The organism is Nonomuraea sp. NPDC005692, assembly GCF_040631115.1.
In the GTDB taxonomy this organism is placed as follows: Bacteria; Actinomycetota; Actinomycetes; order Streptosporangiales; family Streptosporangiaceae; genus Nonomuraea.
Genome location: NZ_JBEXYU010000022.1, coordinates 110,808 through 167,359 on the forward strand (window position 1 = coordinate 110,808; position 56,552 = coordinate 167,359).

Sequence of the window (56,552 nt, forward strand, 5' to 3'; positions counted from 1 at the left end):
CGGCGGCGACGGCGGGAGGTTGGAGGGTGGTGGCCAGCAGGAGTCCGGACAGGAGGACGGTCAGCGCGCGCATGAACCCACCTTGCTCGGAAGGCTTCGGATGGGCCCGACAGTAGGGACATCCGGCGGGCAAAACATCGGGAAATCTACGTATGGGCCATGAAGCTGCGGCATGACCTCCCGGCGACCGGCCGGGCCGTCGCGCCCGAAGGGCCGTCCCGGTATGGAATGCTCTCCGCCATGCTGATAAGGAACGGGACATTTGACGACATTTCCCCGATCGTGGCGTTGCACGTGGAGAGCTGGCGTACAGCCTATGCGGGCATCATGCCCGCCGGTTTCCTGAACGGCCCCCTGGACGACGACCGGCTCGCGCTGTGGCGGGAGCGGCTGGACCCGCCCGTCCGGGGAGCGGGCCTGTTCGTCGGCCACGACGACGACGGGGAGCTGCTCGGCTTCGCCTACCTGCTGCCGGCCCCGGACGGCCGGATCCTGCTCGACAACCTGCACGTGCGGCCGGGGAGCACGGGCTCGGGCGCCGGGTCGCGCCTGCTGCGGCACGGACTGGCGTGGGCGGCGGACGAGCATCCCGGCCGGGAGGTCTACCTGGAGGTGCTCAGGGCGAACACCCGGGCCATCGGCTTCTACGAACGGCACGGCGCCCGCCGCACCGACGAGCGGATGTGCCGTTTCCGGCAGGGGTTCGAGCTGCCCGAGCTGGAGTACGCCTGGCAGGTGAACTGACCGTCCGGCCACGCGCGCCGCGCGGGTCAGGTGAGGGCGTCGCGCGTCCAGGAGCCCAGGACCAGCAGGGATTTGGTGCCGGTGACGTTGCCGGCCCGGCGTAGCCGGTCGATGACCTGCTGGAGGTGTCCGAGGTCGCGCACCCGTACGTGGATGAGGGCGTCGGGGTCGCCGGCGATGGTGAAGACGGCCTGCACCTCGGGCACGTCCGTCGCCGTACGGACGATCTCGCCCACCGGCGTGGTCCCCGGGTACCGCAGCTCGGTGAACGCCTCGATGCCCCAGCCGAGCTTGGCGTAGTCGATCTGGACGGTGAACCCGGTGATCACCCCGATCTCCCTGAGCCGGTCGACCCGCCGCTTGACCGCCGCCACCGACAGCCCGACCTGCTCGGCCATCTCGGAGAAGGTGCGTCGGCCGTCCTCGCGCAGCAGTCGGAGCACCTGATGGTCGATGTCGTCGATGTCCGGCATGTGAGAATCCTCCTTGGTGACGCAAAGATCTTCTGCGCCAGAATCGCCCAGCTCACATTATTTGCGTCTTCGTTGTGGTTTCACGTCTGATACTTGCGCACAGTAGCTCTCCGTTGCTGTGCTGGGAAACCCCACATACGCATTGCCCGCCAGGAGGTTCGCGTGAGCGTGAACAGCGCGACCGTGTCGCTCGACGACAAGTACGCCGCGCCGGACGGCCGGGTGCTGATCTCCGGCATCCAGGCCCTCGTCCGGCTGACCCTCGAACAGCGGCGCCTGGACCGGGACCGCGGCCTGAACACCAGGGCCTTCGTCTCCGGCTACCAGGGCTCCCCGCTGGGCGGCCTGGACCTGGAGATGGGCCGCGCGGCCCGTTTCCTGGACGAGGCCGGCGTCGTCTTCCAGCCCGGACTCAACGAGGAGCTGGCCGCGACGGCCGTGGCCGGCACACAGCTCCTCGGCCAGGTCCCCGGCCGCAGCCACGACGGCGTCACCGCCTTCTGGTACGGCAAGAACCCCGGCCTCGACCGGGCCGCCGACGCCATCAGGCACGGCAACATGGCCGGCACCGCCGCGCTCGGCGGCGCGGTGGCCTGGATCGGCGACGACCCCGGCTGCAAGTCCTCCACCGTGCCCAGCTCGTGCGAGCCGATGTGCCAGAGCCTGTCGATGCCGCTGCTCGCGCCCGGCTCGGTCGCCGAGATCATCGAGTTCGGCCTGCACGCCGTCGCCCTGTCCCGCGCCACCGGCCTGTGGACGGGGCTGAAGATCGTCGCCGACATCGCCGACGCCTCGGCCACCGTCGAGCTCGGCGCGCCGTACGACGGCATCCCCTTCCCCGACCACGCCGACCGCGGGAAGTCGCCGATCCTGGTCGGCCCCTCCGCCCTGGACGCCGAGTACGACCTGCTCACCCGCAGGCTGGAGCTGGCCCGCGACTACGGCCGCAGGCACGGGCTCAACCGCGTCATGCGCGACGCCCCCCGCGCCACGCTCGGCATCCTGGCCTCCGGCACCACGTACGCCGTGGTCCTGCGCGCCCTGGCCGATCTCGGCCTGGACGAGAGCGCCACCGAGGACCTCGGGCTGCGCCTGATCCGGCTCGGCATGCCCTTCCCGCTGGCCGAGGCCGACCTGGCCGCCATGACCTCCGACCTCGACCGGGTGCTGGTGGTCGAGGACAAGGTGCCGTTCCTGGAAGGGCAGCTCAAGCAGGCCCTCTACGGCGGCGAGCGCGCTCCCGTCGTGTCGGGCCGGGACCTGCTGACCGCCCGCGGCACCCTCGGCGCCGAGGACGTCGCCAAGGCCCTGGCCACCTGCCTCGGCCCCGACCGGCTCCCGCGCGCGACGGTCCACCTGGCCAAGCCCGCGTCCGCCGCGCGCCGCCTGCTGCCGATGGTCGCCGCGCGCACGCCGTACTTCTGCTCGGGCTGCCCGCACAACTCCTCCACCCGCACGTCCGACGACACGCTGGTCGGCGTCGGCATCGGCTGCCACGCCATGATCGCCCTCGACGGGCACGGCCGCGGCACCCAGATCGGCATCACCCAGATGGGCGGCGAGGGCGCCCAGTGGATCGGGCTCGCGCCGTTCACCCGGGACCGGCACTTCGTGCAGAACCTCGGCGACGGCACCTTCCACCACTCCGGCTCCCTGGCCGTGCGGGCCGCGGTGGCGGCGGGGGTGACCATGACCTACAAACTGCTCTACAACGACGCCGTCGCCATGACCGGCGGCCAGCGCGCAGAAGGGCGGCTCGACGTGCCCGCGCTCACGCGCTCGCTGGCCGAGGAGGGCGTGCGCAGGATCGTCATCACCACGCCCGAGCCGGAGACGTACCGCGGGGTGCGACTCGCGCCGATCGCCTCCGTGCGGCACCGCGACGACCTCGCCGACGTCGAGCGGGAGCTGGCCGCGCTCGACGGCGTGACCGTCCTGCTGCACGACGACAAGTGCGCGGCCGAGGAACGGCGGCTGCGCAAGCGCGGCAAGCTGCCCACCCCGACGGCGAAGGTCGTGGTCAACGAGCGCGTCTGCGAGGGCTGCGGCGACTGCGGCGACGTCTCGACGTGCCTGTCCGTCCAGCCCGTCGAGACCGAGTACGGCCGCAAGACCCGCATCCACCAGGCGTCGTGCAACTCCGACCTGAGCTGCCTCAAGGGCGACTGCCCGTCGTTCCTGCTGGTCGAGCCCGGCACCAGGGCGCCGCGCGAGCTGCCGCCGCTGCCCGTGCGGCTGCCGGAGCCGGTCGCCAGGCTCGACGGCGACGCCGAGACCCTGATCCGGATGCCCGGCATCGGCGGCACCGGCGTCGTCACGGTCTCGCAGATCCTCCAGATGGCCGCCCACCTCGACGGCCTGCACGCCGCCGGCATCGAGCAGACCGGCCTCGCGCAGAAGGGCGGCCCGGTCGTCAGCGACGTGCGCATCGCCAAGCGGCCGGTGGACGGCTCCGTGCGCGCCTCGCGCGGCACGGCCGACGTGCTCATCGGGTTCGACCTGCTCGGGGTCGCGGCCGACGCCAACCTCGCCGTCGCCGCGCCCGGCCGGACGGTCGCCGTGGTGAACACCTCCATCGTGCCCACCGCGGCCATGGTCACCGGACGGGTGACCGTGCCGGGCTCCTCGGCCGACGCCGTGGTCAGGCTGGAGTCCGCCACGGAGGGCGGGGACAACCTGTACCTCGACGCCCACGAGCTGTCCGAGGCGCTGTTCGGCGACCACATGCCGGCCAACATGCTGCTGGTCGGCGCGGCGTACCAGCACGGCTGCCTGCCCGTCTCCGCCGCCTCGATCGAGGCGGCGATCAGGCTCAACAAGGCCGCCGTCGAGCAGAACCTCGCGGCCTTCCGCTGGGGCCGGGCCGCCGTCGCCGACCGTGAGGCGGTACGCCGGGCCGCGCTCGCCGAGCCCGCCGAGCAGCCCGCGCCCGGTCTCGAGGAGACGCTGGCGCTGCGGGTCGCCGACCTGACCGGCTACCAGAACCAGACCTACGCCCGTACCTACGAGACCGACGTCAGGCGCGTGATCGCCGAGGCGGCCAGGCGCGTGGGGGAGGAGGCCGGCGCGCGCGTCGGGCTCGCCTACGCCCGCTCCCTGCACAAGCTCATGGCCTACAAGGACGAGTACGAGGTCGCCCGGCTGCACCTCGACCCCGAGGAGCAGGCCAGGCGCGAGCGCGAGTACGGCGCCGACGCGGTCGTGTCCGTGCTGCTGCACCCGCCGCTGCTGCGCGCGATGGGCATGAAGCGCAAGATCCGGCTGCGCCGCTCCGCCCCGACGCTGTTCCGCGGCCTGCGGGCCGCACGCGTGCTGCGCGGGACCGCCTTCGACGTGTTCGGCCAGGCCGAGCTCCGCCGGGTCGAAAGGGAACTGATCACCGAATATCGTGATCTCATGCGTGCCGCCCTCGCCCGGCTGACCCCCGGCACGATCGACGCCGTCGCCGAGATCGCCGGCCTTCCCGAGTCGATCCGCGGGTACGAGGACATCAAGCTCGCCCGCGTCGCCGAGTTCCGTGAGCGGGCCGCGGCCGCCCTGGCCCGCCTCGCCGAAGCCGCACCCAAGGAGTCGTCGTGACCGTTGACCGCCTGCTCCCCGACCAGGACGCCAAAGACCTGATCGAGCTGACCCGCGACATCGCCGACAAGGAGCTCGCGCGCCGGGTCGACGAGCACGAGCGCGCGGAGACGTACCCGGAGGGGCTGTTCGCCACGCTCGGCGCGGCCGGGCTGCTCGGGCTGCCCTACCCCGAGGAGTTCGGCGGGGGCGGCCAGCCGTACGAGGTGTACCTCCAGGTGATCGAGGAACTGGCGGCGCGCTGGGCGGCGGTCGCGGTGGCGACGAGCGTGCACACGCTGGCCTGCTTCCCCGTGGCCGCGTACGGCACCCCCGAGCAGCGCGAACGCTGGCTGCCCGACATGCTGGCCGGGCGGATCGTCGGCGGCTACAGCCTGTCGGAGCCGCAGGCGGGCTCGGACGCGGGCGCGCTCACCTGCCGGGCCGAGCGCACCGAGAGCGGCGACTACCGCATCACCGGCAACAAGGCATGGATCACCCATGGCGGCATCGCCGACTTCTACGCCCTGTTCGCCCGTACCGGCGAGCGCATCTCCTGCTTCGTCGCGCCCGGCGCGGCCGAAGGGCTGACGTTCGGCCGCCCCGAGGAGAAGATGGGCCTGCACGCCGTGCCGACCACCAGCGCCCACTGGGACGGCGCCGTCATCGACGGCGACCGGCTGATCGGCGAGGAGGGCCAGGGCCTGCAGATCGCCTTCAGCGCCCTCGACTCCGGCCGGCTCGGCATCGCCGCCTGCGCCGTCGGCCTGGCCCAGGCGGCCCTCGACGAGGCCGTCGCCTACGCCAAGGAACGGCAGACCTTCGGCAAGCGCATCATCGACCACCAGGGCCTCGGCTTCCTGCTGGCCGACATGGCGGCCGGGGTGGACAGCGCACGCGCGACCTACCTGGACGCCGCCCGCCGCCGGGACGCCGGCCTCGACTACAGCAGGCAGGCCAGCGTGGCCAAACTGGTCGCCACGGACACCGCCATGAAGGTCACGACGGACGCGGTCCAGGTGTTCGGCGGCTACGGGTACACCAGGGAGTTCCGGGTGGAGCGGTACATGCGCGAGGCCAAAATCATGCAGATCTTCGAGGGCACCAACCAGATCCAGCGCCTGGTCATCGCCCGCCAGCTCGCCAAGTAGCCCCTGACATGCGAAAGCCCCGCTTCCCCGTGGTGGGAGGCGGGGTTCTTTGTGTTGGCATTCGGCTCTAAATGATCCCTGTTCCGTCCCTGTCTCGTGAGAGACCTCGCGCGGACGGAACAGCCGGTCGTCGATCGCCGTCCGAGCACGGTCGTGGGAGCCGTAGTGGTGGCGGAGCTGGTGCAGCCCCTCCTTGCGGGAGGTGGTGTAGCGCCTCCGCTGGTGTGGGTCCTTGTCTGGTGGCGGGATCACGCGTGCTTGAACGAGCGCGGGCTTCAACGCGATCTCGCTGTAGGTCCGGGATGTGATGTAGCAGTCGTCCATCCAGCGGAAAAGCAGACTGTGAGGGCGGGGCTTGCTGCGTGTCGGGCGGTCGTTGGCCGCGCTACGGCTCTTCGGCCGGTCGCGGCCGACACAACCCACGCAGGATAGGCGCGAGATGCACCATGCGGCGAACCGTGGCCAGATACGCCGAGCAAAACGCCTGGGAGGACGACCAGGACCTTCCCTTTGAGCGCAGAACCTCGAAATCCTCATCGCGTGGATCGTCTCCGGCGAGTGGGGCCCAGGTCCAAGATCTCCGAAGTGAAGGTCATGGGAGAGTACGTAGTCTCCCGCCCCAGCATGCGAAGGCAATGGGACGCCTCAGAGCCGCAGATGGGGATCTACGCCGTGCCTGATCTGCGCAGCTTCGTCACCGCCAAAGCTCAGCTGGGACACGGGCGCTGGCTAGGTACCGTGTGCTACGCCTTCCGATTACACAAGGCTGTCAATCATTACCAACGGTGACGGCGAGCGCGAGGGCGGTCGGCCGGATTTCGATGACGTCGCCCTAGGCCTGCGGGCAATTCGCCTTGGATCCCTAGCCGGGGCAGTCTTCTCCGTGTATAGAAACATGTGCGGGATTCTTTCTCTGCGCCGGAGGAAGGGCGAGGAATGCGATGTGTCGTTTGCGATGCCCCGACCACGGATGTGGATATTTGTGCTGAATGTTCGCTAAACGGACATGATCCGCTTGCCTTGGAAGGCGTCCATGTGCATGCTGTGGATGTCGAAAAAGCGGATAGTCATGTGACGAGACATCTTTGCTGTGCGGCGCAGTCGGATGAGTGGTTCGCTCAGAAGCTCGTTTCAATGATCATTCGGCAGCCTCGGCGTGGGATAGCGAAGTCCCCTGGAGTCGATATCGGGGCGGTACTCCGACACGCTTGTGCTGCACGCAGGCGCCGAGCATTGCGTGACATCATACTTACGGGAGTCAATTTTCCCGCAATTCTCCTGGTCCTAGGATCCGTGGTCCTTGCGGTTATCGCTCTCTCTCCGGCACCTCTTCGCGTGATCTTGCCACTGCTGGGGGTCTCGATACTTGTATCGTCAGTGACCACCTTTCTCTTCAAGTTGTCCTACAATCGCGCGATCACCGGCTCGCTGAGCCGTCAATATTTCACGGCCGGCGATGCTCCGGAGCCGCGGAATTCACTCCTGAGGGAGCGTATCCTCGAGATCGACAAGCAGCAGCTCGGAAACATTACGATCTATAAGGGATTCAAGCCGTTTCGTGGGTACGGGAAAGTCATCGGAGGCTGGTCCTTCGCGATAGACATCACAAAACCGAAGGAGTTCGGTGGTAAATGCTCCAGATTCAAGGTGCACGAAATACGTGACTACGTTCGGCGCCAGGTGGAGGCATTGGAGTGGTTGGGGCTTACGGTGGAGGAGCGCATCTTCGTTAGCGGTCGCGACGTTTCGGATTGTGGAACATTCATAGGACAGGATGGCAGGCCGAGGGCGACGGTCGCGGGCCGTGAGATGCGGAGCTTGCTGTCGGAGCTGGACAACCGGGCTCGGCCTTACACGGTGATCCGCCTGCTGGGGTGGGATGGCGAGTTGGCGCTAACAATCTTCCTGCGCTTCGTAATCGTGAAGCGTAACCTGTTCATTGAGGCAAGTCATTCGATTCTCACGCCATTGCGCGACTCCTTCCGAAGGCATGACCAGGTCAAGAGGGTGGAGGGATGGGGGTATCTCGGCCTGGCGCTGCGATCAATACGGCTTTTCAGTAGACCGCTATCGGGATTCGCCCATCTGGGGGAACGGCGAGATGACAGGCGGGCGCTCGCAGGCGCAGCAGATCGTTTTACTGGCTCCGACTTTGATTACGGCGCCTTTTTCAGTGCCCGTGAATGGGCTAGCGACGAGCGTTATCAACGCTATTTCCAGAAGCTGGACAGCGAGATGTATACGAAGGTCGTCGAGCAGCGCATATTCGATGCACTTGTGCATTTTCTAGATGAGCGCCACATCGACACGGGAGAGCTCGTACAGCGGCAAACCACGATCCTTAACAATGGCGTGATGGTGACTGGCAACGGCTCCATCAACGCGGAGAATGTCGCAGGTGGTTCAGGGGCGCATGCCGGTCACGGTGGACAGAAGGGTGGAGGGCAACCCAGTGGAACGTAATAATGGGGTTCACATCAGTGGTGGTGAAGTCAACGCGGTGAACATCGCGGGTGGACCCGGTGCATATGCGGGAAGCAGGGAAAGCAAGGCCAGTGCGCGACGGCGTCCTGACCGAGTTTTCGAAGATAAGGAAAGGAACGTATTCGTCATTCATGGACGCGATGAGGAGTTCAGAAGGCGCATCTTCGACCTTCTGCGTCGCATGGACCTGAATCCTCTTGAATGGGAAACGATGGTGGACGCCCTGGGCCACTCCAGTCCCTATCTCGGTGAAGTGCTGGATCACGCGTTCACGATGATGCAGGCGGCTCTCGTCCTGATGACACCGGATGACATGGTGCGTCTCCATCCCGATCTGGCAGAGCCTTACCAGGATCGGTCGACGGAGTGCCAGCCGCGTCCCAACGTGCTGTTCGAGGCTGGGATGGCCTTCGGAAAATGCCCAGAGCGCACCGTGCTCCTCTATGCGGGGCGCATGCGCGCCGTGTCGGACTTTGGTGGTCGCAACTACGTGGCATTCGATGGTTCCGTCCAGAGCGTCAACAAGCTCAAGGTGCGCCTACAAACTGCAGGATGCGCCATACGCGATGCCGGCAGCGACTATCTGGATACAGACCAGCTTCGCGACCTTGGCACCTACACGCGTCGTCCACGCGGATGAACGGTCTACGGCTGGTCGGAGGTACTTCGCGCGGCCGATCACTGGCCATCAGCCACATGCTCATCGCATTCGGTCTGATCTCCGCGGTCGTGCAGTTCGTCGGCCAGGTGTTCGGACTGAAGTTCGCCCAACCTGGGTTGCTTACGGCGGCATCCCTGGGCCTCTGCATCGTGTGGGGGCTCGTCCGCGCCTACCCGCGCAGCAGTATTGAGCACCAGTTCACGCACCCCAACATGACTGTGCGGATCAAAATTCAAGACCTATTGGAGGAGGACGCCGATCTAGTTGTGGGCTTCAGCGACACGTTCGACACCGATATCGAGGATGATGCGGTCATCAACAGATCGAGCCTGCAGGGTCAGCTCCTGACTCGCATATACGGGGGCGATCGATCGCGGCTGGACGATGATTTAAAAAAGGCGCTGGCGGCCGTCACTCCAGTGAGTGTGGAGTCGAGATCGGCTAAGCCTAAAGGCAAGCTGAAGCGCTACCCCATCGGTACGGTCGCAGTCATCGGTCCGCCGAATCAGCGAATCTACTGCGTCGCCTACAGCCGCATGAGCAACGATTTAAGGGCGCATTCGTCGATGAACGACCTCTGGGTGAGTCTGGATCGCCTATGGGAGGCGATTGCTGCCAGAGGGCAGCTAAGTCGGGTAGCGATTCCGATCATGGGGGCCGAACTCGCCCGAATCTACGCGCTTGACCGAGAGAATCTACTTAAGGTGAGCATTCTGTCGTTCATGGCGCGTTCACGCCTGCAGGCGGTGTCCAGAGAGCTAGTGGTCATCATCCGACCCCAGGACGCCGAGAAAGTCGACCTGCTGGAGATGCGGGCCTTCCTGGCGGCCCTCTGAAGAGATCAGTTATCCGGCACCACCTCACCTTGCCGGACGGGTGGCGCTGGACAAGGGAACGATCTCCCGGGCGAGGTCCGGCTAGAGAGGCTGGGGACGGGCAGGCAAGGCCGTACGCTCTTGGGCGAATCGCCCATTTCCCTCAGCGGCAACCCAATGACCGTGCATCGGCTTCTCGCTGCAAGAGGTCGTAATTGCTGTGGCTCTCCTCCGGCTACGGGGCCTGCGGCAGTGCATAAGCGGCAACACTCCTGGCAGCAGATGGGAGCAGGGTGATTGCTGCAGATGGAAAGCGGAAGGTCAGGCTGCCGCGGGGCTTCCGTTCCTCGGGCCTGACGGCCCTGCAGTACAGGTCCCATGGCCGCCGGAGGAGCGGGCAGGTCACTTGCGGCGGTGGTGCTGCACAGCAGAGAAGTGGAGCACCGGGACCGCGCTGTGGCTCACTCTGACATCTTCCAGGACATGCCCAAACAGAACTTAAGTCTCTCCAGCTCGTCTCTGGCTCCCGTTTGCAAGTAGGAAGTTGGGAAGCGGGACGGCTTGCTTGCGGGAATCAGAGGTGAATGCAGCTGTAGCGGCAATGGTTCCTTCGTCTGACTTCCCACGGGCGCGCCCTCAGACCAGACCTTCATTGTGAGGAGCTACCTCTTCCCCCAGACGCTCGATGTATCCGAGTAGGTTCGAGGTGATCTTGTCCAGCACGAGCGGGGCATACGCCGCGATGTCGGGCAATGTGGAGATGGGGCCCAGCGGCGGTTCAGGCAGCTTGCCTATGTGGTACCGGTTGAGGTAATTGATAACCTCATCCTTACGATCGTAGGCCTGTAGCGGATCCGCGTCTGCATAGTTGTGTGCGTCGGTCAGATGCACGAACTTGTTTCCGAACCCATACACGGCATTCACCCAGCTGTTGGCGTGGGTAGCGATGTCGATCATTCGTCGGTCGGAGATGCGCCCTCGCTCGTCCTTGAATCCGTTTCCGGTAACGCAGGATGCCAAAATGCGGTCCCGTGTATCTGGGTTGTTAAGTAGGTAGATGACACGGATCATGGAGTCGAGCTCCATGCGCAGCACGCTGCCGGCAATTGCCCACCAGCCCCGTTCCAACGCGATCTCCATGGCTTGGTGATGTTCCTGCGAACGGGCTTTGACCGTCCTGTAGAAGGTGTGAAAGTCCTCGACTGCCGTCACAACAGAAATGTTATGAGCTGGAGTCGATTCCCGCGCTCCGTCGTGGATCCCGTAAGGGAAGTGCGATCAGTCACTGCTCGCACGGCGGAAGGGGCCGTGCCTGCTGGGCGGGACGATTCATAACGTCGCGGTTCAATGAGTCCTGCGCATGGCCAGTCGGCTGGCCTGCGTGGACCGTGCACAAGCGAGCCCATGACCGGCGCAAGCCCGCTGCGTCCATGCCCGGAGGAACACCCATCGATCACGGTTTGCTGCCCGCTGCGATCTTGCCGACGATCGCGCCGGCAACGGATGCCACTCCGCGCACCAAGGTGCGCCACCATGTGCCAGGCCGGTTGGCCCAGGCGATGACCGGGTCCGTGTGCTGCGGCAGCAGGACGACGAACTCGCCCGAGGGCTGGGCGACTCGTGCGATGCCGATGGGGTCATGGGCGGCGAGCAGGTCCTTCACAGCTTCGGCACCGTCGGTGATGTGGTCGAGGTGTGCATGAACGGCGACTCTGTCCGCCGGCCCGTTGACCCAGATGGCGATTGGGGCGCCGTTCCGCAGTGCGTTGAGGAGCCGGGTCCGCAACGGGCCGGGTACGGCGGTCAGAACCTTGTCATGCAGGCGCTCTTGCCCGCAGGGAACGGTGGACACCGCCGCGGCTCGTTTGCAGCGCGGGCAGGCTTGGGCGCTGCTGGTCCTGAAGTGGTGCCGGTAGACCACTATCTGTTCTGCCGGGATGCCGCATAGCGTGGCGTGGGCTCCCATCGCATGCTCCGCTTCGGGGGAGCGGCCGTGTTCTGCGGCGGCGAATCGGGCCGGTCCTCTCGCGGAGGCGAACGACCAGCCCGCGCCTTCCCCGGTCATCGTCCACCGCCGCCTTCAGGCTCGTCTTCGGCCAGGGCGACTTCGATCCTGCCCCGGGCAATGTCCACCCTGAGTGATGCCACGGTGAAAAGCGCTCGCTTCGGAAGAGTGCCGTACATGCCCGTCAGGGTGGCACCGCTCTCGGTGGCAGGGCAACGCATGATCGCGGGCCATGAGCGGACCATCAAGGGCGGTCAACAGCGAGTGGTCACGGTCACTCGCGGACTGCTGCTCGCCCAGGTCGGGGGCGTTTCTCCTGGTGATCCGGCCGATTCGCCGGACGGTTCGGTTTCTCTCCACGGATGGAGCCTGCAATGATCAGCGGATGGAGTTGGAGCTCGAGCCGCCGCACGGGATCGGTCCGCTGCGGCTCGGGATGACGCTGGATGAGGCACGAGCGGCGCTCGAAACGTTGGCTCCGCTGAAGCCGACCCCTTACGGTGAGCTGGCCGTGCACCTGACGAGCGGGCTTGGGTTCAGTGTGGGCTTCGGGGCGGGGCCGACGCGGGACCGGGTGAATGCGATCGAGGTGTGGCGTCCGCACGAGCGCGACGTGGTGCGATACCGCGACGTCGACATCTTTGGCTTGCCCGCGCTGGAGGTCGTGGAGCGGCTCCGAAGCCACATCGAGCTCACGCCGAACGAAGACGATGACGGGTTCACGGCGCGAGCGTCATACCTCGCGTTGTGGCGACCGTTCGCAGCCGATGACGACCCAGATGAGGCACAGGGGCACTTCTTTCAATCGGTGCTCGTGGCCCGGCCGGGCTACGACGACACTCCCGCCGAGGCAGCGGCCCGGCTGGCCGCTGGGGGCGAACCCGGCTACTGATCAACCCAGGACCGTGCGTTCGCCTCGCTCTGCTGGAGAGGGCGCATCATGATGAGGCCGATGGTGGCCGATCTTGCTGACAACGTCCCTGGATACCGATGGACGTTCGTGGAAGGACTGGCTACAGATCAGATGTGCTCCCCAGTCTGACCACCCTGGAGTTCGTCAAGGCCTCGCCGGCAGACAGCCCACTGAATGTTCTCGCTGCCGGCATCAGCGAGAATCACGCTCGCGACGATCGCGTCATGACAGGGAGGGGTTCCGTGCTGGCTGCAACCGCCTCTGGCAGCCGTACTGGTGCGCTTCTTGTACCAACTCGAAGGTTGAGGGGAGAGGATCTCCACGATGGTCGAATTCATGCCCCTCAATGTAGGAAACCGCGTCCGACAGTGCGAGAGGCCACATCCAGCGATTGGTCATCGCCCGCCGGCTCGCCAAGTAGCTCCTGACGCCGCGACCCCGTCTCCCATCGCAGGGAGGCGGGGCTCGTTGTTCCGCGGGCTGTGTGTGACAGGCCCTCATTACTATCGTTACGGATAGTAGTTGATTAATCACTCTATGCTTATGGTTGGGGTTGGGTGGCATTCGCGCCCGTTTTCGAAGGGAAACCGATCATGCGACGCATCCCGATCGCACTGGCCGCCCTCGCCGCCGCCGGCGCCGTGGCGATGGCCCCGCTCACCACAGCCCAGGCCGCCTCCGCTGTCTCGCTCAACGCGCCGATGGCGCGGGCGGGCGAGGTCTTCACGTGTCAGGAGGTGGACGCGCAGCTGCCGGACGTCTTCGCCCGCGGCTGCGACACCGGCCACTGGGGGCCCGTTTCGAACTTCCTCATCAACTCCAGGGACCGGACCGTCTACCACTGCGCCACCGGCTGGGCCGAAGGCAGCCTGTGGGTCCGTGGCCAAGACTGCCGGCGGCTCCAGAGCTCCTGACCGGCTGACGGTTCAGACCGATGGCCCCAACCGTCGTGGGCGCGTGGGGGAGTCCGTCCGAGAAGTGCGTGAATCGCTGGGACTGGTGACTGCATCGTGAGCGCCGCCGGTCCGGCGGCGGCCGGGAGCGGCCCGAGAGCCGCACCCGGCGGGCCGATCCGCCAGGCAGCGCCGAGCACTCCCGCCGGCCCTCCGCACGCGCCTCGCAGGCGTACCCGGCGGGGCCGTCGGGGGAGCCGAGGGCGTTCGGGCCCTTCCCGCCGACGCGTGTCGCCGACACCGCCACCGCCCAGGCCCACGCCGAGGAATGGAAGCGCCGCTCCTGCGGCGTTCCGGATCTCGCGCCACCTCTGGGCGGGCGTGGTCATCGGCGCTTCGCGTCTCCACCTACTGGGGTCAGGGCCGGCAGCCGGTACGTCGCCCGCATCGGGCACAAGAGCCCGCTTGCCGAGCGCGCCTCCTGACCGGCCTGGTCCGAGGGGGGAGCCGTGGCGATGAAAGCCCGGCTCCGGGCGGGCCTCCGGATCTTCCCCCCGCACTCCCGCGGCGCCCGCGAAAGCCCCCATGAGGTCGCCGCAGCCCAAATCCCCGGCTCTCCATCCTGCTGCCGGTCGGCATGTGCGACGCCAAGTCCCTCGGCAGCCTGACGCAGGGCATCCCTCCCTGCCCACGTCCCCCGTGACGGAAAGGAACCGCATGCGGTTGCATCTCATCGGCACTGGATCGATCTTCACCGACCGGATGAGCGCGAGTGCGCTCATCGACGGCACGCTCCTCATCGACACACCCAACGGCTCGGTCAAGGCGATGCGCCGCGGCGGGATCGACCTGACGGCCATCGACATCTGCCTGATCACACACTTCCACGCCGACCACTTCTTCGACATCATCTTCCTGCTCATGGAGCAGGGGCTGCTGCGCGAGCGCGACCGTGAGCTCGTCCTGCTCGGGCCCACCGGGCTGGAAGAACGCATCCGGCACCTGTTCCAGATCAGCTATCCGGGCACCTGGGAGACCGTCGAGCCCAACCTGCGGCCGCGATTCGTCGAGTTCGGCCATGACGGCGGCCGATGGCAGGGCCCCGGCCAGGGACGCGACTACCTGGTGCGGGCCCTGCCGGTGCAGCACACCACGCCGATCGCGCTGGGTTACGCCGTCACCGACGACGAGTCCACCACGCTGGGCTACACCGGCGACACCGTGTACTGCCCGTCGGTGGAGGACCTCGCGGCCACCGGCGCGGTCGTGGTGCTCGACACGTCCTTCCGCACCTCCAGGGCCGGCCACATGGGCCTGGACGACGTGGAGGCCCTGGCCGGACGCTGGCCCGACCGCACCTTCATCCCGACCCACCTGGGCGACGACGTCACCGGTTCCGACCGGCCCAACATCGTCTTCCCGGCCGACGGGCAGACCTTCACCCTCGACGCGAGCGGCCTGACCGGCAGCCCGTCGCGACCGGGCCGCTGAACGTCCGAGCACGTCGACATGGAAGGCGGCATACCCGCACAGCGCGGACGCTTGGTCAAGCAGCGGGTACGGACAGTGACGACAGCTCGGAGCGCTTCACACGGGGGACGTCCATGACCGCGATCACCTTCGACCACGCCGCCACCGGCTACACCCTGGCCCAGGCCCGCCGCCTGGCCCACGCCGCCGCCCTGGCCTACAGGGACGAACCCGAGATCCGAGCCACCGCCAACGGCTGGGGCTTCGACCGTGTCAGAAGCTTCCGCGTGCCGCACGCCGCGCCGTTCCCGCTGGAGGACACCCAGGCGTACGTCGCGGCCAGCGACCACATGATCATCGTCGCCTTCCGCGGCACCCAGCCCGAGGAGCTGCGCGACTGGCTCTCGGACGCCGACACCCTGCTCACCCCGTACACCGCCGCCGACGGCAACATCCACGCCGGCTTCTACCGCGCCCTGGACGTCGTGCACCCCGCCCTGCTGCACACCCTGGAGGAGTGGCACACCTCGCGCCAGTCGCTGTGGTTCACCGGGCACAGCCTCGGCGGCGCGCTGGCCATGCTCGCCGCCGCCCGTACCCACTTCGAGGACCCCACGCTGCTCGCCGACGGCGTGTACACCTACGGCCAGCCCCGCACCTGCTGTCCCAAGCTCGCCGCCGCCTACGACCAGGCCTTCGGCGGACGCACCTTCCGCTTCGTCAACAACAATGACATCGTCGCCCAGCTCCCGCCCGCTCCGCTGTTCCACCACGTCGCCGAAGAACGGTACTTCGACACCCACGGCAAGCTGCACGACAGGATGCCGACCGTGACCGGCCTGATCGACCGGTTCGCCGGGGCCACCGCCGACCCGCTGGCCCCCGGCGCCGACGGCATCCGCGACCACTTCATCAACGCCTACCTGGCCAGGTTCGACGCCGCCGAGCAGGCGGGGACCTCTCCGGCCGCCGGCCGGAAAGCGAAGTCCGGCCGCGGCGGTGCGCTGAACGGCCTGCTGCCCGAGTAGGCCCGGCGCCCCGGCCGGACGGTGACGACCGTCAGGTGCCGCCGAGCCCGCCGCACCTGACGGCCCGAACGCCGCCCCGATGCCGCCCGGACATCCCAATGGTCCGGGTGCTCCGCAGTGACTTGACCCACTGTGTGTGGCATTGAGGAGATCTTGCCGGCGAACGCTAGGGTGAGATCTCGTGCAGTCGCTCACGCCGGAAGACTTATCGTGGATCGGCCCCTATCAGCTGGTCGAAGTGCTGGGGCGAGGCGGTCAGGGAACGGTCTACCTGGGCCGGGCGCCGTCCGGCGAGCAGGTCGCGATCAAGGTGCTGCACGCCGATGCCGCGGCGGACGAGAACGCACGCCGCCGCTTCCTGCGCGAGGCCGAGGCGGCCCGCCGGGTCGCCGCGTTCTGCACCGCGCGGGTGCTGGACACGGGCCTGGTGGGCGGTCGGCCGTACATCGTCAGCGAGCACATCCCGGGGCCGTCGCTCGACCTGCTGGTCAGGACCGAGGGGCCGCGTTCGGGCAGCGGGCTGGAGCGGCTCGCGGTGGCCACGCTCACCGCGCTGGCGGCCATCCACCGGGCCGGGATCGTCCACCGCGACTTCAAGCCGCACAATGTGATCATGGGCCCTGAGGGGCCCGTGGTGATCGACTTCGGGATCGCCAGGGTGACCGCCCAGACGGCCACGCACAGCGTGATGGGCACCCCCGTCTACATGGCGCCGGAGCAGTTCGGGGGAGCGCCGATCACCCCGGCGGCCGACCTGTTCAGCTGGGCGGCCACCATGGTCTACGCGGCCACCGGGCGGCAGGCCTTCCGCGGGGACACCTTCCCCGCGATCATGCACGCCATTCTGACCCGCGAACCCGACCTGTCGTCGGTGCCGCCGGAACTGCGTCCGGCGCTGGCGGCCTGCCTGGTCAAGGATCCCACGGCCCGGCCGGACGCCGCCGCCCTGGTACGCCGCCTGACCGGCGACGAACCTCCCGTCCCGACGGCGCCGCACGGGCCGCCTGGATGGGGCGTCCCTCCCGGTCCCCCCGGCGACGGCGACGGTGGCGGCCGGTCGAAGCGGATCGGCCTGGCCGTCGGCGCCGGAGCGGTCGCTCTGGTGCTGGTCGTGGTGGGCGTACGAGCCGTGGCCAAGAACGCGGTACGGGGAGCGCTGTCGAGCGGCCGCCCCTCCACCGCTGCCTCCTCCCCGCAGCCGAGCCCCTCTGACACGCCGGCGCCTTCCCGGACACCTTCGCAGACGCCTTCCCAGACCGCTTCGGAGAAGCCGCGCGAGGACCCGTTCACCCCCGCCGACCTCGACAAGGAGAGCACGGACCCGACCCCGATCACGGCCGACGCCCTGCTCCCGCAGTCGTTCACGAGCGCCATGGGGGTGCGTTTCAGCCGTAAGGCGGCCGGGGTGGAGGACTGCCCGAGCCCGTGGCCCGTCGCCAGGGTCAAGTCCGCCCTGCGCAAGGCGCGCTGCGACGACATGGCCGTGGGCGTCTACGTCAGCTCGGGCGCCCCCAAGGGACGCGTCATGGTGACCGTCTGGGTCGTCCCGCTGAAGGACTCGGGCCGGGCCGGCGCCGCGTACGGAAGGCTCAAGAACGTCTACGCGCAGGAATGGGGCATCCGGTGCCCGCAGACGGGTCCGGGGTCGACCGGAATCTGCTACACGTCGAACTGGTGGGACGTGCAGCTCTACTCGTGGACCGGGCAGCGCGGCCGGTACGTGATCCGCACCCTGGCCGTCTACACGAACCTCACCCGAGCCGCCGCCGCGGCCAAGTGGCTCAAGGACGCCTCGCGCGCGGCGTTCAAGAAATCGGGCCCCCTGGTTCACCAGAACGGACAGTGAACGACACCGACGGCCTACGTGCGCATAAAGATCAGATCCGAAATGTCAAGATCACTTGCTGCTCAAAGCCAACTCCAGTCTCAGCCGATCTCTCCGTTAACTCCGGTCTCTTGCTGGGCGACGTTGATCGCGTAAAGATCCCCACGCAAGGAGCTGCCATGATCCGCGCACTCAACCAGCTGGGAGACCGCCTCCTCGACAAACTCCTCCCCTCGGCGAACGCGTCGGCCGCGTGCTGGACCGACTGGTGCTGCCAGGGCAAGTTCTGCCGGACCTGCTGCTACCACGACTCCAGCGGCACGGTCAGCTGCGGCAGCTTCGACTACTGCTGACGCCCCCTCCCGATCTCCCATGACAGCCATGCAGTACGTCGCGCTGGCCTGCCGGGTGGCGCTGGGCGTGGTCTTCCTGGTCGCGGTGGCCGGCAAGGTGCGCGGCAGGTCCGCGTTCGCCGGGTTCCGCGGGTCCGTGCGCGGCCTGGTCCCCCTGGGGCCGCGGGCCGTCACGGCGCTGAGCGGCGCCGTCGTCCTGGCCGAAGGGTGCGTCGTCGTACTGCTGGCGATCCCCGGGACAGTGCGGGCCGGCATGATGCTGGCCGGCACCGTCCTGGTGGGTTTCTGCGCCGGCATCGTCAGGGCGATGCGGTCGGGCTCCACGACGCCGTGCCGGTGCTTCGGCGCCGCCGGGACGCCGCTCGGCCGCCGCCACCTCGTCCGCAACGCCGGGCTGCTCGCGCTCGTCGCCGCCGGGCTCGTGCCGGGGCACGCCGCACCGCATCCGGCGGGCGTCGCCCTGAGCGTGCTGGCCGGCGGCGTCCTCGCCGTCATCGTGATCTTCTTCGACGACCTCGCCGACCTGTTCGCCGCACAACCGCGTCACCCTGAGGAGCCCGCATGCCCTATCTCGTCGCCGCCGTCGTCATCGTCGGACTGTTGTGCCTGGTGAACCTGGTGCTGACCCTGGCGGTGATCCGCCGCCTGCGCGCGCACACGCTGCGGCTGTCGGAGCTGGGGCCGACGCGTCCCCCGACGGTGCAGCCGGGCACGACGATCGGCGAGTTCAGCGCGACCGCCGCCGACGGCGGGACCGTGTCGCGCGCGTTCTTCTCGGGGGTCTCCGTGGTGGCGGTGTTCTCCACCGAGTGCGCGTCCTGCCACGAGCTGCTGCCGGAGTTCACGTCCTACCTCGCCGACACGCGTCCCGAGCGCGTGCTGGCCGTGGTGACGGGCGACCCGGAGGAGGCCCGGCGGTTCACCCGCGAGCTGACCTCGGCCACCGTCGTCGTGGAGCCGATGGGCGGCCCGGTGAGCAGGGCGCTGCAGGTCTCGCAGTTCCCCAGCTTCTTCCTGGTCGACGGCGACGCGGTGGTCGTGGCGGCCGACACCGCCCCGGGCAGGCTGCCGGCGGTCACCCGCCGATGACCCCTCCCGCCGGGCCCGGCGGGGCCGCCCGGGGACGCGGTGCGCGCGCGGCCGTGGCGCTCGCCTGGCGGGCGCACCCGGCCGCCGTCCTGGGGTCGGGGATCGCGGTGCTGCTCATGGGCCTGGTCCCGGTGGCCGCGGCGTGGCTGACCAAGCTCGTCCTCGACGGCCTGGCCGCCGGGGCGGGGCCCGCCGAACTGCTGCCGCCCGGCGTGGCTCTCGGCGTGACCGGCCTGGCCGGCGCGGCCCTGCCCGCGGTCGCGGAGTACGCCCAGGAGCAGCTCCGCCGCGCGCTCCAGGTGCTGATCCAGGACCGGCTGTTCCAGGCCGTCAACGCCCATCCGGGGTTGAGCCGGTTCGAGAACCCGGCCTTCCACGACCGCGTACGGCTGGCGCAGGAGGCCGGTCAGAACGCGCCGCAGCGGATCGTCCGCTCGACCCTGGGGATCGCCCAGGGAGCCGTCACCCTCGCCGGGTTCACCGCGGCGCTGGCCGTGCTCGCGCCGGGGATGATCGTCGTCGTGGCGCTCTCCGCGATCCCCTCGGTCCGCGCCCAGCTCGACCTGTCCCGGCGCCGCGCGGGCATGATGTGGGGCGTCAGCTCCAGGGCCCGGCGGCAGATCTTCTTCGCCGGGCTGCTCACCAGCCCCGACGCGGCCAAGGAGATCCGCCTGTTCGGCCTCGGCGACCTGCTGCGCGGCCGGATGCTGGCCGAGCTGCGCGCGGTCAACGCCGCCGAGCAGGGGCTCGCCCGCCGAACCCTGCGCACCCAGGGAGCGTTGTCGCTGGTGGGGGCGGCCGTCGCGGCGGCCGGCCTGCTCTGGGCGATCATCGCCGCCGCGTCGGGCGCGCTGAGCGTCGGCGACGTCGCCGTGTTCGTCGCGGCCGTGGCCGGGGTGCAGTCGGCGCTGGCGTCGATCGTCGGCCAGTCGGCCGACGCGCACAACGCGCTGCTGATGTTCGGGCACTACCTCGACGTGGTCGCCGACCCGCCCGACCTGCCCGTGCCGGGGCGGCCGCGGCCCGTCCCGGCGTTGCGCGAGGGCATCGAGGTGCGCGACGTCTGGTTCCGGTACGACGAGAGCCATCCGTGGGTGCTGCGCGGGGTCGACCTCTTCATCCCCCGCGGCGGCTCGCTGGCCCTCGTCGGCCTGAACGGCGCGGGCAAGAGCACCCTGGTCAAGCTGATCTGCCGGCTGTACGACCCGGTGCGCGGGTCCATCCTCTGGGACGGCGTCGACCTGCGCGAGACGGACCCCGCCGAGCTGCGCGGCCGTATCGGCGCGGTGTTCCAGGACTACATGTCCTACGACCTGACCGCGGCCGAGAACATCGGGCTCGGCGACGTCGCGGCGATCGGCGACCGGGAGCGGGTCGAGGCCGCCGCCCGGCTGGCCGGCGTCCACGAGACGGTGGCCGCGCTGCCGCGGGGCTACGACACGCTGCTGAGCCGGATCTTCTTCGGCGACCGGGACGACCCCCAGGCCGGAGTGGTGCTGTCCGGCGGTCAGTGGCAGCGCCTCGCACTGGCCCGCGCCCTGATGCGGAAGGGCCGCGACCTGCTCGTGCTGGACGAGCCGAGCTCCGGCCTGGACGCGCAGGCCGAGCACGCCATCCACCAGAGCCTGCGCCGCCACCGCGCCGGAGGCACCAGCCTGCTGATCTCCCACCGGCTGGGCGCGGTCCGGGAGGCGGACGTGATCGTCGTGCTCGCCGAAGGGCGGATCGCCGAGCAGGGCTCGCACGCGGAGCTGATGGCGCTCGGCGGGGAGTACGCGAGCCTGTTCACCCTCCAGGCCCAGGGCTACGAGCCGGCCGCCCCTCAGGGCTCGCGGGCAGGCGACAGCGCCCGGACGACGACGCCGAGCACCCGGTCGAACGGCACGTAACCCCACACCCGCGAGTCCTCGCTGACCGGCCCGTCACCCAGGACCACCAGCCGGCCCGCCGGGACCGTGTCGCCGGGCGACGCCCCCACCCGGCCCGCGACCTCGGGCGGAACCGGGTCGCCCGGCACGGCCACCGCCCGCTTGATGAACCACATGGCCGCACCCGGCGCCGGCAGCGGCCCGGTACGCCACTCGCCCCCGGGCGGCGACGTCTGCAGCACCACGACCTGACCGCGCCCGACGCCCGCCCCCGTCGTCCGGCGGACGAGCACCCGGTCGCCGGTGCGGTAGGTCGGCAGCATGCTCGCCCCGCTGATCCGGACGATGACCAGGCGCCGCCGGGCGACGACCAGCCCGGTGGCGAGGGCCGCGATCGGGGCCAGCAGGATCAGGACACGCCGCACGACGCCCTCCCAAGTCGATCATCACCGGAGACTGCCGACACTAGCGCCGGATCTGCCCGCCGGACAGCCCGTACCGCCCCCGAAGGGGCTGCTCACCTCGCGGCCGGCTGCCTGGCGGGCTCGGGGTGGCCGGGGTGGTCGAGGCCGGCGGTGAGCTGGTCGATCGCCGTGTCGATCCGCCGTCCGAGCAGGGCGGTGTCCGGCGGCCCCGCGGCGGCCGCGGTCTGCCGGAGCCACTGGTCGAGGACGACGCGCAGCGCCGTCAGGGCCGCGGCCGCGCACAGCAGGGGATAGCCGGTGTCGCCGGGACGCCCGGGGGCGGGGTGGCCGATGTGCTCGGCGATCGCCTCGGCCAGGGCCTGTTCCTGCGCGGCGAGCACGGCCAGTTGCTGGGGCACCAGCGTGGGCGCCGACCGGACGAGCTGCAACGCCCGGACGTGCTCGCGGCCGGCGGCGTCGCTCTCGTTCATGACCGTCAGCACGGCCTCGCGGAAGGCGCGCAGCACCGGCTCGGTCCGCGGCCGGGCCCTGAACCGGGCGATGAGCTCCTGCGCGGCGGCGGCCAGCGGGGCCACCACCGCCTCCTCCTTGCTGGAGAAGTAGTTGAAGAACGTGCGCAGCGCGATGTCGGCCTCGCCGGCGATCTGCTCGACGGTCACGTTCTCGACGCCGTGGCGCAGGGCCAGCCGGAGCGCCGCCTCGCGGAGGGCGGCGCGGGTGGCCTGCTTCTTGCGTTCGCGGCGGCCGACGGCCGGCGACGCGGGCTCCCCGCCGCCCGATGCGAGCTGAACCACCCCGGCCTCCTCTGCCACGGTCCTCATTATGGGCGCCGGCGAGGCGACGGGGCTCCGGCGCACGTCGCGCCCGGTCAGGACCAGGCGACGGGCAGGGAGTGCACGCCGAAGATGAGCATCTCGTTGCGCACCGGCACCTGGTCGGCCGGCACCCCCAGCCGCAGGTCCGGCAGGCGGGTGATCAGCTCCTTGAGGCCGATGCGCATCTCCACCCGGGCGAGCTGCTGGCCCAGGCACTGGTGCACGCCGTGCCCGAAGGCCAGGTGCGGGACGCGGGCGCGGTTGACGTCGAAGCGGTCGGCGTCGGGCCAGTGGCGGGGGTCGCGGTTGACCTCGGGCGTGGCGATCACGACGGTCGCGCCGGCGGGCAGGTCGGCGCCGCCCAGCGTGACGGGCTCGGTCGTGACGCGGCTGACGCCGAGCTGGATGATGCTCAGGAAGCGCAGCAGCTCCTCGACCGCGTTGTCGACGAGGGACGGGTCCGCCCGCAGGGCGGCGAGCTGGGCGGGGTGCTCCAGCAGGGCGAAGGCCCCGAGCCCCAGCATGTTGGCGGTGGTCTCGTGGCCCGCGCCGAGCAGGACGAGGGCGACATCCACGAGCTGGGCGTCGGTCAGCGGCGGGTCGGCGTCGTGGACGAGCCCCGACAGCAGGTCGTCGGCCGGCTCGGCGCGCTTGGCGGCCACCAGCCGCTGCATGAACGCGTACAGCTCGACGCCCGCCACGGCCCGCTCCTCGTCGGTGGAGTTGGCGTTCAGCCCGACGGAGGTGCGTTCCTGGAACTCGGCGCGGTCGGCGTAGTCGACGCCGAGCAGCTCGCAGATGACCAGGGACGGCAGCGGCAGCGCGAACGACGGCACGAGGTCGGCCTGCGTGCCGGCCGCCTTCATCGCCTCGATGTGCTCGACCGCGATCTCGGTGACCCGGGCCTCCAGCTCCCGCATGCGCCGTACGGTGAACTGGCCGGTCAGCAGCCGGCGGATGCGGGTGTGCTCGGGCGGGTCCATGAACACGAAGAAGCCGTCCTCGCGGCTCTCGACGGACGGGCCCGCCGGGAGGGCGCCGGCCGCCTGCTCGGCCACCTCGTGCGGCTGCAGCGACGTGGCCTCGCGGTGGCGGACCCGGTCGGCGCTGAAGCGGGCGTCCGACAGGACGGTGCGGGCCTCGTCGAAGCCGGTGACCAGCCACGCCCGCGCGCCGTTGAGCAGCTCCACCGGCCGGACCGGGTCCTGGCCGCGCCGCTCCCGCAGGCCCGGCGGCGGGTCGAACGGGCACCCGCCGCGCTCGACCAGGTCGGCGGGCAGGATCCGGCGCATCGCCGTGGGGCTCGCGCCGGGGGAGTCGTCGGTCAGGCTGCGGTCGCTCATCGGCACGTCCTGTTCTCTCGGGTGCGGGCCGTTCCACCCTACAAAGATGCACGACGCGCATCAATGCACGTTGTGCATGTCCATTCGGACGCCGGATCAAGGTGTGCCCGCGGGCCCACGGGGCAAAGGCACGCATCCGACAGCTCACCCGCACGGGAGGAACGTGATGACGCGACAGCCTGTACGAGCACCGGTTGCGGCACCGGTTGCGGGGACGGCGTGAGCGGTAAGGGCTCGCAGGAGGCGACCTACGCGGCGCTGGCCGCCAACCTGGGGATCGCCGTGACCAAGTTCGTGGCGTTCTTCTTCACCGGCTCGTCCTCGATGCTCGCCGAAGGCATCCATTCCTTCGCCGACTCGGGCAACCAGGGCTTGCTGCTGCTCGGCCAGTCCCGCGCCAAGCGCGGGCCCACGCCGTCCCATCCCTTCGGTTACGGACGCGAGCGGTACTTCTACGCCTTCCTGGTCTCGGTCGTGCTGTTCTTCGGCGGCGGCCTGTTCGCCCTGTACGAGGGTTACGAGAAGATCAGCCACCCGAAGCCGCTGGAGAGCTGGCCGTGGGCGATCGGGGTGCTGGTGGGCGCGATCGTCATGGAGGGCCTGTCCCTGCGCACGGCGGTGCGCAACGCCAACCGGGCCCGCCGCGGCCGGTCGTGGGCGCGCTACATCCGCGAGGCCAAGGCCCCCGAGCTGCCCGTGGTCCTGCTGGAGGACACCGCCGCCCTGCTCGGGCTGGCCTTCGCCCTCATCGGGGTCACGCTCGCGCTGGTCACCGGCGACCCGGTCTACGACGGCATCGGCTCGATCGCCATCGGCGTGCTCCTGATCATCGTGGCCGTCACCCTGGCCACCGAGACCAAGAGCATGATCATCGGTGAGTCGGCGTCGCCGGAGGTCCAGCGGGCCATCGAGGAGGCCCTGCGCGAGGACGACGCCGTCGCCTCCTTCACCCGCCTGCGCACCCTGCACCTGGGCCCGGAGGAACTGCTCGTCGCCGCCCGCGTCACCGTCGCCGACCAGGGGGACGCCGTGGCCGAGGCACTGGCCAAGGCTGAACGACGCATTCGCGAACGCGTCCCGATGTCCACGGTCGTCTACCTCCAGCCCGAGTCCTGACCCGCCCGCCACTGCCGGACCCACGAGCGGCCGTAGTCGTTGCCGTGCGGCGTGCGCAGCACGGTGTGGACGTGGAACGGCTTGGGCGTGTCGTAGTCGAGGAAGACGCCGCGGTGGTGGTCGAGCTCGGCGACGATCACCGGTGACTGCAGCCGGTAGTAGAAGACGTCGCCCGGCCGGTGGCCGCCGATCCAGCAGAACCAGGTCTCGTCGAGGTGCGCGGCGATCTCCCGCAGCCGGGCGGCGCGCGGCCCCGCCGGGAGCAGGCCGACGAACGACTCCGCGACGGCCAGCGCGCGCTCCCGGGCCGGCGCGGGCATGGCGGCGACCCGTACGCCCTCGAACGGGATCACGCGGTTGTCCTGGAACGCCCCGGCCAGGTGGCGTTCGTCCCCCGGGTGCACCCGTCCCTCGGGCATCGCCGGGTCGACCATGCGCTCGTAGACGACGGCCTGCCGGCGCTGCTCCTCGGGCAGGGCGGCCATCAGCCGGAGGCCGCGGGCGACCCGGTCGGCGAACAGGTCGCGCAGGCCGGCGTGCGGACCGGCGTCGATCTCGTCGGGCTCGGCGCCGAGGAACACCGGCGACAGCGCCATGCGGCCCTCGACGACCAGGCAGTTGAGCGCGCAGTGGTGGCCGTAGAGCTGCCAGCCCCAGGGGGCCCGCGGGTCGGGCGTGCCGTAGAGGGCGAAGTTGTAGCTGAACTCGTTGAGTATCGTCTCCAGGCCGACGACCTCGCCCAGGAAGCCGTTGACCCGCATCACCGCGCGGACGAGCCGGCCGCCCTCGGGCGAGAGCGAGGCGGCCACCAGCGCCAGCGCCTTCTCCCTGACGGCCGGCGGTCGCAGGTCCAGCCGCAGGCCGGTGTCGAACTGCATGAACTCCGGATTGGCCCAGGTCTGCCAGGCCACGGCGTCGACCTCGTGCGAGAGGCGTTCGCGGCCCTCGTCGTCGAGGCAGGCCAGCAGGTCGCGGGCGGCCGACACCATCGCGGCGACCGGCGCCTCCTCGCCGGGGGCGGCCGGTGTCAGCGGGTACAGGCCGTCCCGCAGGACGCCGTCCTCGGTGACGCCGCGGAAGTCGTTCCCGTACAGCGGGGTCCAGCCCTCGATCAGGCCGCCGGTGAACGTCCCCGGTCTCCTGGCCAGCTCGCGGTAGGCGTAGGGGTCGAGGCCGCGTACGCCGGCCAGCCGCGGGTGGTCGTGCGGGAACAGGTACTGGCGGTACTCGCCGGGCATGAGGGCTCTCCGGTCTGTCTCAGGCGGTGGTGTTGTGCCGGGCGACGGCGTCCCGTACGGCGCTCTCGTCGCCGGCCGCGATCGCCTCGACCAGGTCGGCGTGGATCTGGTGGCGCAGCTCGCGGTAGCCGGCGCCGGCCGCGTCGTCGGGGCGCGGGGACGCGGCGCCCAGATGGCCGAGCGTGCCGATGTAGACGGCCCGGGCCATGGCGTTCGGGCTGATGGCGGCGATGCGCTCGTGCAGGGCCCAGTTGGCGCGCATGAAGGCGTCCCAGCCGGGCGCGGCGCGCAGCCGTCGCAGCAGGCGGCGCAGGTCGGCGACGTCCCGGCGGGTGCGGTGGCGGGCGGCGCCGACGTCGATCAGCTCCTCCAGGTGGTCGCGCAGCTCGACGGCGTCGGCGACCGTGCCCGGCTCCTCGGTGACGCCGAGCAGGGTGTGCCGCAGCCGCACCACCGGGCCGGGGTCGGCGACGAACAGCCCGCCGCCGCGGCCCGGCCGGATCTCCAGCACGCCCCGGTCGCGCAGCAGCCGGACGGCCTCGCTGACCGTCGCGTAACCGAGGCCCGTCTCCGCGCGCAGCGACTCCAGCGTGCCGACCGGCTCCCCGGGACCCAGCCCGCGCGATCTGATCCGGTCGTCGAGCGCGGCGGCCAGCCGCTCGGCCCGCGTACCCGCGCCCTGTCCGAGCGCGGCGGCCGGTTGTCCGGGCGAGGGGTGGTAGGGCATAGTCCGGATCCAATCACAAAACCTGCGAACCTTTAGCAGGTTTTCGCCGCCTTGAGGAGATGAGCGATGAGGATCGTCGGGATCCGCCGGAACGCCGCCGGGGGCGTCGAGGCGGGCGCGTTGTCGGCCGACGGGGCCGAGGTCGCCGTGCTCGCCCCGCTGGAGCGGTTCTGGGCGGGCGCGGCCGCGTTCCTGGCCCGCGAGCCGGACGGGGAGCGGGTCCCGGTCGCGTCGGTCACCCTCGTGCCGCCGGTGCTGCCGGAGGCCCGGGTGATCTGCGTCGGGCTGAACTACCTCAGGCACGTCGCCGAGGGCTCCTACGCCGGGGAGGGCGTGCCGCCGCACCCGACGCTGTTCGCCCGCTGGACGCGGTCGCTGACCGTGGGCGGCGTCCCGGTGCCGGTGCCCTCGGGCGAGGACGGCCTGGACTGGGAGGGCGAGGTGGTCGCGTACGTAGGCGCGCCGCTGGTGGACGCGGACCCGGAGGAGGCACTGGCCGCGGTCGCCGGTTACTCGGTCTTCAACGACCTCACCGCGCGCAGGGCGCAGAAGCTCACCAGCCAATGGATCCTCGGCAAGAACGCCGACCGCTCCGGCCCGCTCGGCCCGCTGGTGCCCGCGTCCGAGGTCGGTGACCTGCGTGCGGGGCTGCGGGTGCGGACCCGGGTGAACGGCGAGGTCGTCCAGGACGGGCGTACCGACGAGATGGTCTACGGCGTCGGCGACACGCTGGCCCTGATCTCGCGCACGTTCACGCTGCGGCCCGGCGACCTGCTGGCCACCGGCACGCCCGCCGGGGTCGGCTACGCGCGCACCCCGCCGTGGCTGCTGCGGCCCGGCGACGTCGTCGAGGTCGAGGCCGAACGCCTCGGCAGCGTGCGCAACCCGATCGTCGGCAACGACGCGCGGGCGCTGACCGCGCCGCAGGGGTGAGGCCTGGCTCGACGGCCGGCACTGGGCCGACACTGGGGTGGTGGAGACACGACCTGTCCGCGGCGGGGCGGGGCGGCCGGGACACCGGTTGCGCTTCGGCCCGGCCGCCGAGGGCATCGAGCGGCTGGCGGCCTCGCTCGTCGGCGAGGCGTTCGCGCCCCACCGCCACGACACGTACGCGATCGGCGTCACGCTCGCCGGCGTGCAGACCTTCCGCTACCGCGGCGAGCTGCGGCGATGCCTGCCGGGGGAGTGGCACGTCCTGCACCCCGACGAGCTGCACGACGGGGCCGCGGGCACCGACGCGGGCTTCGGCTACCGGATCTTCTACGTCGACCCGTACCTGATCCAGGAGGCGCTGGGCGGCCGGGCGCTGCCGTTCGTCGCCGACCCGGTCGTGCGGCCGGAGGGGATGTCGCCGGTGTTGCTCGCCTGGCTGCGGCACCTGGACGAGCCCCTGGAGGAGCTGGCCCGGCTGGAGGTGGCGCTGCTGGTCGCGGCGGCCCTGGAGTGCCACGCCGACGTCCCCGTCCGGCGGCGGCGCGACCCCCTCGCGGTCGAGGCGCTGGCACGGGTGCGCGAGCTCATCGCCGCCGACCCCGCGACCCGGCACCCGGTGGCCGAGTTCGAACGCGTCTCGGGGCTCGACCGCTGGACGATCGCCCGCCAGTTCCGCGCCGCCTTCGGCACCAGCCCGACCCGGTTCAGGACGATGCGGCAGCTCGACGTCGCCCGGCGGGCGATGCGCGGCGGCCTGCCGCTGCGGGAGGCTGCGCTGCGCGCGGGCTTCGCCGACCAGAGCCACCTGACCCGCATGTTCAAGCGCGCCTACGGGCTCACCCCCGGCGAATGGACCGCGGCCCTCGCCTTGACGCCCGGCGAATGGACCCCGGCGCTCACCTGACGCCCGGCGCGTCCGCCGCGGCGCTCACCTGGCGGCCGTCGGTCCTGGCCTCGATCGCGCGGACCACGGCCACCATGTCCAGCGTGCCGTGCCCGAGCGCCAGGGTCTCGGCGAACAGCGCGTGGCAGACGTCGATCAGCGGCGAGGCCACGCCCGACGCCCGCGCCGCCCCGGCGATGAGCCGGTTGTTCTTCAGCACGTCGGCGATGGCCGCCTGGGCGGCGAAGTCGCCGTCCAGCAGCTTGCGGACCTTTCCCCGCGACACGTCGCTGGCCATCGGGCCCGAGTCGAGCACCTGGGCGAACCTGTCCAGGTCCAGGCCGTGCCGGGCGGCGAAGTGCGCGGCCTCGGCCAGGCCGCTGACCATGGTGATCAGGAAGATGTTCACCGCCAGCTTCATCAGCAGCCCGCCGGGGACCGGGCCGCACGCGATCGTCCCCGCGCACATCGGCGCGAGCAGGGGGCGTACCTCCTCGACCGCCGCGGGCTCGCCGGCCAGCATCGCCACCAGCCGCCCGGCCTCGGCCGGGCCGCGCGAGCCCGACACGGGCGCCTCGACGTAGTCGCCGCCGGCCGCCCGCACCGCCGCGCCCAGGTCCGCCGAGTACGCCGGGGACGTCGTGCCCATGTGCACCACGATCCGCCCCGCGACCATGGACGCGAACCGCGGCGTGCCGCGCCCGAGCACCGCGTCCACGGCGGCCTCGTCGGCGAGCATGAGCAGCACGACCCTGGCCTGCGCGAAGACCTCGTCCGGGCTCGCCGCCACCCGCGCGCCGGCCGCCCGCAGCGGCTCGCACCCGGCGGCCGTACGGTTCCAGACCACGACCGGTGTGCCCGCCCGCACCAGGTTGAGCGCCATGGGCCGGCCCATGATCCCCAGTCCGATGAATCCCGTTGCGGCCATCCGCCCTCCCGCTCTCCGTGTCCCGCCGCCACCGTTGTAGCGGCAGGGACGGGCTCCGGTCTTGAACGGTTGTGCGGCTCCCGCCGGTGTCAGGGCGTGGTGACGTCGAGGTCGACGCTGGAGACGCCGAGCACGCCGTCGATCTCCAGCAGCTCGGTGATCAGCACCTCGACCGGCCCCGCGCCCTGGACGACGAGCCAGATCGAGATCGACTCCCGGTCCTTGCCCGGGTGGTCGCGTTCCAGGGTGAGCTCGGCGATGACGAAGCCCCTGTCGCTGCACAGCGCCAGCACCCGCCGGAGCGCGCCGTGGCGGTCGAGGTAGGTCAGGTGCAGGCGCGACTGGGCGTACTTCGAGCGGGGCAGCCGGGCGCTGAGCGGGGTGAAGGCGAACAGGACCAGGAAGTGGCCGGCGGTGACGGCGACCGCCAGCAGCCACAGTCCGGCCCCGGCGGCCATGCCGACCGCGCAGGTCAGCCAGACCACCGCGGCGGTGGTGAGGCCGCGCACCGCGTCCCGGCGGACGAAGATCAGGCCGCCGCCGATGAACCCGATGCCCGACACGATCTGCGCGGCCACCCGGGAGGGGTCGAGCGTGACGTTGTCGCCCAGGACGTCGGCGAAGCCGTACTTGGACACCAGCATGATCAGCGCGGAGGCGAAGCCGACCAGCGTGTGGGTGCGCAGGCCGGCGCTCTTCTGGCGGACCTCGCGTTCGAGCCCGATGGCAGCCGACAGCAGCAGGGCCAGGCCCAGTTCTCCCAGCTGGGTCCATCCTTGCCCGGCCAGTGCCGCCGTGGCGAACGCCGTCCCCATTTGCCCAGATGTCCCCGGCGTGGGTGGCTCTCACACCTTCCCCGATTGAAGTTAGTTGTCTGACTTAGTTTCTGTGCTACGGTTCTTCTTAGTCAGGCAACTAACTAATGACTGAGGAGAACCACCATGTTCGTTGTCACGGGCGCCACCGGGAACGTCGGCCGCACGCTGGTCCGCCTGCTCGCCGAGCAGGGCCACGAGGTGACCGCCGTGTCGCGCCGCATCACCCCGTCCGACGTGCCGTCCGGCGTGCGCGCGGTCGCCGCCGACCTGTCCCGTCCCTCCGCCGACCTGCCGGCCGCGTCGGACGCGGTCTTCCTGCTCATCGGCGGCGACCTGATGATGGCCGGGGACCCGGCCCGCGTGGTCGCCCCGTTCGCCGGGGCCGGCAGGATCGTCCTGCTCTCCTCCCAGGGCGTGGCCACGCGCCCCGACTCCGTCTCGCACGGCAAGTCCTTCGCCGCCTTCGAGCACGCCGTCATGAACTCCGGCGCCGAGTGGACGATCCTGCGTCCGGGCGGCCTGGCCTCCAACGCCTACGCCTGGGCCCCGTCCGTCCGGTCCGGCCGTGAAGTGGCCGCGCCCTTCGGCGACGTCGGCCTGCCGATCGTCGACCCGGAGGACATCTCGGCAGTGGCCGCCGCCGTCCTCACCGAGCCGGGCCACGCTGCCGCGACGTACGAGCTGACCGGGCCCGCCCGCACCACCCCGCGCGAGCGGGCCGCGGCCATCGCCGAGGCCATCGGCGAGCCCGTCACCTTCACCGAGCAGTCCCGCGAGGAGGCCCGCGCCCAGATGCTCACGTTCATGCCGGCCCCCGTCGCCGACACCACCCTCGACATCCTCGGCACCCCCAACGTCCGCGAGCGGACCGTCAGTCCCGACGTCGAGAAGATCCTCGGCCGGGCCCCCGGCACGTTCGCGGGCTGGGCCCGGCGCAACGCCGCCGCCTTCCGCTGACCCCCGGCGACGAACGCGGCACCGCGCGTACGGCGAGACGGGCGCGGTGGGGTGTGGCCCGTTGGGCACCCTGCGGTGCGGTGGGCACAGCGCGTACGGCGAGACGGGCGCGCTGCGGTGGGCGCGGCCTGCGGGAGGGCGTGGCGCGTGGGAAGGGCGCCGGTTTTTGTCGGTGGCGAGTCCTACGGTGGTCTGCATGACCGACAGTGACACCCCCTGGGAGCCGCCCATCGCGGGCAGCGAGGCCGAACACCTGCTCGGGACGCTCGACCGCCTCCGCACGACCTTCCGCTGGAAGGCCGACGGCCTCGACGTCGAGGGGCTGCGGGCCCGCGTCGGCGCCTCCGCGCTCACCCTCGGCGGCCTGCTCAAACACCTGGCCCTGGTCGAGGACCATCTGTCCACCGTCAGGCTGACCGGCGCCCCGCTCGGCGAGCCGTGGGAGTCGGCCGACTGGAACGGCCCCGACTGGTCGTTCACCTCCGCCGTGCACGACAGCCCCGCCGACCTCTACGCCCTGTGGGACGACGCGGTCGAGCGCTCACGCGCCCGGATCGGCGCGGCGCTGGCCGACGGCGGCCCGGCGCGGCTCGTCCACCTGTCCTGGCCCGACGGCCGCCACGCCAGCCTGCGCCGCCTGCTGTGCGACCTCATCGAGGAGTACGGCCGCCACACCGGCCACGCCGACCTCCTCCGCGAGGCCGTCGACGGCCTGGTGGGCGAGGACCCGCCGGCCGGCTGGAAGCCCCGGGGCGCGGCCGGTCAGGGAGATCCCTCGCCGCACGGCTCCGCCGCGGCCGATCGGTAGCCCCGCACGGTCCGCGCGGGACCGCACGGCTCGCGTGGCTCGCCGCGCGGGGCCACACGGCTCGCGTGGCTCGCGAGGGTGCGCCGGGAAACTGTCGGGAACGCCGGAGAAGCCGGGAACGCCGGGGAACTGTCGGGAACGCCGGAGGAGCCGGTGGCGGCGGGCGTCACCGGCTCCGGGGCTCGGCCCGTCAGGTGATCGGGCAGGTGTCGCGGTACTCCTCGATCGCGGTCCCGCGCGGGGCGGGGCACAGGAACTGGTCGTAGCGGGTGTCGTCGTCGACGAACCGCTTCAGCCAGGCCACCATCGACTTGGCCATCGTGGTGTTGGTGACCTGCGGGAAGAAGTGCGAGGCGCCGTTCAGCTCCAGGTACGCCTTCTCCACCGACGACGGGATCGACTGGTAGAACGGCTCGGAGTGGGTCGCCACCGGCGCGATCGTGTCGGCCTCACCCCCGATGATCATCGTCGGCACCCGGAGGCCCGACCAGCTCTTGGTGAGGTTCCACGGCGCGAGCGGCACCGCCGCCTGGAGCGACGGGCGCGCGTCGGCCGCCTCCAGCGTGCCGCCGCCGCCCATGGAGTGTCCGGCCACCGCGAGCCGGGACGGATCGATCCTGCTCCGCACGGCCGTCGGGCTGCCCGAGGTCAGGTAGTCCAGCGCGGCCAGGAGCTGGCGGCCGCGACTGGCCGGCTGGTCGTAGATCGTGGTGGTCTCGATGCCGATCACCACGAACCCGTGCGAGGCGATCCGCGGCCCCAGCCAGGCGAGGCTGGACCAGGTCGCCGTGTAGCCCGGCGAGATGGCGATCGCGCCGAAGGTGCCCTGGCTGGTGTCGGTCGGGTAGTAGACCGTCCCGCCGCCGAAGCCGGAGACGCTCAGCCGCGAGACGCTGAGCTCCGCGGTCGCGAACGGGCCGCGCGCGGCTTCCAGGACCGCGCTCGTCGGGTCGGGGCCGCGCTCGTACGGGCCGGCCGCGTGGGCGGCCGGGGCCGTCGCGACGCCGCCGGCGAGCAGCGTGACGGCCAGGGCGAGCTTGGTGAACGTTCGCGCGCCGAAGTGGGGGGTGGAGAGCTGCACGTCGTCGAACTCCCTGCTCATCGGGGGTGACTGCTGTCTGTCGCCATTGTCGGGACACACTGTCAGCCGTGCATCGGTGAAATCACCGGTCTCGTGCCGCGCGCCGTCCGGCTCAGGCGCTCACGCCGAGGTCGCCGGCGGTCACCGGGGCGCGCGGCGGACGGCCCGACACGTGCCGTTCCAGCTCGTCGAGCGCGCTCTCGCTCAGCCGCCGGGTCTCCGAGCCGAGCGAGCCGGCGACGTGCGGGGTGAGCATGACGTTGGGCAGGTCGTACAGCGGCGAACCGGCCGGCAGCGGCTCGGGGTCGGTGACGTCGAGGATGGCGTCGATCCGGCCGGCCACGCACTCGCGCTCCAGCGCGGCGGTGTCCACGACCGAGCCGCGGGCGGTGTTGATCAAGGTCGCGCCGTCGCGCAGCAGGGCCAGCTCGGCGGCCCCGATCAGGTGACGGGTGGCAGGGAGCGCCGGGACGTGCAGGGTGAGCACGTCGCAGCGGGCCAGCAGCTCGGGCAGCGCCACCAGGCGGGCGCCGGCCGCGCGCACCTCGTCCGCGTCCGCGTACGGGTCGGCGACCAGCACCTCGGCCGGCTCCAGCACGCGCAGCAGGTCCACGACCCGGCGGCCCGTCCGCGAGAAGCCGACGACGCCGACCGTCCTGCCGCGGTTGGACAGCTCGCCGCGGCGGGCCAGGTAGGACCGGTCCTCGCGGTGCAGGCGCGCGTCCTGGGCGAGGAACGGGGCCTTCTTCCCGGCGAAGACGATCGCGGCCAGGGTGAACTCGGCCACCGGGATCGCGTTCTCGGCGGCCGCGGTGGTGACCACGAGGCCGCGGCGCCAGACCTCGTCCGTGACGAACCCGCGTACCGAGCCCGCGCAGTGGAAGACCGCGCGCAGCCGGGACGCCTCCGCCAGGCGCTCGGCGGTCAGCGGCGGGCAGCCCCACGACGTCACCAGCACGTCGGCCGCGTTCAGCGCGCGCCGTGCCGCGGGCGCGTCCAGATCGGCGGTCGAGACGGGGTCGCCGACCTCGGCCAGCTCGCGCAGCCGCCGTAACTGCGGCTCGTGGAACTGCTCGGCGAAGCTGGCGGGGTCCATGACGAGCAGGGCACGCGGACGTCGTACGTTCACCTGGGTCCTTCCGGCGGCATCGCTCAGGACATGAACCTGACCAGCTCCACCCGTGAGCGGATGCCGAGCTTGCTGAAGATGTTCCTGAGATGGTGCTCGACCGTGCGCCTGCTGAGGAAGAGCTGCTCGGCGACCTCCTTGTTGGTGGCGCCCGCGGCCACCATGCGGGCGATCTGCGCCTGCTGCGCGGTGAGCTGCGACACCGTCGCCTCCGCGGCCGGGCGGACGGGCTCGCCGGAGGCCCGCAGCTCGGCCCTGGCCTGCTCGGTCCACAGCCGCGCGCCGTGCCGTTCGAACGTCTCCAGCGCCGTGTGCAGGTGGTTCCTGGCCGCGCCGGGCCGCCGGTCGCGCCGCAGCGCGCTGCCCAGCAGCAGGTGCGTACGGGCCGACTCGAACGCGCAGACGCCCTGGCCGTGCAGCCGCAGGGCGTCCCGGAACAGCTCCTCGGCCTCGCCCGGACGCACCGACAGCAGCGCCCGGCAGCGCGCGACCAGCGCCCGCAGGTCGGGGCTGCGCGTGCTGCCGACCCAGCGTTCGAGCACCCGCAGGGCGGCCGCGGCCCGCTCGCGGTCGCCGGTGCGGGCGGCCGCCTCGATGTAGTGCGGGGTGGACATGACCCTGATGACGACGTGGTGGTTGCGCCGCTCGGCCCGCAGCCTGCCGGCGGCGTCGGCCACGCGGCCCGCGGCCAGGTCGAGGCAGGCCAGCGCCCAGTTGCCGACCGCGCCTGCCAGGCCCAGCTCGTGGGCGTCGGCCAGCTCGATGGCGGCGTCCGCGCGGATCCTGCACGTCTCCTGGTCGCCCTCCACGGCGGCGCTGATCGCCAGCCAGGCCAGGTGCTGGGCGGCGGTGTTCAGCTGGCCCGTCTCGCGGGCCAGCCGCAGGCCCTTCGCGGCGGTCGCGGCGACGGAGGCGTACCGGCCCATCCAGACGTCGGGGTAGATCGTGAACTCCAGGAGCTGCGGCACCGCCGACGCGGCCCCGCGCAGCCGGGCCTCCTCCACGGCCCGCGCCGACAGCCGGTGGGCCACCGCGTCCTCGCCCAGCAGCATGCCCGCCACGCAGGCCCAGGTGAGCACGGCCGGGTCGTGTACCGACCCGGCCAGCTCCAGCACCCGCCGCAACGGCCCGGCCGCCTCCTGGTGCAGGCCGCTGAAGGTGTGGGCCATGCCCGCCAGGTACTCGAACATGAGCTGCGCCGGCGCCGACTCGTCCGGACGCCGCAGCGCCGCCGCCTGCCGGGCGATCGCGATGAACGCCCGGTTGTCGCCCGCCCGGTAGCTGGCGTCCGCCGCGCGGACCAGCGCCCGCACGCCGAGCAGGCGGTGGCTGTCCAGCAGCCGGCGGGCCGCCGCCAGCAGCTCCTCGCGGGCGCTGCCGGTCTCGCCGCCCAGCAGCTCCAGGCTGCCGCGCAGGAGCTGGACGTGGCCGCGCAGCTCCTCGGGCGCGCCGGGCGACCTGAGCCGGGCCAGCAGGGAACGCGCGGCCAGGGGACGTCCGGACACCCAGGCGTGCCTGGCGGCGGCGGCCAGCCGCTCGGCCTTGACCGCGGGATGAGCGGTCAGCTCGGCGGCGCGCTCCAACGCCAGATAGGGCTCGGGGAACCCGGCACGACGCTCGGAGGCGAGGCACGGCTCAGAGCTCCCGGCGGTCCACCGCACGGCCAGCGCCGCCCGCGCCAGCTCGTCCCCCACCTTCTCCTCACCAGCCCCCGCCCAAGCCCGATGCCAAGCTCCCCGCAACCTCCGCCACCCATCCACCTCCACAAGACCCCCGTCCGGGACGCCCGTTCCCGGGCCGGGCGCCTCCGCGCCGGCGGCGTTCGCGGGCAGGCTCCGGGGCGGGGTGAGCAGGTCGGCGAGGAGGCGGTGGGCACGGCGGCGCTCGGCCAGCGACGCCGCGTGGTAGGTGACCGCCCGCATCGCGGGTTCCAGGAACACGAACGTGTCCCCGTCGGCCCGCAGGACGCCCGCCCGTTCGGCCGGTTCGAGCACGGACAACGCGCACGCCGGGGTCGCCGCCCTGGCCAGGGTCGCCACGTCCAGGGCCGGATCGGCGGCGATCAGCAGCGACAGCCACCGCGTACGCGCGGGCAGCCGGGTCAGCACGCCCGTGTGCTCCCGCCACAACCGCCCACCAGGAGGCAGGACGGCGGGCGGCGCCGCGAGCCCGGCCCGCTGGTCGGGGGTGAGCGCACCGATCAGCTCGCGCAGCGCCAGCGGGTTTCCGCGGGCGATCTGGTCGAGCGCGGCCGACAGGTCCTCGGCGAGTCCGCCGGGCACCAGATCCGCGGCCAGCTCCCGGACCGCCGGCCCGTCAAGCCCGCGCAACTCCCGCGCGGGCACCCCCTCGAACCCCGGCCTCGCCCCGCCGTCGAACCCCTCGGGCTCCCGCTCGCCGTACGGGGCGGGACGGGAGGGCGGGGGAGGGGCGGTGTGGGGCGTCGTGCCCGGGGTGAAGGCGGAGGTGCTGGTTGGCGGCGGTACGTCGGGGGCCGGGGGTCTGGTGGTGAGGAGCATGGCGATCGGTTCGCAGGACAGGCGGCGGGCCACGAACGAGAGCGCGTCCAGGCTCGCCGCGTCCAGCCGGTCGGCGTCGTCCACGCAGGCCAGTACGGGACGCTCGGCGGCGACCGCCGACAGCAGCCCGAGCACGGCGGCGGGCAGTGCGAGCCCCGTCCCGCAGGTCCCGGACTCCAGGGCCTCGGTCAGCGCGCGGGCCTGGGCGGCCGGCAGCGCCGCGACGGCCGCGGACACCGGCCTCAACAGGCCGTGCAGCCCCGCGTACGGCATCCGCGACTCCGACTCCACCCCCGACACCCGCAGCACCCGGAACCCGGAGGCCCGCGCGGCCGCCAGGTCGAGCAGGGCCGTCTTGCCCATGCCTGCCGCGCCGGTCAGCAGCAGCGCCCCGCCGGAACCGGTCCGGGCGTCGTCGAGCAGCCGCAGCAGGACGTTCTCCTCCGCGCCGCGGCCGCGTAACACGGGAACGCGCGTGACTGGGGACACGCCGTCCAGTGTCACGCGCGGGTGCCGCCGCTGAAAGGGCCCGCCACCGACGGAAACCACCGACGGGCGGCCCCGCCCAAGCCCCCAGCCATCGCACCGACCACTCCCGGACGTGTCACCATCCCTGGGCGTCCGGCCCACCTGCCCCAGCCACCCCACCGACAGTCCCTGGGCGTCCGGCCCGACCACCCCAGCCCGCAGGAGAGGGGATGGGCGGGAGAAAGTGTGGCATTCCGGGGACAGCAAGCGCTTGGTGACCTACCTTGAGTCCTGACCGTCAAGGAGTGCCGATGCGGAATCAGGGGCTTGGGTCATGGCCGGCACGCAGGGCGCGGATGACGCCCGCCCGGCCCGCCGTCGGTTACCCGGGAATCGACCGCACCTACGGCGACCTGTACGACCGGGTCACCCGCCTGGCCCACGGGCTGGCCGGCCTGGACGTGGGCCGCGGCGACCGGATCGCCTATCTCGGGCCCAACCACCCGTCCCTGGTGGAGACGTTCTTCGCCGCGGGGCTGCTGGGCGCGGTGTTCGTCCCGCTCAACGCCCGGCTGGCCCCGCCCGAGCTGCGCTTCCTCCTGGACGACTCCGGTGCCCGCGTAGTCGTCCTCGGCGAGGGCGAGGGCGAGGGCGAGGGCGAGGGCGAGGGCCGGGACGGCGGCGGCCTGCCCGGCCGGCACCTGAGCCAGGACGCCTTCGAGGAGCTGATCGCCGGCGCGCCCGCCGACCCCGTGGACGAGCCGGTGAGCCAGGACGACATCTGCCTGATCATGTACACCTCCGGCACCACCGGCCGCCCCAAGGGCGCGATGCTCACCCACGGCAACCTCATCTGGAACGCCGTGAACCTGCTGGTCGACGTGCCGCTCGCGCACGACGAGGTGACGCTGGTCAGCGCGCCGCTGTGCCACATCGCGGCCCTGGCGCAGACACTCGTGCCGACCGTGCTGAAGGGCGGCAGGGCGCTGCTGGAGCCGTCGTTCGGGGTGGACAGGACCTTCGACCTGGTCGAGTCCGAGCGGGTCACGATGATGTTCGGCGTGCCGACGATGTTCGCGGCCCTCGCGCGGTCGCCGCGCTGGGCGGGCGCCGACCTGTCCAGCCTGCGGCACCTGCTGTGCGGCGGAGCGCCGGTGCCCGAACCGCTGATCAGGACGTACCGGGAGCGCGGGCTGCCGTTCCTGCAGGGGTACGGCATGACGGAGACCTCCCCGGGCGCGCTCTTCCTCGGGGCGGGGCACCCGAACGCGGGGCTCGGTTCGGCCGGGGTGCCGTGCTTCTTCTCCGACGTGCGGCTGGTCGCCCCCGACGGCTCGCCCGCCGCCCCCGGCGAGCCCGGCGAGGTGCACGTCCAGGGCCCCAACGTCATGCCCGGCTACTGGCGGCGTCCGAAGGAGACGGCGAAGGTGTTGTCCGCCGACGGCTGGTTCAGGTCGGGCGACATCGGCGTGGCCGACGAGGACGGGTACGTCCGCATCCGCGACCGGATCAGCGACATGTACATCTCCGGCGGCGAGAACGTCTACCCGGCCGAGATCGAGAACGTGCTCCATGCCCATCCGGCGGTGGCCGAGTGCGTGGTGATCGGCGTACCGGACGAGAAGTGGGGGGAGACCGGCAAGGCGCTGGTCGTGCTGCGGCCGGGCGCGAGCGCGGAGCCCGAGGAACTGCTCGCCCACCTGGACGGCCGCCTGGCCCGCTTCAAGATCCCGAGATATCTGGAGCTCGTCCCCGATCTGCCGCGGAACGGCGCCGGCAAGCTGCTCAGGGCGTCCCTCAGGAAGCTGCACGGGCAGCAGCAGGGGCGGTGACCGTACGGGGAGCGGCGGGTCAGCCGATGGCGGGCAGGCGCAGGTCGGCGAAGACGCCGCGGTGGTCGGTGCCGGGCACGTCGAGGATCTCCGTACGGGCCACGCCCACCCGGCGGTCGGCCAGCACGTGGTCGATCGTGATGATCGGCGGTATCGCCCTGCCGCTGGGCCAGGTCGGGACGAGCCCCTTGCCCACCTGGTCGGCCGCGTCGACGTAACCCCGGGCCAGCAGGTCGCGGAAGGCGCGGTGGTCGAGGGTGGCGTTGAAGTCGCCGGCCAGGATCCTGACCACCGACGGCGAAGGGGACGGCAGCGCCTTGAGCGAGGCGTCCCACTCGTCCGCCATCCGGCCCAGTGGCGGGTTGGGGTGCACGGCCACGACCTCGACCTTGCCGCCCGAGGGCAGGGAGAGCGTGGCGGCCGGCATGTTGTGGCCGATCGGGGTGAACAGCCCCCGCCGCGGCCGCAGCGGGTGCTTGGCGAACAGGCCGCTGCCGATCGCGCCGTCCGCGGCCTGGAGCACCCGGTACGGGAGCAGCTTGCGCAGCCCCGCCTGGTCGAGCCGCCGGACCGCCTCCGGGGTCAGCTCCAGCGCGCTGAACACCTCGATCTCGTACGTGCGCACCAGGCGGACCACGGTCTCGGCGTCGGCCCGTCCGAACAGGTTGACCGACAACACCCGCAGCGGGACGCCATCGATCACTTTGCCCGCCTCCACCCCGGACGTCCTCGGGATCAGGCACGCGATGAACACCATGCCCACGAGCGCCGCGGACAGCCCCGCCGGACGGTTGCGCCTGAGCATCGCCAGCAGCGCGGTCAGCGCGGCCAGCCCAGCGCCGATCGGCGTCACCGTCATGAGCTGGATGAGGAAGGAGCCGGTCTCCAGGCCGCCGACCCGCAGCGCCGCCCAGGCCGCCAGCAGCGCGACCACCGTCCAGGCGAACCAGCGCCTGCGCCGCCGGGGCGAGGGACGCTTGCCGGCGGATGCGCGTTCGGCCGTCGCGCTCGCTCCCCGTTGATCCACAGCATGAACCATAGGGCAGTGGCGGAGGAGCCGGACCGGGGCCGGTCAGCCCGGCTCGACCCAGTGGGTCGGTTCAGTGGCTCACCGCGCCGACTCGGCCCCGGCCTTGACGGCGAGGAGCTGCCTGCGCATCGCGACGAAGTCGCCGACGTCCGTCATCGCGACGTGGGCGGCGCCGCGTACGGTGGGCTCGCCGCGCATCCGGAGCCGGTAGACCAGCCGGGTGCCGCCGCCGGTGTCGCGGAGCGCGATGGAGCAGGTCGTGGTGGCGTCGGCGCCGCGGTCGGCCAGCACGAGGCTGTGCGGGGCCTCGATCCGCTCGACGACGAAGCCGCCGCCGTCCATGACGTCGCCGGGCTTGAGGTCGTGCGGGGGCTGCGCGGACTCGCCGGCTGCTTCCGTCCGTACATCCGGCCCCGTGCCGGAACGGGTGCCGGGGCCCGGGTAGCCGCCGAGCCGGACCACCCAGGCCCAGACGACCGCCGGCGGCGCGTCCACGGTGACGGCACGGGTGGCCTGGAGCTGGGGGAGCGGCACGACGTCGTCACCCGGCAGGTCACCGTGCACCTCGCTGTCGGTCGCGCCCCAGCGCAGGTGCCAGGGACGCACGGCGAGCAGGTACCCGGCCGCCGCACCCGCGGCCAGCCGGAACAGACGGCGTGGCAGGATCATCGCAGCACTCCTTCGTGTCTCTGACGAGACGTGTCGCTGGACGGAACGTGTCACCGACGGTGCATGTCACCGGCGGTGCGTGTCACCGGTGTTGTCGTCACCGGAGCCCCTGCCGGGACGTGCCGCCGGAGCCCCTGACGGGACGTGTCGTCTGCGGACCTCTCGTTGATCGGCGCTCGGAATTACGGTGCTTATGCCTGAATTATGGGCCAATATGGCTAGATCTGGTCAGCTTTCCATATTGTCAGGCCATATGTCTCCGCTATCGGCCGCCACGCCTGCGCGAATTGTGCCTTGGCCGTCTGTGCGGCCTCCGATCTGCTGAGACCGCGCCGGTAATCGCGGTCGTCCGAGACCGGGCCGGTGCAGCCGCCCGCCAGATGGCGCCGCGCCCAGGACAGGAAGGCGGTGTCGGCGTCGTAGGAGGCGTCGAGCGCGGTGATGAGCGTCTGCTTCAGCGCCGCGCCCTCGGGCAGGGCCGTCACCTCCAGCGTCCGGGCGGCGGCGAGCTGGTCGCGGCGGCTGGCGGTGATGTCCTCGATCGTGGTCACGCCGGCTCGGCGGCAGCCGGTCGCGTCCGCGATCGCCGCCGACAGGCTGGAACGGGTGGAGCTGCTGCTGGACAGCAGCTCGTCCACCTGCCCGGCCTGCCCGGCCGCGCCTGCCGTGGGGTCCGCGCTCGGCGTCGGGTCGGCGCTGGCGGCCGGGTCGTCCGCGGGGGTGGCGTCCCCGGTCGGCGGGTCTTCCGTCGCCTCGTCCGACGCCTGAGGCTGGACGGCCGACGGCGTGCCGCCCGAGCTGCCGCCCGCCTCCGCCGGGGCGGACGGGCGGCTCCCGGCCACCCACCAGACCAGCACCGTCGTCGCGCACGCCGCCGCCACGCTGACCAGCACCACCGGCCGCCGCCACCCCGGCGGACGCAACCGCGAGGGCGGCGGCGGATGCTCGCCCTCCAGCGGCCCTCGCGAAAGGTCGGCGAACGCCCCCTCCCCGGCCGAGCGCGCCACCGGCGGAACACCGCCGGCACCCACGCTGTGGGGTGCGGGGGGCGAGGTGGCGGGGGGTGAGGGGGCGGGGAGGAGGGCGCCGCAGCGGGGGCACTGTGTGAGGGCGCCGGTGTCGCTGCCGCATCGCCCGCACCGCCCCCCGGCGCCTGAATGGTGGACCAATACGCCCTCCCGTAATGCTCCGTAAAGGGAAGAATTTCGATTTATCGGGCTTTTGTCCCGAGCTTCACTTCTGGTGAACGAGACTATTTGATAACAACGAGCCCCCCAAAGCACTCGTCCCTCATAAGCTCGGCCGGGTTCACCGACGAAGGAGGGTCATGGCCGTCGACAGCTCCGGCGCCACCGGCTCGACGCGGGACACCGCGGCCCACCCGGGCGTGCCCCGCATGAGCAACGTCACCCGCTACCTCAGCGCCGCCGCCTACCTCGACAGCGGGTTCCGCGACCGGGTGCTGGGCGAGCTGATGTTCGACCCCTACCGCGCGGTCCCCCCGTCCTACGGCGGCTTCGACCTCATCCCGGTGATCCACCACTGCCGGCGCTCGCGCTCGATGCTCGTCGTCCGCGACGCGCTCATCACCGTGTTCTTCCTGGTCGGGTTCGTGATCTCGCCGTTGACCACGATCGCGTGGTTGGCGACGCTCGTCCCGCTGGTGCTGCTCACCTCGGGGCGGCTCCGGGGCGGCTCGTTCGTGCTGCGGGCCATGCTCTGGGCCTGGTCCGCTGGCATGGCCCTGCTCCTGCTGCTCGCCGGGTTCTCCACCGCGCTGTCCGTGCTGCTGCTGCAGAGCTTCTCCAGCTCCTCGTTCTACGACGACGGCCCCTCCTACGGCCTCGCCGACGTCCTGACCCAGGGGCTCGGCACGCTGGCGCTGGCGATGTCCGTGCCCTTCACCACGCTCGGGGTGGCGCTGGTCTACCGGATCGCGACGTACATGACCCTGGCGGGCACGCTGCGGCCGGGCGCGCCCGAGCCGGTCACCGGCGCGACCGGCCCCCGCACCGCCCATCGGGTCGACTACGTGCGCAGCGCCCAGTGGGGCAACATCACCATGTACGCCAACGAAGACGCCTTCATGGGCGCCGGATCCATCGCCAGGAGCTGGTCGATCGCCGTGGAGCTCGACCGGGTGCGCGGCCGCGAGGGCCCGCCGCGCCGCCAGGACGACCCGGTCGACATCGACCCCGTCGAGCTGCACGCCTTCGTCCGCGAGCGGCTGAAGGACATGCGCGACCGCGTGCTGCGTCCCAACGAGGGCATCCAGCGGCTCGACATCGGCGACCACGTCGTCGCCAGGGGCATCTTCACCGTGGCCGACTGGCACCAGGGCGGCGCCCCGGTGTCCCATCCGCTGATCGGCAAGAACGGCCTGCCCAGGTCCCACGCCACGCCCGAGGAGATCGAGGCCGTCGTCCGCCATCCGCAGGGCGGCGTGCGCTACTACCAGCGCGTCACGATCAACAACGCCGGGCAGGAGATCCGCGACCGCAACGGCCGGCTCGTCGCGCCCGCCGAGGACCAGGAGGCGCTGACCTCCGCGTTCATCTACCTGGCCGTCGAGGGCCGGATGCTCTACACCCAGTTCGTGGTCACCGTGCTCCCGCCCGCCTACGGCCCTTACCACGTGGTCGACCGGCTGCCCACGATGACCGGCGGCCGCATCGCCTGGGAGGCGGTCAGGTCGTTGAAGCTGCGGCTGCTGCGCGACGTGCTGGCCGCGCCCGCGCGGCTGGCCCGTACGGGGGTGCAGGCCGTCCGGCAGAACGTGCTGGCGCCCGACCCGCGCAAGCACATCGTCTACCCCTACGGCGCCCGCTTCAGCGTCCGGGAGCTGGGCGCGAGCGACGACCTGCAGACCCACATCCAGGTGCTCGACGTCTCCAAGTACGTGCGGATGATCGAGCAGCGGCTCACCGAGGCGGTCCTCGACTTCCTGGAGGACAAAGGCGTGGAGACCGGCGCCTACCGGTTGCAGGCGGCGAGCGTGACCATGAACACGCTGTCGGTCAGCGGCGGCGCCACGGTCAACGGCCCGGTCGCCTTCGGGCACCAGGCCGCGGCGACGGTCAACAACCTGGGAGGGCAGGGCGCGTGACGAACGAGGAGACCCCCATGCCGGGCTCGTACGGCGTGCACATCAGCGGCGGCGAGGTGAGCGGCCCGATCGCGGTGGGCCCGCACTCCCGCGCCACGGTCAACAACCTGGGCGGCGCGGCCCCCGGCGAGGCGGCCCGGCTGCTCGACCGGCTCGAACGCCTGCTCGCCGAGCACGAGGCGCACGTGACCGAGCCCGCGCGGGCCCGCCGGGACGTCGCCGACGTGCGGCAGGAGATCGAGCAGGCCGACCCCGACCGCTCCCGCGTCATCGACGCGCTCAAGCGGCTGTCGGCCCGCGCGGCCGAGGTGTCGGTGATCGTGGAGGTCGTCGGCCAGATCCGCGAGCTGTTCGGCTGACCCCGGCGGCCCCGCCCGGAGAGCGGGCCGGGCCGGGTCAGCGGAAGACCGCGACCGCGGCCTCGCCGAGCATGTCGTCGATCAGCTGCACGACCTCCCTGACGACGGGGGAGTGCTCGCCCGCGATCTCCCGGAGGCGTTCGACGAGCCGGGCCGAGGGCTGGTCGAGGTAGAGCTCGGCCTCCAGCCGCAGCGCCCCCACCAGCCCGCACAGCGCCGCGCCGCGCCCGTCGGGCTGCTTCCAGCCCTCCACGGCCGAGCGCACCCCGGCCGAGGCGCGCACCACCGAGGCGATGTCGGCGAGCTGGTAACGCGTGTACGGCAACATGCCCATGCGCCGCCTGGTCACCATGACCAGCACGCCCGCGGTGACCAGGCTCTGCCGGGTGCGGTCGTAGGCGTCCTCGGCCAGCTTCTTGATCCAGAACCTGGCCTCCCCCTCGGCCCGGTCGCGGGCCATCAGCGGGACGAGGGAGTCCACGACCACGTCACCGACCGGGGTGGGGTCGGCGACGGTGATCCGGCCCTGCCCGACCGTGACGCGCCCGCTCAGCGCCAGGTCGAGCAGCACCGCCCCGGCCAGCCCGAGCGCCATCGAGTGCTGGTGCACCAGGGGCTTGCCGGACTGGTCGTGGCCGATGAGGAACAACTCGTGGTGGAGCGGTGGCCGCGTCACGGTGACCGGATCCCGGTCAGGCCGGCCTTCTCGTCGCCGTCCAGCACCGGGCGGCGGCCGCGGGCGTACAGGATGCCGAGGACGACGACGCCGACGGCGAGCCAGATCAGGCCCACCCGCTGGGCCAGGATGTTGGCGTTGACGATCACGAAGATCAGGATCGCCATGCCGATCAGCGGCGCCACCAGGTGCGACCAGAAGTCGGACGAGCGCTGCCTGACCCGGTAGTGGACGATCACCGACACGTGCAGCACGACGAACGCGATCAGGCCGCCCATGTTGACCAGGCTGCTCAGCAGGCCGACGCCCTCCTTGAGCTGCGAGGCCCACACGCCGATGCCGACGGACAGGGCCGAGACGAGCAGGATGGCGTTGGCCGGGACCGAGTGCTTGATCGACACCTTGGCGAGGAAGGCCGGCAGTTGCCGGTCGCGGGCCATGGCGTACAGCAGGCGGGAGACGGCGACCTGGGCGACCAGCGTGTCGGCGAAGCCCCAGGAGATGGCGGTGGCCGTCGAGGTGACGTGCCGCAGCCACTCGCCGCCCGCCGAGGCGGCGGCGTCGTAGAAGGCGGTCTCCGAGCCGGTGTTCAGCAGGCCCGCCGGGTCGGGCACCACCAGCGCCGCCACCCAGACCTGGGCGACGAACAGCAGCCCGGCCAGGATCAGCGCCAGCCGCATGGCCCGGGCCACCTGGGCCGACCCGCCCGCGGACTCCTCGACGAGCATGCTGATGCCGTCGAAGCCGAGGAAGGACAGCACCGCGACGGAGACCGCGGCGAAGATCACCGGCCAGGAGAAGGTGTCGGGGTTGAACAGCGGTGAGAGGCTGAACCCGTGGCCCCTGCCCTGGAGCAGGGCCCAGATCCCGATCAGCACGAACAGGCCGAGCACGATCAGCTCGCAGGTGATCAGCACCTTGGTGAGGGTGATCGTCATTCGGATGCCGCGCAGGTTGACCACCGTGTTGACGGCCACGAAGATGAGCAGCCACCCCCAGACCGGCACCCCCGGCACGCTGTTGTTCATGGCGATCGAGGCGACCAGGTAGAGCAGGCTCGGCACGAGCAGGTAGTCGAGCAGGATCGCCCACCCGGTCATGAAGCCGACCGACGGGGCGATGCCGCGGCCCGCGTAGTTGTAGACCGACCCCGACAGCGGGAAGGCCTTGACCATCTGCGCGTAGGAGGCCGCGGTGAACAACATCGCGACCATGCCCACCAGGTACGCCAGGACGGGCATGCCGCCCGAGGCCTTGAAGACCGGGCCGAAGATCGCGAACGGCGCGATCGGCACCATGAAGATCAGGCCGTAGAACACGAGGTCGGTCAGTCCGACCCCGCGGCGTAATTCCTGACGGTAGCCGAACTGCTCGATGCTCTCCTGAGGTTGCACGACAGCCTCTCCATGTCGTCCATGCGGGGGGGTGACGGGCCTCGGTATACGCATGGGGTTACGGATACCGGTGGGGCTCGATCTGGCGATCCTTCCGTAGCCCACGGTCACGTCGCAAGAGGCTGCTCCAGGTGGTTGCGTACCTGACCTCGCCGGAGGGGCCCGCGCCGGCACGCGCGGGCGGGACGCGCGCCGTCCCGCCCGCCGGCCGGCGGCGCCGCCTCAGCAGGCGCCGACGTCCTTCCAGACGCCCCACTCGCCGGTGGTGCCGGGCTCCTGGCCCTGCGTCCACCACTTGGCCTCCCACGTGTGGGCCTTGTGCGAGACGCGCTGGCCGCCGGTGTAGACGGCCGTCGCGCTCCAGGCGGGCGCGGTGCAGGCGCCGCCGGTCGGGGTGACGGTCGGGGTCGGGCTCGGGCTGGGCGCGACGCCGCCGCGCGCCAGGTCCTGGACCAGCCCGTACGTCCTGCCGCCGAAGGTCAGCGTGTAGTTCGCCTGGCCGGGGACGGGCAGGTAGTACACGTAGTCGAGGGTCACCGACGCGCCGGGGGCGAGCGTCTGCCAGGAGGGCAGCTTCACCGAGACCCGGTGGAAGTCGCCCTTGAGCCCGCCGATGTTGTTGCCGGTGTGCTCACTGCTGATCACCCGCAGGCCGAAGCCCGACTGGTCCTTGGCGTTGTTCGGGGCGGAGGTCGCGTAGTCCCACTGGAACTCCGCGCCGCCCGGGATGGTGGTCTGCGTCTTGTTGGTGATGACGAGCTTGGGGTTGATCGGGTAGTTGCTGTCGCCGGCGGGGAAGCCGGTGGCCTCGATCGTGACGTCCACCTTCTCGTTGGGGACGGTCACCTTGGCCTTGGCCGCGCCGTACGGGGTGGCGGTCCTGAGCTTGTCGTAGAGCAGGCCGGTCAGGGTCTGGCCCATGAAGTACTCGCCCTTGGCCGCGTCCCAGGCGTAGTCGCCGGCCAGCTCCCAGATCATCACGCCGCCGATGCCCTGGTTCCTGACGTAGTCGGCCTTGGCGCCGAGCGACTGGTCGTCCTCGGTGGACAGGAACACCTTCTTGGTGGCGTTCCACAACCAGGGGGCGGTCAGGGTGGCGTTGTAGTTGCGGGTGTAGGTGCCGGTGAGCCGGTCCTCGGGGTCGCTCGCCGGGTCCAGGCCGTAGGCGGGGCCGTAGGAGCCGGCGATGCCCTTGGCCAGGTTCATGGCGTGCCACATGGGGTTGGAGCCGGCGCCGACCTCCTTGCCGTTCTCCTCGTCGTGCCACAGGTTGTCGATGCCGCGGGCGCCGTCGCCGCAGGTGGTCAGGCCCTGCGGGCAGCTGCCGCTCGGGCCGTTGGAGGTGCCCCACAGGCCGTTGGTGCCGCCGTTGACGTTCTTCCAGCCGCGCGTGTAGTACGGCACGCCGATGTTGATCCGGCCGGCCGGCATCGCGCCGCGGAAGTAGTGGTAGGCCCAGTCGGTGTTGAGGTAGCCGAGGCCGCCGTACTGGGCGGCGGTGTAGACGCCCCACTTGGCCAGCTCGGCGTCCTTGCCGTCGTCGTACAGGGCGGCGTTGGGGCCGACGAACTCGTTCCAGGCGCCGTGCAGGTCGTAGGACATGATGTTGACGTAGTCCAGGTACTGGGTGACCTGGAAGGTCTCCATGCCGCGCAGCAGGTAGCCGGAGGCGGGGGCGGCGACGGTCAGCATGTAGTACCTGCCGTCGGCGGCGGCCGCGGTGTCCAGCTTCTGGCGCAGCGTCTTCATCAGGGCCGCGTAGCCCTTCATCAGGCTCGACCTGCGGGCGTTGGCGATGGTCCAGTCGAGCGGGTTCCCCGCGTCCTTCATCGAGGTCGGGTACTCGTAGTCGATGTCGACGCCGTTGAACCCGTACGCGCGCACGAACGCGACGACCGAGTCGGCGAACGTGCCGATGCCCGCCTGGTTGACCGAGCCGTCGGCGTTGGTGGTCATCGAGTAGAAGCCGCCGGAGGGCACCCGGGTGCCGTTGGCGTCGAAGTAGCCGCCGGTCTCGGCCCAGCCGCCGACCGACACCAGCGTCTTGGTGCCGGGGAACTGCTTCTTGTACTTGTTCAGCAGGTTGAAGTGGCCCTTGTAGGAGTAGGCCGGGTCCATCTCGGCGCCGGCGACGCCGGGCCACTCGGTCGCGGTGGCGTTGGCGTCCACGGCGATCTTGTTGCTGCCGTCGACGTGGGCGAAGGCGTAGTTGATGTGGGTGACCTTGCCCCACGGGATGTTGCCGGCCAGGTAGGCGGGCTGGCCGTTCTTGCCGGTGCGCCAGCTGGTGAAGTAGCCGATGATACGGCGGGGGTGGTCGGCCCCCATCTTCTCGCGGCCGTCCTCGTCGTAGGCCAGGCAGTAGGGGACGTCCACGCCGGGGGTCTGGTAGAGGCCGTCCGGGCGGCAGGCGGCGTTGTCGGCCGCGGCGGTGGCCGTACCGGCCAGGGCTCCGGCGATGAGGACCAGTGAGGTGCCGCACGCGGCCAGTGCCGCGCGTAGGCGTGTGGGCTTCAAGGCCACCTCCGATGGGGCATGACTGGGGGGTTGATCGGAAGGTAAGCCTGGTGACCAGGGCCGTCAATGCTCTCTGTTAGGAAACTTTCTTAATAGTTGCCGTTCGGGCGCTCGGGCGGGTCACGATCCGGTCCGGCGCAGGATGAGCACCGCGATGTCGTCGCGCGGGGCGCCGTGCGTGAAGGTGTTCAGGTCGGCGGCCAGGGCCTCGACGGTCCTGGCCGGCGGGTCGCGGGCCCAGGAGCGCAGCCGCTGCTCCAGCGGGTAGAAGGAGCCGTCGCGGTCGCGGGCCTCGGTCACGCCGTCGGTGCACAGCAGCAGCGAGGCCCCTCGCGGGAAGGCGAAACGCGCGCCGTGGCGCGGCTCGCCCGCCAGCCCGGCCAGGCCGAGCGGCACCTCCGGCTCGCCGAGCCAGAGCTGCCCGGCGTTCCCGCCGTGGATCAGGTACGGCGCGATGTGCCCGCAGTTGACCGCGTCCACCTCCAGCTCCGGGCCGATGTCCAGCAGCAGCGCGGTGACGAAGCGCTCGGGCTCCCCGGTGTGCGCGGCGAACCTGTTGTGCCTGATCACGGCGTCCTCCAGGGCGTCGGCCACGCCCATGAGGCTGATCTCGCGGTAGGCCGCCTCCCGGAAGGCGCCCAGCACGGCCAGCGCGGCGCCGATCGCGGGCAGCCCCTTGCCCTGCACGTCGGCGATCATCACCCGGGTCCCGTACGGCGACGGCGCCACCTCGTACATGTCGCCGCCCACCATCGTGTCCTCCTCGATGGGCTGGTAGAGGCCGTCCACGACCACGTCGAGCGAGCGCAGCGGCAGCGGCCTGACGAGCTGCCGCTGCAACGCCGCGGCGGCCGAGCGCAACCGGCGGACCTCCTCCTCGCGCTGGATCCGGTAGCTCGCGCCGACCACGCTCATCAGCCCGAACGCCGCGGTGAAGCCGGAGACCTCCAGGTTCGTCCGCAGGTTGCCGCCCAGATAGGCGACCGAGGCCGAGACCACCGCCAGCACCCACACCGACGCGACCGCCGTCTGCCACACCGAGCCCAGCCCCGACACGATCGCGGGCAGGAAGATCAGCACCGGCACGAGCTCCGCGCCCCCGCCGGTGAACCTGTCCAGCCCGACCACCAGCGCCGTGATCCCGATCAGGCCGACCAGGAACACCGGTGTCGTGAAGAAGGGCCGCCTGTGCCCGCCACCCCAGAGAATCGTCGTTCACCCCCGGTGACCAGCTTCTCCCAAGGCGTCCGCGTTCCGTCCTCCGGCGCGCCGGAGACGGCGAAGGGCCGGCCCCGGAACCCGGGACCGGCCCTGACGTGCGAACTTACCCGAGGCCGTTCTTCATGGCCGTGAGGAGTTCGGCGTTGGTGGTGTCACCGCTGAGCTCCCAGAAGAACGCGCCGCCGAGGCCCTGGTTCTTCGAGTAGCTCATCTTGCCGCCGATGGTGCTCGGCGTGTCGTAGCTCCACCACTGGTTGCCGCAGTAGGCGTAGGCCGTGCCCGCGACCGTGCCGGTGGACGGGCAGCGGGTCTTGATGACCTTGTAGTCCTCGATGCCCTGCTCGTACGTGCCGGGCGCCGGGCCCGTCGCCGTGCCGCCGGGCGCGGCCTGGGTCACGCCGGTCCAGCCGCGGCCGTAGAAGCCGATGCCGAGCAGCAGCTTGGCGGCCGGGACGCCCTTGCTCTTGAGCTTCTGGATGGCGTTGTCGGTGTAGAAGCCGGGGACCGGGATCTTGTCCCAGGTGGTGAGCGGCGAGTGCGGGGCGGTCGGGCCCTGCGCGTCCCAGCCGCCGAAGAAGTCGTACGTCATGACGTTGTACCAGTCGACGTACTGGGCGGCGCCGCCGTAGTCGGCCGCGTCGATCTTGCCGCCGTCGTTGCCGTCGGCGGTGATGGCCGCGGTGACGAGGTTGTTCGCGCCGAAGCGCGAGCGCAGCGCCGACATCACGTTCTTGAACGCCGCCGCGCCGCTGGTGTCACAGGTCAGGCCGCAGGCGTTCGGGTACTCCCAGTCGATGTCGATGCCGTCGAAGACGTCGGCCCAGCGGGGGTCCTCCACCAGCTTGTAGCAGGAGTCGGCGAAGGCCGTCGGGTTCTGCGCCGCCTGGCCGAAGCCGCCGGACCAGGTCCAGCCGCCGAAGGAGAAGAGCACCTTCAGGTTGGGGTACTTCTTCTTCAACTTGCGCAGCTGGTTGAAGTTGCCGCGCAGCGCGCCGTTGTCCCAGGTGTCGGCGACGCCGTCGACGCTCTCGCCCGCCTGGTAGAAGCGGTCGTAGTCGGCGTAGCTGTCGCCGATCGTGCACTGCCCGTTCTGCACGTTGCCGAACGCGTAGTTGATGTGGGTCAGCTTGGCCGCCGAGCCGCTGGTGTCGATGTTCTTGACGTGGTAGCCGCGCTGGTAGATGCCCCACTGGACGAAGTAGCCCAGCACCTTGTTGCCGCCGCCACCGCCGCCGCCCGTGGTGGTCGCGGTGATCTGGTTGCTGTCGGCCGAGCGGTTGCCCGCCGCGTCACGCGCGCGCACGGTGTAGTTGTACGACGTGTTGGCGCTGAGGCCGGTGTCGGTGTGCGAGGTGCCCGTGACGGTGGTGACCAGGGTGCCGCCGCGGTAGATCTCGTAGCCGGTGACCGCCACGTTGTCGGTGGAGGCGTTCCAGGCCAGCGAGACGCTGCTGTTGCTGACGCCGGTCGAGCGCAGGTTGCCGGGGACCGACGGCGGGGTCTTGTCGTCGCCGCCACCGCCGCCGGTGGTCGTCGCGGAGATCTGGTTGCTGTTGGCCGAGCGGTTGCCGGCCGCGTCACGCGCGCGCACGGTGTAGCTGTAGGCCGTGTTCGCGGTGAGGCCGGTGTCGTTGTACGTGGTGCCCGTGACGGTGGTGACCAAAGTGCCGCCGCGGTAGACCTCGTAGCCGGTCACGGCCACGTTGTCGGTGGAGGCGTTCCAGGCCAGGGCCACGCTCGTGTCCGTGACGCCGGTCGAGCGCAGGTTGCCCGGCACCGACGGCGCGGTCGTGTCGCTGCCGCCGCCACCGGAGACCTTCCACAGCGCCGCCACGTTCGGCGGCTCCCAGCCGGGCTGGGAGGTGTGCGCCTGGAGGCAGACGTAGTCGACGCCGTTGTAGGTGACGACCGTGCCCGCCGTGTAGGCGGTCCACGGGGCCCAGGCCGCCGCGTACGCCACCGTGCTGGCGGAGGCGAGCGCTGGGGCGGCCACGGCCGCGGTGAGGGGCAGGGCCAATGCCGCCATTCCCGCCAGGACCTTGCTCAGAATGGTGTGTTTCATGTCGCTCCGACATCCGTTGGGGGGTGTGTGGGGAGTGGGATGGGAGACTTCTGGGGAAACTATTAGGAAAGTTTCCTTTAAGTTGTGAATCGACGGTAGCCTCTGCCTGGGGGAGCGTCAATACTCATCGGTCAGGTGTCCGTAATCGTGCCGGTCAGACCCCGGACGCGCCCGTTCACGACGGGATAACGGTTCAGGAACGGGGGCTGACGGCGGGGTGAGCCGTGGCTCAGCATTGGAGCGTGGCAGGAATCTCCGCCTGGCGGCGGACGCCCACGCGACGCGGGCCCTACGTGGTCCGCGCGGTCGCGGAGTTACGGTCCTGGCCGTCGCTGAACGTCAGCGGCACCGGTCAGCAGGTCGCCTTCGCCGTACACGGAACCGAGATCCTGCGCCTGGCCGGCCGGGACGAGATCCACGTACGGCTCACCGCCCCCGCCATCGGCCGCCTGGAGCCGTACCTGCGGGAGTGCGACCAGGTCCATGCCTGCCGCGACCGCGCCTGGGTCGCCGTGCAGGTCGACGCGGAGCCCGATCTGGAATTGTTGCTGGCCCTCACGAGCGTGGCGATAAAGGCGCACGTGGCGTGAACCGATTCGGTGCGTAGCGTTTCTCCCACGCACCGTCGAATTCAATGCCGCCATTTGCCTGGGAATTACTCGCCGGGTAGCTTGGTTGTACACAGCCAAACGGGGAGTCGTCCCAGGTAGGGATGGCATTGCCTGGGAATTACCCAAGCTCGACCCGTGTTGTACAGAGTCGATGCGGACATCTCCGCATCCGGGCGTCGCACATATACCTTCAGGCCCTTTCCCGGGCCCGGGAAGACGATGCGTCAGCCCTTTCGCCTGACCAAGAGACCGCTGAATCCGCCTGTGCGCGGAACCGGGGACCCATGTGTCCAATGGGGTGAATCGGCGCCGTGGTGCCGTAGGGCAGCTTCCCGCCCGAACCCGTCAGCTAACCCGGCAAGCGGCACGGAAGCGCAAGGAGTAACACCCTCATGGCCAAGCACCGTCTTCACCGTGCCTACAAGCTCGACCTCGCCAAGATCGCCCTCGGCGCGACCGCCGTCGCCGGCGTGCTCGGCACGCACGCGGCAGTGAACGCCGACACCACCACCGCCCACACCGCCACCCAGACCGCCAAGGTCGCCGGCGTGGCCGCCCAGCCGCACGTCGCGCAGAACCGCGCCGCCGACGAGAGCGCCAAGGGCAAGGTCAACGTCACCGCCGCCCAGGTGCTGGCGACGGCCCGCGCCCAGGTCGGCACCTCCGAGGACGCCAACGGCGGCGGCACCAAGTTCCAGAAGTGGTACGCCGACTCGCAGCGCGCCGCCGAGACCGCCGCGCGTGACGGCGGCAACCGCGCCATGTACCTGAACGCCCCCTGGTGCTCGATGTTCGTCTCCTGGGTCGGCGAGCAGACCGGCGCCCGCCCGCAGGTCGGCTGGGACGCCTACACCGTGAGCCACGCCAAGTGGTTCGCCGCCAACGACCGCTGGGGCACCGAGGCCAAGCCGGGCGCCGTCGTCTTCTTCTCCTGGAGCGGCAGCAAGAGCCTGAACGACATCCAGCACGTCGGCTTCGTCGTCAAGGACAACGGCGACGGCACGATCTCCACGATCGAGGGCAACACCGGCAACGGCAAGGTCGAGCAGCGTGTCCGCCCGACCTCCCAGGTCGTCGGCTACGGCTACCCGTCGTACGCCGCCTGATCCTGCGACGCGAAAGAGCGCACTCCCTGCGGGGGGTGCGCTCTTTTCGCGTTCAGGGCCGCCGGTGCCGGTGGACCAGGGTCGTCGCGGCCTGCCCGGCCGAGCGGGCCGCGCCCGGCTGCTGCGAGATCATCGCGGTCACCGTGGCGCCGTCGATCAGGGTGAGCAACTGCTCGGCGAGCAGGCCGGGATCGCCCGCTCCGGCCTCCTCGGCGAGCGAGCGCAGGTAGGCGCGCAGGCGCTCCTTGTGCTCGCGCACCGCGGTACGGACGTCCGCCGAACCGGCGCCCAGCTCGGCGAAGGCGTTGGCGAACCCGCAGCCGCGGAAGTCGTCCTCGGTGAACCAGCGTTCCAGCCACGCGAAGACCGCCGGGATGCGGTCGCCGGCGTCGGCCACGTACGCGGTGAGCGAGGTCATCCAGCGTTCGTCGCGCCGCCGCAGGTAGGCCACGACCAGCGCCTCCTTCGACGGGAAGCACTGGTAGAGGCGTTTCAGCGAGACGCCGGAGGCGGCCCGGATCTCGTCCATGCCGACCGCCTGCACCCCGCGGCGGTAGAAGAGGTCGCCCGCGGCGTCCAGCAACCGCTGTTCGTGATCCATGACACCCCTCCAGGTGCTTGCCGCGGAGAACGATCGTTCTCTACGCTATCGCACAACCCGGGAGAACGACCGTTCTCTCGATCGGAGAGGACATCTCATGACACGCCCGCCCGTTCCGCCGTTCACCGAGGAGACCGCCCGGATCAAGGTCCAGGCCGCCGAGGACGCCTGGAACACCCGCGACCCCGAGCGCGTCGCGCTCGCCTACACCGAGGACTCCGTGTGGCGCAACCGCGGCGAGTTCGTCACCGGCCGCGCCGAGATCGCCGGGTTCCTGCGCCGCAAGTGGGACCGCGAGCTGAACTACGCCCTGCGCAAGGAGCTGTGGGCGTTCACCGGCGACCGCATCGCCGTCCGTTTCCAGTACGAGTCCCGCGACGCCGCCGGCCAGTGGTGGCGCAGCTACGGCAACGAGCAGTGGGAGTTCGACGAGTCGGGGCTGATGCGCCGCCGGGAGGCCAGCATCAACGACGTCGCCATCACCGAGGAGGAACGCCGCATCTTCGGCTCCCGCCCGCTGTCCGAGCACGACGTGGACGTCCTCGGCATCCGCCACGCGGAGATCGCCGGGGTAAGGTCGGAAGGCCGATCGTAGGAGGTCTGACATGGCGGTTCTGCTGCTGGGCACCCTCGACACCAAGGGGGAGGAGTACGCCCTCGTCCGCGACCTGATCATCCGGGCCGGGCAGGGCGTCGTCCTCATGGACACCGGCGTCATGGGCACCCCGGAGCTGACCGCCGACGTCCCCGCCGAGGCCGTGGCGCGGGCCGCGGGCACCGGCCTCGACCGGCTCAGGAGCGCGGGCGACCGCGGCGCCGCGCTGGCGGCGATGGCGGCCGGGGCCACGGCCCTGGCCAAGGACCTGCACGCCCGCGGCGAGCTGAGTGGCGTGCTCGCGCTCGGCGGCAGCGGCGGCTCCTCCATCGCCGCCGCCGTCATGCGGGCGCTGCCCGTCGGCCTGCCCAAACTGCTCGTCTCGACCATGGTCAGCGGCGACGTCTCGGCCTACGTCGGGGAGACCGACGTGACGCTCATGTACAGCGTCGTCGACGTCGCGGGCGTCAACTCCGTCTCCCGCCGCATCCTGACCAACGCCGCCGCCGCGATCAGCGCGATGGCCGCCTCCTACGACGCCGGCGCCGAGCCGTCCGGGGAGGACAAACCACTGGTCGCGGCCACGATGTTCGGCGTCACCACGCCCGCCGTCGACGCCGCGCGGGCCCGCCTGGAGTCCCTGGGCTACGAGGTGCTGGTCTTCCACGCCACCGGCTCGGGCGGCCGGGCCATGGAGGCGCTGGCGGCCGGCGGCCACTTCGCCGGGGTGCTCGACCTGACCACCACCGAGCTGGCCGACGAGCTCGTCGGCGGCGTGTTGTCGGCGGGCCCCGACCGCCTGACCGCCGCGGGGCGGGCCGGAATCCCGCAGGTCGTCAGCCTGGGCGCGGTCGACATGGTCAACTTCGGCCCGATGGAGACCGTGCCGGAACGTTTCCGGTCACGGCAGCTCCTGGTCCACAACCCGACGGTGACGCTCATGCGCACCACTCCCGCCGAGAACGCCGAGATCGGGCGGGCGATCGGCGAGCGGCTGGCCCGCGCGTCGGGGCCGGTCACGCTGTTCGTGCCGCGCGGCGGCGTCTCGGCCGTCGACGTCGAGGGCGGCCCGTTCCACGACCCGGCGGCCGACGCGGCCTGCTTCGACGCCGTGCTCGCGGCCGTCGCGGGCAGCGCCGTCGAGGTCGTGCGGAGCGACCAGGACATCAACAACGCGGAGTTCGCCGTCGCGGCCGCCGACCGGCTGCACCGGCTGATCGAGAAGGGGGCCTGATGCGTCGCGACGAGGCACTGC

Annotated in this window: 52 protein-coding genes and 1 riboswitch (2 of these 53 cut by a window edge); of the genes, 28 read left to right on the forward strand and 24 right to left on the reverse strand. The window is 71.4% G+C overall.

Annotation, left to right across the window (positions count from 1 at the left end):
• Nucleotides 1-73 carry the 5' end (the start) of a C39 family peptidase gene (locus ABZ459_RS34810; protein WP_357979476.1) on the reverse strand. The gene continues 1,202 nt to the left of window position 1, outside the view, so only the first 73 of its 1,275 coding nucleotides appear in the window; the start codon lies at nucleotides 71-73; its stop codon lies off the left edge, out of view.
• A gap of 254 nt (nucleotides 74-327) precedes the next feature.
• On the opposite strand from ABZ459_RS34810, the gene ABZ459_RS34815 reads away from it, so the two are divergent.
• On the forward strand, nucleotides 328-744 hold the full coding sequence (locus tag ABZ459_RS34815) for a GNAT family N-acetyltransferase (RefSeq protein WP_357979478.1): 417 nt from the start codon (nucleotides 328-330) through the stop codon (nucleotides 742-744).
• A gap of 26 nt (nucleotides 745-770) precedes the next feature.
• Here ABZ459_RS34815 and ABZ459_RS34820 read toward each other — a convergent pair whose 3' ends face one another.
• Nucleotides 771-1,217, reverse strand: a complete 447-nt coding sequence (locus ABZ459_RS34820) for an Lrp/AsnC family transcriptional regulator (protein WP_357979480.1) — start codon at nucleotides 1,215-1,217, stop codon at nucleotides 771-773.
• Nucleotides 1,218-1,358: 141 nt separating this feature from the next.
• Here ABZ459_RS34820 and ABZ459_RS34825 point away from each other — a divergent pair, with 141 nt between their 5' ends.
• From ABZ459_RS34825 to ABZ459_RS34845, 5 genes are all read left to right on the forward strand, one after another.
• Nucleotides 1,359-4,796, forward strand: coding sequence for an indolepyruvate ferredoxin oxidoreductase family protein (locus ABZ459_RS34825; RefSeq protein ID WP_357979604.1), 3,438 nt, complete (start codon nucleotides 1,359-1,361; stop codon nucleotides 4,794-4,796).
• Nucleotides 4,793-5,926: an acyl-CoA dehydrogenase family protein gene (locus tag ABZ459_RS34830; RefSeq protein ID WP_357979482.1), complete on the forward strand. Its 1,134-nt coding sequence runs from the start codon at nucleotides 4,793-4,795 to the stop codon at nucleotides 5,924-5,926. The genes ABZ459_RS34825 and ABZ459_RS34830 overlap by 4 nt, the downstream gene beginning before the upstream one ends.
• A 1,377-nt stretch (nucleotides 5,927-7,303) precedes the next feature.
• A complete protein-coding gene (locus tag ABZ459_RS34835) occupies nucleotides 7,304-8,389 on the forward strand; it encodes a hypothetical protein (protein ID WP_357979483.1) in 1,086 nt (361 codons plus the stop codon).
• A complete protein-coding gene (locus ABZ459_RS34840) occupies nucleotides 8,379-9,050 on the forward strand; it encodes a nucleotide-binding protein (protein ID WP_357979485.1) in 672 nt (223 codons plus the stop codon). Before ABZ459_RS34835 ends, ABZ459_RS34840 begins: the two co-directional genes overlap by 11 nt.
• A 56-nt stretch (nucleotides 9,051-9,106) precedes the next feature.
• Nucleotides 9,107-9,907 carry a macro domain-containing protein gene (locus ABZ459_RS34845; protein ID WP_357979487.1) on the forward strand — a complete coding sequence of 267 codons (801 nt, stop codon included), beginning with the start codon at nucleotides 9,107-9,109 and terminating at the stop codon, nucleotides 9,905-9,907.
• A 615-nt stretch (nucleotides 9,908-10,522) separates the two neighbouring features.
• Here the strand turns inward: ABZ459_RS34845 and ABZ459_RS34850 are convergent.
• Both ABZ459_RS34850 and ABZ459_RS34855 read right to left on the reverse strand, forming a co-directional pair.
• Nucleotides 10,523-11,098 (reverse strand): hypothetical protein, encoded by a 576-nt coding sequence (locus ABZ459_RS34850; protein WP_357979489.1) that lies wholly within the window; start codon nucleotides 11,096-11,098, stop codon nucleotides 10,523-10,525.
• 241 nt (nucleotides 11,099-11,339) lie between these two features.
• Nucleotides 11,340-11,852, reverse strand: a complete 513-nt coding sequence (locus ABZ459_RS34855; protein ID WP_357979491.1) for a hypothetical protein — start codon at nucleotides 11,850-11,852, stop codon at nucleotides 11,340-11,342.
• 424 nt (nucleotides 11,853-12,276) lie between these two features.
• On the opposite strand from ABZ459_RS34855, the gene ABZ459_RS34860 reads away from it, so the two are divergent.
• Complete coding sequence (locus tag ABZ459_RS34860) at nucleotides 12,277-12,783, forward strand: hypothetical protein (RefSeq protein ID WP_357979493.1); 507 nt, start codon at nucleotides 12,277-12,279, stop codon at nucleotides 12,781-12,783.
• Nucleotides 12,784-12,911: 128 nt separating this feature from the next.
• On the opposite strand, the gene ABZ459_RS34865 is transcribed toward ABZ459_RS34860, so the two are convergent.
• Entirely contained in the window at nucleotides 12,912-13,142 is a 231-nt protein-coding gene (locus tag ABZ459_RS34865) for a hypothetical protein (protein ID WP_357979495.1), read from the reverse strand.
• A 255-nt stretch (nucleotides 13,143-13,397) separates the two neighbouring features.
• Here ABZ459_RS34865 and ABZ459_RS34870 point away from each other — a divergent pair, with 255 nt between their 5' ends.
• From ABZ459_RS34870 to ABZ459_RS34905, 8 genes are all read left to right on the forward strand, one after another.
• A complete protein-coding gene (locus tag ABZ459_RS34870; protein WP_357979497.1) occupies nucleotides 13,398-13,718 on the forward strand; it encodes a hypothetical protein in 321 nt (106 codons plus the stop codon).
• Nucleotides 13,719-14,414: 696 nt separating this feature from the next.
• Complete coding sequence (locus tag ABZ459_RS34875; RefSeq protein WP_357979499.1) at nucleotides 14,415-15,188, forward strand: MBL fold metallo-hydrolase; 774 nt, start codon at nucleotides 14,415-14,417, stop codon at nucleotides 15,186-15,188.
• Nucleotides 15,189-15,301: 113 nt separating this feature from the next.
• On the forward strand, nucleotides 15,302-16,195 hold the full coding sequence (locus ABZ459_RS34880; RefSeq protein WP_357979501.1) for a lipase family protein: 894 nt from the start codon (nucleotides 15,302-15,304) through the stop codon (nucleotides 16,193-16,195).
• 181 nt (nucleotides 16,196-16,376) lie between these two features.
• Nucleotides 16,377-18,041 (forward strand): protein kinase, encoded by a 1,665-nt coding sequence (locus ABZ459_RS34885; protein ID WP_357979503.1) that lies wholly within the window; start codon nucleotides 16,377-16,379, stop codon nucleotides 18,039-18,041.
• Between the two features lie 158 nt (nucleotides 18,042-18,199).
• Nucleotides 18,200-18,373, forward strand: coding sequence for a hypothetical protein (locus ABZ459_RS34890; protein WP_352318817.1), 174 nt, complete (start codon nucleotides 18,200-18,202; stop codon nucleotides 18,371-18,373).
• A gap of 28 nt (nucleotides 18,374-18,401) precedes the next feature.
• Nucleotides 18,402-18,986, forward strand: coding sequence for a MauE/DoxX family redox-associated membrane protein (locus tag ABZ459_RS34895; protein ID WP_357979505.1), 585 nt, complete (start codon nucleotides 18,402-18,404; stop codon nucleotides 18,984-18,986).
• Nucleotides 18,935-19,462 (forward strand): TlpA disulfide reductase family protein, encoded by a 528-nt coding sequence (locus ABZ459_RS34900; RefSeq protein ID WP_357979507.1) that lies wholly within the window; start codon nucleotides 18,935-18,937, stop codon nucleotides 19,460-19,462. Before ABZ459_RS34895 ends, ABZ459_RS34900 begins: the two co-directional genes overlap by 52 nt.
• A complete protein-coding gene (locus ABZ459_RS34905; protein ID WP_357979509.1) occupies nucleotides 19,459-21,351 on the forward strand; it encodes an ABC transporter ATP-binding protein in 1,893 nt (630 codons plus the stop codon). The genes ABZ459_RS34900 and ABZ459_RS34905 overlap by 4 nt, the downstream gene beginning before the upstream one ends.
• Here the strand turns inward: ABZ459_RS34905 and ABZ459_RS34910 are convergent.
• The 3 genes from ABZ459_RS34910 to ABZ459_RS34920 all read right to left on the reverse strand — a co-directional run bounded on the left by ABZ459_RS34910 (nucleotide 21,285) and on the right by ABZ459_RS34920 (nucleotide 23,913).
• Nucleotides 21,285-21,755 carry a S26 family signal peptidase gene (locus ABZ459_RS34910; protein ID WP_357979511.1) on the reverse strand — a complete coding sequence of 157 codons (471 nt, stop codon included), beginning with the start codon at nucleotides 21,753-21,755 and terminating at the stop codon, nucleotides 21,285-21,287. The two genes, ABZ459_RS34905 and ABZ459_RS34910, sit on opposite strands and share 67 nt — an antisense overlap.
• A gap of 92 nt (nucleotides 21,756-21,847) precedes the next feature.
• Nucleotides 21,848-22,549, reverse strand: coding sequence for a TetR/AcrR family transcriptional regulator (locus ABZ459_RS34915; protein WP_357979513.1), 702 nt, complete (start codon nucleotides 22,547-22,549; stop codon nucleotides 21,848-21,850).
• 74 nt (nucleotides 22,550-22,623) lie between these two features.
• A complete protein-coding gene (locus ABZ459_RS34920; RefSeq protein WP_357979515.1) occupies nucleotides 22,624-23,913 on the reverse strand; it encodes a cytochrome P450 in 1,290 nt (429 codons plus the stop codon).
• Between the two features lie 219 nt (nucleotides 23,914-24,132).
• Here ABZ459_RS34920 and ABZ459_RS34925 point away from each other — a divergent pair, with 219 nt between their 5' ends.
• Nucleotides 24,133-25,029: a cation diffusion facilitator family transporter gene (locus ABZ459_RS34925; RefSeq protein ID WP_357979517.1), complete on the forward strand. Its 897-nt coding sequence runs from the start codon at nucleotides 24,133-24,135 to the stop codon at nucleotides 25,027-25,029.
• Here ABZ459_RS34925 and ABZ459_RS34930 read toward each other — a convergent pair.
• Together ABZ459_RS34930 and ABZ459_RS34935 are read right to left on the reverse strand one after the other, a co-directional pair.
• Complete coding sequence (locus ABZ459_RS34930; RefSeq protein WP_357979519.1) at nucleotides 25,008-26,267, reverse strand: DUF3500 domain-containing protein; 1,260 nt, start codon at nucleotides 26,265-26,267, stop codon at nucleotides 25,008-25,010. The genes ABZ459_RS34925 and ABZ459_RS34930 overlap by 22 nt on opposite strands.
• A 19-nt stretch (nucleotides 26,268-26,286) precedes the next feature.
• On the reverse strand, nucleotides 26,287-26,994 hold the full coding sequence (locus ABZ459_RS34935) for an FCD domain-containing protein (protein WP_357979521.1): 708 nt from the start codon (nucleotides 26,992-26,994) through the stop codon (nucleotides 26,287-26,289).
• A gap of 66 nt (nucleotides 26,995-27,060) precedes the next feature.
• On the opposite strand from ABZ459_RS34935, the gene ABZ459_RS34940 reads away from it, so the two are divergent.
• Nucleotides 27,061-27,927, forward strand: coding sequence for a fumarylacetoacetate hydrolase family protein (locus tag ABZ459_RS34940; RefSeq protein ID WP_357979523.1), 867 nt, complete (start codon nucleotides 27,061-27,063; stop codon nucleotides 27,925-27,927).
• Nucleotides 27,928-27,967: 40 nt separating this feature from the next.
• Entirely contained in the window at nucleotides 27,968-28,831 is an 864-nt protein-coding gene (locus ABZ459_RS34945; RefSeq protein ID WP_357979525.1) for an AraC family transcriptional regulator, read from the forward strand.
• Here ABZ459_RS34945 and ABZ459_RS34950 read toward each other — a convergent pair.
• Nucleotides 28,824-29,738, reverse strand: coding sequence for an NAD(P)-dependent oxidoreductase (locus ABZ459_RS34950; protein ID WP_357979527.1), 915 nt, complete (start codon nucleotides 29,736-29,738; stop codon nucleotides 28,824-28,826). The genes ABZ459_RS34945 and ABZ459_RS34950 overlap by 8 nt on opposite strands.
• A gap of 89 nt (nucleotides 29,739-29,827) precedes the next feature.
• Entirely contained in the window at nucleotides 29,828-30,553 is a 726-nt protein-coding gene (locus ABZ459_RS34955) for an MgtC/SapB family protein (RefSeq protein WP_357979529.1), read from the reverse strand.
• 126 nt (nucleotides 30,554-30,679) lie between these two features.
• On the opposite strand from ABZ459_RS34955, the gene ABZ459_RS34960 reads away from it, so the two are divergent.
• Together ABZ459_RS34960 and ABZ459_RS34965 are read left to right on the forward strand one after the other, a co-directional pair.
• Complete coding sequence (locus ABZ459_RS34960) at nucleotides 30,680-31,513, forward strand: NAD(P)H-binding protein (RefSeq protein WP_357979531.1); 834 nt, start codon at nucleotides 30,680-30,682, stop codon at nucleotides 31,511-31,513.
• A gap of 196 nt (nucleotides 31,514-31,709) precedes the next feature.
• A complete protein-coding gene (locus ABZ459_RS34965; RefSeq protein WP_357979533.1) occupies nucleotides 31,710-32,321 on the forward strand; it encodes a DUF664 domain-containing protein in 612 nt (203 codons plus the stop codon).
• A 190-nt stretch (nucleotides 32,322-32,511) separates the two neighbouring features.
• On the opposite strand, the gene ABZ459_RS34970 is transcribed toward ABZ459_RS34965, so the two are convergent.
• From ABZ459_RS34970 to ABZ459_RS34980, 3 genes are all read right to left on the reverse strand, one after another.
• Nucleotides 32,512-33,423, reverse strand: a complete 912-nt coding sequence (locus ABZ459_RS34970; protein ID WP_357979535.1) for an alpha/beta hydrolase — start codon at nucleotides 33,421-33,423, stop codon at nucleotides 32,512-32,514.
• A 91-nt stretch (nucleotides 33,424-33,514) separates the two neighbouring features.
• Nucleotides 33,515-34,531, reverse strand: coding sequence for a hydroxyacid dehydrogenase (locus tag ABZ459_RS34975; RefSeq protein WP_357979537.1), 1,017 nt, complete (start codon nucleotides 34,529-34,531; stop codon nucleotides 33,515-33,517).
• A 23-nt stretch (nucleotides 34,532-34,554) separates the two neighbouring features.
• Complete coding sequence (locus ABZ459_RS34980; RefSeq protein ID WP_357979539.1) at nucleotides 34,555-37,539, reverse strand: LuxR C-terminal-related transcriptional regulator; 2,985 nt, start codon at nucleotides 37,537-37,539, stop codon at nucleotides 34,555-34,557.
• Between the two features lie 290 nt (nucleotides 37,540-37,829).
• On the opposite strand from ABZ459_RS34980, the gene ABZ459_RS34985 reads away from it, so the two are divergent.
• Complete coding sequence (locus ABZ459_RS34985; RefSeq protein ID WP_357979541.1) at nucleotides 37,830-39,350, forward strand: long-chain fatty acid--CoA ligase; 1,521 nt, start codon at nucleotides 37,830-37,832, stop codon at nucleotides 39,348-39,350.
• 19 nt (nucleotides 39,351-39,369) lie between these two features.
• Here the strand turns inward: ABZ459_RS34985 and ABZ459_RS34990 are convergent, their stop codons facing one another.
• From ABZ459_RS34990 to ABZ459_RS35000, 3 genes are all read right to left on the reverse strand, one after another.
• On the reverse strand, nucleotides 39,370-40,377 hold the full coding sequence (locus tag ABZ459_RS34990; protein ID WP_357979543.1) for an endonuclease/exonuclease/phosphatase family protein: 1,008 nt from the start codon (nucleotides 40,375-40,377) through the stop codon (nucleotides 39,370-39,372).
• Nucleotides 40,378-40,458: 81 nt separating this feature from the next.
• Entirely contained in the window at nucleotides 40,459-41,049 is a 591-nt protein-coding gene (locus tag ABZ459_RS34995) for a hypothetical protein (RefSeq protein WP_357979545.1), read from the reverse strand.
• A 218-nt stretch (nucleotides 41,050-41,267) separates the two neighbouring features.
• A complete protein-coding gene (locus ABZ459_RS35000) occupies nucleotides 41,268-42,056 on the reverse strand; it encodes a hypothetical protein (protein WP_357979547.1) in 789 nt (262 codons plus the stop codon).
• A gap of 320 nt (nucleotides 42,057-42,376) precedes the next feature.
• On the opposite strand from ABZ459_RS35000, the gene ABZ459_RS35005 reads away from it, so the two are divergent.
• Both ABZ459_RS35005 and ABZ459_RS35010 read left to right on the forward strand, forming a co-directional pair.
• Nucleotides 42,377-44,155, forward strand: a complete 1,779-nt coding sequence (locus ABZ459_RS35005; RefSeq protein ID WP_357979549.1) for a hypothetical protein — start codon at nucleotides 42,377-42,379, stop codon at nucleotides 44,153-44,155.
• A complete protein-coding gene (locus ABZ459_RS35010) occupies nucleotides 44,152-44,514 on the forward strand; it encodes a hypothetical protein (protein ID WP_357979551.1) in 363 nt (120 codons plus the stop codon). The genes ABZ459_RS35005 and ABZ459_RS35010 overlap by 4 nt, the downstream gene beginning before the upstream one ends.
• Nucleotides 44,515-44,551: 37 nt before the next feature.
• Here the strand turns inward: ABZ459_RS35010 and ABZ459_RS35015 are convergent, their stop codons facing one another.
• The 5 genes from ABZ459_RS35015 to ABZ459_RS35035 form a co-directional block, all read right to left on the reverse strand.
• Nucleotides 44,552-45,190, reverse strand: a complete 639-nt coding sequence (locus ABZ459_RS35015) for a GPP34 family phosphoprotein (protein WP_357979553.1) — start codon at nucleotides 45,188-45,190, stop codon at nucleotides 44,552-44,554.
• Nucleotides 45,187-46,584: an APC family permease gene (locus ABZ459_RS35020; protein ID WP_357979555.1), complete on the reverse strand. Its 1,398-nt coding sequence runs from the start codon at nucleotides 46,582-46,584 to the stop codon at nucleotides 45,187-45,189. The genes ABZ459_RS35015 and ABZ459_RS35020 overlap by 4 nt, the downstream gene beginning before the upstream one ends.
• 222 nt (nucleotides 46,585-46,806) lie before the next feature.
• Nucleotides 46,807-49,101 carry a chitinase C-terminal domain-containing protein gene (locus tag ABZ459_RS35025; RefSeq protein WP_357979557.1) on the reverse strand — a complete coding sequence of 765 codons (2,295 nt, stop codon included), beginning with the start codon at nucleotides 49,099-49,101 and terminating at the stop codon, nucleotides 46,807-46,809.
• A gap of 120 nt (nucleotides 49,102-49,221) precedes the next feature.
• On the reverse strand, nucleotides 49,222-50,265 hold the full coding sequence (locus ABZ459_RS35030; RefSeq protein WP_357979559.1) for a PP2C family protein-serine/threonine phosphatase: 1,044 nt from the start codon (nucleotides 50,263-50,265) through the stop codon (nucleotides 49,222-49,224).
• A gap of 160 nt (nucleotides 50,266-50,425) precedes the next feature.
• Nucleotides 50,426-52,384 carry a glycosyl hydrolase family 18 protein gene (locus ABZ459_RS35035; protein WP_357979561.1) on the reverse strand — a complete coding sequence of 653 codons (1,959 nt, stop codon included), beginning with the start codon at nucleotides 52,382-52,384 and terminating at the stop codon, nucleotides 50,426-50,428.
• Nucleotides 52,385-52,626: 242 nt separating this feature from the next.
• Here ABZ459_RS35035 and ABZ459_RS35040 point away from each other — a divergent pair, with 242 nt between their 5' ends.
• Entirely contained in the window at nucleotides 52,627-52,974 is a 348-nt protein-coding gene (locus ABZ459_RS35040; RefSeq protein ID WP_357979563.1) for a luciferase family protein, read from the forward strand.
• Between the two features lie 261 nt (nucleotides 52,975-53,235).
• Nucleotides 53,236-53,374, forward strand: a riboswitch (cyclic di-AMP (ydaO/yuaA leader).
• A 13-nt stretch (nucleotides 53,375-53,387) separates the two neighbouring features.
• A complete protein-coding gene (locus ABZ459_RS35045) occupies nucleotides 53,388-54,101 on the forward strand; it encodes a CHAP domain-containing protein (protein ID WP_357979565.1) in 714 nt (237 codons plus the stop codon).
• Between the two features lie 52 nt (nucleotides 54,102-54,153).
• Here ABZ459_RS35045 and ABZ459_RS35050 read toward each other — a convergent pair whose 3' ends face one another.
• Nucleotides 54,154-54,702 (reverse strand): TetR/AcrR family transcriptional regulator, encoded by a 549-nt coding sequence (locus tag ABZ459_RS35050; RefSeq protein WP_357979567.1) that lies wholly within the window; start codon nucleotides 54,700-54,702, stop codon nucleotides 54,154-54,156.
• A gap of 97 nt (nucleotides 54,703-54,799) precedes the next feature.
• On the opposite strand from ABZ459_RS35050, the gene ABZ459_RS35055 reads away from it, so the two are divergent.
• The 3 genes in view from ABZ459_RS35055 to ABZ459_RS35065 are tightly spaced (at most 10 nt apart) and all read left to right on the forward strand, a layout consistent with a single transcriptional unit that may run on beyond the window.
• A complete protein-coding gene (locus ABZ459_RS35055; RefSeq protein ID WP_357979569.1) occupies nucleotides 54,800-55,297 on the forward strand; it encodes a nuclear transport factor 2 family protein in 498 nt (165 codons plus the stop codon).
• Nucleotides 55,298-55,307: 10 nt separating this feature from the next.
• Nucleotides 55,308-56,531 (forward strand): Tm-1-like ATP-binding domain-containing protein, encoded by a 1,224-nt coding sequence (locus ABZ459_RS35060; RefSeq protein WP_357979571.1) that lies wholly within the window; start codon nucleotides 55,308-55,310, stop codon nucleotides 56,529-56,531.
• Nucleotides 56,531-56,552, forward strand: partial view of a phosphoenolpyruvate hydrolase family protein gene (locus ABZ459_RS35065; RefSeq protein ID WP_357979573.1) — the beginning only. The gene runs 794 nt beyond the window's last position; 22 of the gene's 816 nt are visible here — the first part of the coding sequence; the start codon lies at nucleotides 56,531-56,533; its stop codon lies beyond the right edge, outside the window. Before ABZ459_RS35060 ends, ABZ459_RS35065 begins: the two co-directional genes overlap by 1 nt.

Bases quoted from the DNA above. Each gene is read 5' to 3' on its own strand.
- ABZ459_RS34815 (WP_357979478.1), top strand. From the start codon at position 328: ATGCCCGCCGGTTTCCTGAACGGCCCCCTGGACGACGACCGGCTCGCG.
- ABZ459_RS34820 (WP_357979480.1), bottom strand. From the start codon at position 1,217: ATGCCGGACATCGACGACATCGACCATCAGGTGCTCCGACTGCTGCGC.
- ABZ459_RS34845 (WP_357979487.1), top strand. From the start codon at position 9,107: ATGCTCATCGCATTCGGTCTGATCTCCGCGGTCGTGCAGTTCGTCGGC.
- ABZ459_RS34855 (WP_357979491.1), bottom strand. From the start codon at position 11,852: ATGGGAGCCCACGCCACGCTATGCGGCATCCCGGCAGAACAGATAGTG.
- ABZ459_RS34860 (WP_357979493.1), top strand. From the start codon at position 12,277: ATGGAGTTGGAGCTCGAGCCGCCGCACGGGATCGGTCCGCTGCGGCTC.
- ABZ459_RS34865 (WP_357979495.1), bottom strand. From the start codon at position 13,142: ATGAATTCGACCATCGTGGAGATCCTCTCCCCTCAACCTTCGAGTTGG.
- ABZ459_RS34870 (WP_357979497.1), top strand. From the start codon at position 13,398: ATGCGACGCATCCCGATCGCACTGGCCGCCCTCGCCGCCGCCGGCGCC.
- ABZ459_RS34875 (WP_357979499.1), top strand. From the start codon at position 14,415: ATGCGGTTGCATCTCATCGGCACTGGATCGATCTTCACCGACCGGATG.
- ABZ459_RS34880 (WP_357979501.1), top strand. From the start codon at position 15,302: ATGACCGCGATCACCTTCGACCACGCCGCCACCGGCTACACCCTGGCC.
- ABZ459_RS34890 (WP_352318817.1), top strand. From the start codon at position 18,200: ATGATCCGCGCACTCAACCAGCTGGGAGACCGCCTCCTCGACAAACTC.
- ABZ459_RS34895 (WP_357979505.1), top strand. From the start codon at position 18,402: ATGCAGTACGTCGCGCTGGCCTGCCGGGTGGCGCTGGGCGTGGTCTTC.
- ABZ459_RS34900 (WP_357979507.1), top strand. From the start codon at position 18,935: ATGCCCTATCTCGTCGCCGCCGTCGTCATCGTCGGACTGTTGTGCCTG.
- ABZ459_RS34905 (WP_357979509.1), top strand. From the start codon at position 19,459: ATGACCCCTCCCGCCGGGCCCGGCGGGGCCGCCCGGGGACGCGGTGCG.
- ABZ459_RS34920 (WP_357979515.1), bottom strand. From the start codon at position 23,913: ATGAGCGACCGCAGCCTGACCGACGACTCCCCCGGCGCGAGCCCCACG.
- ABZ459_RS34930 (WP_357979519.1), bottom strand. From the start codon at position 26,267: ATGCCCGGCGAGTACCGCCAGTACCTGTTCCCGCACGACCACCCGCGG.
- ABZ459_RS34935 (WP_357979521.1), bottom strand. From the start codon at position 26,994: ATGCCCTACCACCCCTCGCCCGGACAACCGGCCGCCGCGCTCGGACAG.
- ABZ459_RS34940 (WP_357979523.1), top strand. From the start codon at position 27,061: ATGAGGATCGTCGGGATCCGCCGGAACGCCGCCGGGGGCGTCGAGGCG.
- ABZ459_RS34950 (WP_357979527.1), bottom strand. From the start codon at position 29,738: ATGGCCGCAACGGGATTCATCGGACTGGGGATCATGGGCCGGCCCATG.
- ABZ459_RS34955 (WP_357979529.1), bottom strand. From the start codon at position 30,553: ATGGGGACGGCGTTCGCCACGGCGGCACTGGCCGGGCAAGGATGGACC.
- ABZ459_RS34960 (WP_357979531.1), top strand. From the start codon at position 30,680: ATGTTCGTTGTCACGGGCGCCACCGGGAACGTCGGCCGCACGCTGGTC.
- ABZ459_RS34965 (WP_357979533.1), top strand. From the start codon at position 31,710: ATGACCGACAGTGACACCCCCTGGGAGCCGCCCATCGCGGGCAGCGAG.
- ABZ459_RS34970 (WP_357979535.1), bottom strand. From the start codon at position 33,423: ATGAGCAGGGAGTTCGACGACGTGCAGCTCTCCACCCCCCACTTCGGC.
- ABZ459_RS34985 (WP_357979541.1), top strand. From the start codon at position 37,830: ATGCGGAATCAGGGGCTTGGGTCATGGCCGGCACGCAGGGCGCGGATG.
- ABZ459_RS34995 (WP_357979545.1), bottom strand. From the start codon at position 41,049: ATGATCCTGCCACGCCGTCTGTTCCGGCTGGCCGCGGGTGCGGCGGCC.
- ABZ459_RS35005 (WP_357979549.1), top strand. From the start codon at position 42,377: ATGGCCGTCGACAGCTCCGGCGCCACCGGCTCGACGCGGGACACCGCG.
- ABZ459_RS35035 (WP_357979561.1), bottom strand. From the start codon at position 52,384: ATGAAACACACCATTCTGAGCAAGGTCCTGGCGGGAATGGCGGCATTG.
- ABZ459_RS35045 (WP_357979565.1), top strand. From the start codon at position 53,388: ATGGCCAAGCACCGTCTTCACCGTGCCTACAAGCTCGACCTCGCCAAG.
- ABZ459_RS35050 (WP_357979567.1), bottom strand. From the start codon at position 54,702: ATGGATCACGAACAGCGGTTGCTGGACGCCGCGGGCGACCTCTTCTAC.
- ABZ459_RS35055 (WP_357979569.1), top strand. From the start codon at position 54,800: ATGACACGCCCGCCCGTTCCGCCGTTCACCGAGGAGACCGCCCGGATC.
- ABZ459_RS35060 (WP_357979571.1), top strand. From the start codon at position 55,308: ATGGCGGTTCTGCTGCTGGGCACCCTCGACACCAAGGGGGAGGAGTAC.